At 56.1% G+C, this 57,671-nt stretch carries 45 protein-coding genes (2 of these 45 cut by a window edge); 19 read left to right on the top strand and 26 right to left on the bottom strand.

The window, feature by feature from the left end; all coding sequences use genetic code 11:
- Nucleotides 1-778, top strand: partial view of an FG-GAP repeat domain-containing protein gene (locus CEE69_RS07370; protein ID WP_099260170.1) — the final stretch only. It extends 872 nt beyond the left edge of the window; only the last 778 of its 1,650 coding nucleotides appear in the window; its start codon lies off the left edge, out of view; the stop codon is at nt 776-778.
- A gap of 118 nt (nt 779-896) precedes the next feature.
- Here the strand turns inward: CEE69_RS07370 and mutS are convergent, their stop codons facing one another.
- Nucleotides 897-3,566, bottom strand: coding sequence for a DNA mismatch repair protein MutS (gene mutS, locus CEE69_RS07365; protein ID WP_099260069.1), 2,670 nt, complete (start codon nt 3,564-3,566; stop codon nt 897-899).
- Nucleotides 3,567-3,614: 48 nt separating this feature from the next.
- A complete protein-coding gene (locus CEE69_RS07360; protein WP_233214940.1) occupies nt 3,615-4,394 on the bottom strand; it encodes an NIPSNAP family protein in 780 nt (259 codons plus the stop codon).
- A gap of 244 nt (nt 4,395-4,638) precedes the next feature.
- Here CEE69_RS07360 and CEE69_RS07355 point away from each other — a divergent pair, with 244 nt between their 5' ends.
- The 4 genes from CEE69_RS07355 to CEE69_RS07340 all read left to right on the top strand — a co-directional run bounded on the left by CEE69_RS07355 (nt 4,639) and on the right by CEE69_RS07340 (nt 11,390).
- Nucleotides 4,639-5,337 carry an ABC transporter ATP-binding protein gene (locus tag CEE69_RS07355; RefSeq protein ID WP_099260067.1) on the top strand — a complete coding sequence of 233 codons (699 nt, stop codon included), beginning with the start codon at nt 4,639-4,641 and terminating at the stop codon, nt 5,335-5,337.
- A 90-nt stretch (nt 5,338-5,427) separates the two neighbouring features.
- Nucleotides 5,428-8,604, top strand: coding sequence for a DUF1553 domain-containing protein (locus CEE69_RS07350; protein ID WP_099260066.1), 3,177 nt, complete (start codon nt 5,428-5,430; stop codon nt 8,602-8,604).
- Nucleotides 8,601-10,082 carry a DUF1501 domain-containing protein gene (locus tag CEE69_RS07345; RefSeq protein ID WP_099260065.1) on the top strand — a complete coding sequence of 494 codons (1,482 nt, stop codon included), beginning with the start codon at nt 8,601-8,603 and terminating at the stop codon, nt 10,080-10,082. The genes CEE69_RS07350 and CEE69_RS07345 overlap by 4 nt, the downstream gene beginning before the upstream one ends.
- 63 nt (nt 10,083-10,145) lie before the next feature.
- Complete coding sequence (locus CEE69_RS07340; RefSeq protein WP_099260064.1) at nt 10,146-11,390, top strand: sialate O-acetylesterase; 1,245 nt, start codon at nt 10,146-10,148, stop codon at nt 11,388-11,390.
- A 159-nt stretch (nt 11,391-11,549) separates the two neighbouring features.
- Here CEE69_RS07340 and CEE69_RS07335 read toward each other — a convergent pair whose 3' ends face one another.
- Nucleotides 11,550-12,683: an NAD(P)/FAD-dependent oxidoreductase gene (locus tag CEE69_RS07335; RefSeq protein WP_099260063.1), complete on the bottom strand. Its 1,134-nt coding sequence runs from the start codon at nt 12,681-12,683 to the stop codon at nt 11,550-11,552.
- Nucleotides 12,684-13,005: 322 nt separating this feature from the next.
- On the opposite strand from CEE69_RS07335, the gene CEE69_RS07330 reads away from it, so the two are divergent.
- From CEE69_RS07330 to phoU, 6 genes are all read left to right on the top strand, one after another.
- On the top strand, nt 13,006-14,919 hold the full coding sequence (locus tag CEE69_RS07330) for a carbon starvation CstA family protein (RefSeq protein ID WP_099260062.1): 1,914 nt from the start codon (nt 13,006-13,008) through the stop codon (nt 14,917-14,919).
- Nucleotides 14,920-15,348: 429 nt separating this feature from the next.
- Complete coding sequence (locus CEE69_RS07325; RefSeq protein WP_099260169.1) at nt 15,349-16,407, top strand: PstS family phosphate ABC transporter substrate-binding protein; 1,059 nt, start codon at nt 15,349-15,351, stop codon at nt 16,405-16,407.
- Nucleotides 16,408-16,520: 113 nt separating this feature from the next.
- Nucleotides 16,521-17,468: a phosphate ABC transporter permease subunit PstC gene (pstC, locus tag CEE69_RS07320; RefSeq protein ID WP_099260168.1), complete on the top strand. Its 948-nt coding sequence runs from the start codon at nt 16,521-16,523 to the stop codon at nt 17,466-17,468.
- A gap of 35 nt (nt 17,469-17,503) precedes the next feature.
- Nucleotides 17,504-18,772, top strand: coding sequence for a PstA family ABC transporter permease (locus CEE69_RS07315; RefSeq protein ID WP_099260061.1), 1,269 nt, complete (start codon nt 17,504-17,506; stop codon nt 18,770-18,772).
- A 39-nt stretch (nt 18,773-18,811) separates the two neighbouring features.
- Entirely contained in the window at nt 18,812-19,630 is an 819-nt protein-coding gene (gene pstB, locus CEE69_RS07310; RefSeq protein WP_233214939.1) for a phosphate ABC transporter ATP-binding protein PstB, read from the top strand.
- Nucleotides 19,631-19,706: 76 nt separating this feature from the next.
- Entirely contained in the window at nt 19,707-20,396 is a 690-nt protein-coding gene (gene phoU / locus CEE69_RS07305; RefSeq protein WP_099260059.1) for a phosphate signaling complex protein PhoU, read from the top strand.
- On the opposite strand, the gene CEE69_RS07300 is transcribed toward phoU, so the two are convergent.
- The 5 genes from CEE69_RS07300 to CEE69_RS07280 form a co-directional block, all read right to left on the bottom strand.
- The gene (locus CEE69_RS07300; protein WP_099260058.1) at nt 20,390-20,632 is read right to left on the bottom strand and encodes a hypothetical protein; all 243 of its coding nucleotides are present in this window, start codon (nt 20,630-20,632) and stop codon (nt 20,390-20,392) included. The genes phoU and CEE69_RS07300 overlap by 7 nt on opposite strands.
- On the bottom strand, nt 20,629-21,207 hold the full coding sequence (locus CEE69_RS07295) for a UvrB/UvrC motif-containing protein (RefSeq protein WP_233214937.1): 579 nt from the start codon (nt 21,205-21,207) through the stop codon (nt 20,629-20,631). The genes CEE69_RS07300 and CEE69_RS07295 overlap by 4 nt, the downstream gene beginning before the upstream one ends.
- A gap of 174 nt (nt 21,208-21,381) precedes the next feature.
- The gene (gene thiC / locus CEE69_RS07290; RefSeq protein WP_099260057.1) at nt 21,382-22,707 is read right to left on the bottom strand and encodes a phosphomethylpyrimidine synthase ThiC; all 1,326 of its coding nucleotides are present in this window, start codon (nt 22,705-22,707) and stop codon (nt 21,382-21,384) included.
- A 124-nt stretch (nt 22,708-22,831) separates the two neighbouring features.
- On the bottom strand, nt 22,832-23,938 hold the full coding sequence (locus CEE69_RS07285; protein WP_099260056.1) for a DUF4272 domain-containing protein: 1,107 nt from the start codon (nt 23,936-23,938) through the stop codon (nt 22,832-22,834).
- Nucleotides 23,939-23,943: 5 nt separating this feature from the next.
- Nucleotides 23,944-24,387, bottom strand: a complete 444-nt coding sequence (locus tag CEE69_RS07280) for a hypothetical protein (protein ID WP_099260055.1) — start codon at nt 24,385-24,387, stop codon at nt 23,944-23,946.
- A 197-nt stretch (nt 24,388-24,584) separates the two neighbouring features.
- On the opposite strand from CEE69_RS07280, the gene CEE69_RS07270 reads away from it, so the two are divergent.
- Nucleotides 24,585-25,916: a UvrB/UvrC motif-containing protein gene (locus tag CEE69_RS07270; protein WP_233214936.1), complete on the top strand. Its 1,332-nt coding sequence runs from the start codon at nt 24,585-24,587 to the stop codon at nt 25,914-25,916.
- A gap of 101 nt (nt 25,917-26,017) precedes the next feature.
- Here CEE69_RS07270 and CEE69_RS07265 read toward each other — a convergent pair whose 3' ends face one another.
- From CEE69_RS07265 to CEE69_RS07255, 3 genes are all read right to left on the bottom strand, one after another.
- Entirely contained in the window at nt 26,018-29,995 is a 3,978-nt protein-coding gene (locus CEE69_RS07265) for a M56 family metallopeptidase (RefSeq protein ID WP_099260052.1), read from the bottom strand.
- Nucleotide 29,996: 1 nt separating this feature from the next.
- Nucleotides 29,997-30,395 (bottom strand): BlaI/MecI/CopY family transcriptional regulator, encoded by a 399-nt coding sequence (locus CEE69_RS07260; RefSeq protein ID WP_099260051.1) that lies wholly within the window; start codon nt 30,393-30,395, stop codon nt 29,997-29,999.
- Between the two features lie 77 nt (nt 30,396-30,472).
- On the bottom strand, nt 30,473-30,742 hold the full coding sequence (locus CEE69_RS07255) for a Uma2 family endonuclease (protein ID WP_099260050.1): 270 nt from the start codon (nt 30,740-30,742) through the stop codon (nt 30,473-30,475).
- A 335-nt stretch (nt 30,743-31,077) separates the two neighbouring features.
- Here CEE69_RS07255 and CEE69_RS07245 point away from each other — a divergent pair, with 335 nt between their 5' ends.
- Complete coding sequence (locus CEE69_RS07245; protein WP_099260048.1) at nt 31,078-31,995, top strand: hypothetical protein; 918 nt, start codon at nt 31,078-31,080, stop codon at nt 31,993-31,995.
- Nucleotides 31,996-32,062: 67 nt separating this feature from the next.
- On the opposite strand, the gene CEE69_RS07240 is transcribed toward CEE69_RS07245, so the two are convergent.
- The 4 genes from CEE69_RS07240 to CEE69_RS07225 form a co-directional block, all read right to left on the bottom strand.
- A complete protein-coding gene (locus CEE69_RS07240) occupies nt 32,063-33,184 on the bottom strand; it encodes a Gfo/Idh/MocA family protein (RefSeq protein WP_099260047.1) in 1,122 nt (373 codons plus the stop codon).
- A 28-nt stretch (nt 33,185-33,212) separates the two neighbouring features.
- Nucleotides 33,213-35,066: a SpoIIE family protein phosphatase gene (locus CEE69_RS07235; protein WP_099260046.1), complete on the bottom strand. Its 1,854-nt coding sequence runs from the start codon at nt 35,064-35,066 to the stop codon at nt 33,213-33,215.
- 235 nt (nt 35,067-35,301) lie between these two features.
- Nucleotides 35,302-37,692 carry a carboxypeptidase regulatory-like domain-containing protein gene (locus tag CEE69_RS07230; RefSeq protein WP_158230980.1) on the bottom strand — a complete coding sequence of 797 codons (2,391 nt, stop codon included), beginning with the start codon at nt 37,690-37,692 and terminating at the stop codon, nt 35,302-35,304.
- 241 nt (nt 37,693-37,933) lie between these two features.
- Nucleotides 37,934-38,506, bottom strand: coding sequence for a helix-turn-helix domain-containing protein (locus CEE69_RS07225; RefSeq protein ID WP_007329551.1), 573 nt, complete (start codon nt 38,504-38,506; stop codon nt 37,934-37,936).
- Between the two features lie 1,032 nt (nt 38,507-39,538).
- Here CEE69_RS07225 and moaC point away from each other — a divergent pair.
- Nucleotides 39,539-40,063 carry a cyclic pyranopterin monophosphate synthase MoaC gene (moaC, locus tag CEE69_RS07215; RefSeq protein ID WP_099260166.1) on the top strand — a complete coding sequence of 175 codons (525 nt, stop codon included), beginning with the start codon at nt 39,539-39,541 and terminating at the stop codon, nt 40,061-40,063.
- Nucleotides 40,064-40,362: 299 nt separating this feature from the next.
- On the top strand, nt 40,363-41,343 hold the full coding sequence (locus tag CEE69_RS07210; protein WP_099260165.1) for a polyprenyl synthetase family protein: 981 nt from the start codon (nt 40,363-40,365) through the stop codon (nt 41,341-41,343).
- 271 nt (nt 41,344-41,614) lie between these two features.
- Here CEE69_RS07210 and CEE69_RS07205 read toward each other — a convergent pair whose 3' ends face one another.
- The 7 genes from CEE69_RS07205 to CEE69_RS07175 form a co-directional block, all read right to left on the bottom strand.
- On the bottom strand, nt 41,615-42,904 hold the full coding sequence (locus tag CEE69_RS07205; protein ID WP_099260044.1) for a beta-ketoacyl-[acyl-carrier-protein] synthase family protein: 1,290 nt from the start codon (nt 42,902-42,904) through the stop codon (nt 41,615-41,617).
- 6 nt (nt 42,905-42,910) lie between these two features.
- Complete coding sequence (locus tag CEE69_RS07200) at nt 42,911-43,417, bottom strand: 3-hydroxyacyl-ACP dehydratase FabZ family protein (protein WP_008660545.1); 507 nt, start codon at nt 43,415-43,417, stop codon at nt 42,911-42,913.
- 31 nt (nt 43,418-43,448) lie between these two features.
- Nucleotides 43,449-43,838, bottom strand: coding sequence for an acyl carrier protein (locus CEE69_RS07195; protein WP_099260043.1), 390 nt, complete (start codon nt 43,836-43,838; stop codon nt 43,449-43,451).
- A 26-nt stretch (nt 43,839-43,864) separates the two neighbouring features.
- Nucleotides 43,865-44,398 carry a 3-hydroxyacyl-ACP dehydratase FabZ family protein gene (locus CEE69_RS07190; protein WP_099260042.1) on the bottom strand — a complete coding sequence of 178 codons (534 nt, stop codon included), beginning with the start codon at nt 44,396-44,398 and terminating at the stop codon, nt 43,865-43,867.
- A gap of 100 nt (nt 44,399-44,498) precedes the next feature.
- Nucleotides 44,499-45,437, bottom strand: coding sequence for an ABC transporter ATP-binding protein (locus CEE69_RS07185; RefSeq protein ID WP_099260041.1), 939 nt, complete (start codon nt 45,435-45,437; stop codon nt 44,499-44,501).
- A gap of 45 nt (nt 45,438-45,482) precedes the next feature.
- The gene (locus tag CEE69_RS07180; protein ID WP_099260040.1) at nt 45,483-47,837 is read right to left on the bottom strand and encodes a hypothetical protein; all 2,355 of its coding nucleotides are present in this window, start codon (nt 47,835-47,837) and stop codon (nt 45,483-45,485) included.
- Nucleotides 47,834-48,154: a MazG nucleotide pyrophosphohydrolase domain-containing protein gene (locus CEE69_RS07175; protein WP_099260164.1), complete on the bottom strand. Its 321-nt coding sequence runs from the start codon at nt 48,152-48,154 to the stop codon at nt 47,834-47,836. Before CEE69_RS07175 ends, CEE69_RS07180 begins: the two co-directional genes overlap by 4 nt.
- Nucleotides 48,155-48,343: 189 nt before the next feature.
- Here CEE69_RS07175 and CEE69_RS07170 point away from each other — a divergent pair, with 189 nt between their 5' ends.
- Genes CEE69_RS07170 through CEE69_RS07160 form a run of 3 tightly spaced genes read left to right on the top strand, consistent with a single transcriptional unit; the run spans nt 48,344 to nt 52,218 of the window.
- A complete protein-coding gene (locus CEE69_RS07170; protein WP_233214934.1) occupies nt 48,344-49,585 on the top strand; it encodes a sulfotransferase family protein in 1,242 nt (413 codons plus the stop codon).
- A 36-nt stretch (nt 49,586-49,621) separates the two neighbouring features.
- Complete coding sequence (locus CEE69_RS07165) at nt 49,622-50,944, top strand: 3-keto-disaccharide hydrolase (RefSeq protein ID WP_099260038.1); 1,323 nt, start codon at nt 49,622-49,624, stop codon at nt 50,942-50,944.
- Between the two features lie 29 nt (nt 50,945-50,973).
- Nucleotides 50,974-52,218, top strand: coding sequence for a MauE/DoxX family redox-associated membrane protein (locus CEE69_RS07160; protein WP_233214933.1), 1,245 nt, complete (start codon nt 50,974-50,976; stop codon nt 52,216-52,218).
- Between the two features lie 16 nt (nt 52,219-52,234).
- Here CEE69_RS07160 and CEE69_RS07155 read toward each other — a convergent pair whose 3' ends face one another.
- Genes CEE69_RS07155 through CEE69_RS07140 form a run of 4 tightly spaced genes read right to left on the bottom strand, consistent with a single transcriptional unit; the run spans nt 52,235 to nt 55,752 of the window.
- Complete coding sequence (locus tag CEE69_RS07155) at nt 52,235-53,110, bottom strand: hypothetical protein (RefSeq protein ID WP_099260036.1); 876 nt, start codon at nt 53,108-53,110, stop codon at nt 52,235-52,237.
- A 2-nt stretch (nt 53,111-53,112) separates the two neighbouring features.
- Nucleotides 53,113-53,718, bottom strand: coding sequence for a lysophospholipid acyltransferase family protein (locus CEE69_RS07150; RefSeq protein ID WP_099260035.1), 606 nt, complete (start codon nt 53,716-53,718; stop codon nt 53,113-53,115).
- 13 nt (nt 53,719-53,731) lie between these two features.
- Complete coding sequence (locus CEE69_RS07145) at nt 53,732-54,922, bottom strand: glycosyltransferase family 4 protein (RefSeq protein ID WP_099260163.1); 1,191 nt, start codon at nt 54,920-54,922, stop codon at nt 53,732-53,734.
- Between the two features lie 38 nt (nt 54,923-54,960).
- Nucleotides 54,961-55,752, bottom strand: coding sequence for a polysaccharide deacetylase family protein (locus tag CEE69_RS07140; RefSeq protein ID WP_233214932.1), 792 nt, complete (start codon nt 55,750-55,752; stop codon nt 54,961-54,963).
- Nucleotides 55,753-56,159: 407 nt separating this feature from the next.
- Between CEE69_RS07140 and CEE69_RS07135 the strand changes: the two genes are divergently transcribed.
- Nucleotides 56,160-57,671, top strand: partial view of an MSCRAMM family adhesin gene (locus CEE69_RS07135; RefSeq protein WP_099260162.1) — the 5' portion only. 222 nt of this gene lie beyond the right edge of the window; only the first 1,512 of its 1,734 coding nucleotides appear in the window; it begins with the start codon at nt 56,160-56,162; its stop codon lies off the right edge, out of view.

The raw sequence follows: 57,671 nt of genomic DNA, 5'->3' as shown, positions 1-57,671 counted from the left end.
TTTGTTGCGTCGCGATGGCGAGGTCGATCTCGCACTTGGCAGCGAGGCATTCACGATGGAAACGATCGACGAACGATCCGGCCCAGTCAACGTTCCGACGGTCGATCTGAATGGGGACGGGCATTTGGATTTTGTCGCGTTGGTCAGCCAAGAGCATGAGTCCATCGAAGCGTTCTTCAACGACGGGACCGGGCGATTTCGAAATGTCGTGATGTACGCGGCTCCCGATCCGTCCTATGGATCGACTGGCATCGAGTTGGTTGATTTGGATGGCGATGACGATGTCGATGTGTTGTTCAGCAACGGCGACTCGTTCGATCGAGGTGCGAAGCGTCATCATATGGTTCAGTGGCTGGAGAATCCGTTCCAGGGTCAAAGCCAATGGGAAGAGACTCCATCAGCCAAATCGGGCCAACCGCCACGGGCTGAGTTCCGACATCATCGGCTGGCCAGCATGCCGGGCGTGTTGCGGGCGCAGGCGGGTGATTTCGATGGTGATGGTGATCTCGATGTGGTCGCCGGAGCACTGCTTGCCTCGCCGACGATCAAACGTTGGCAGGGTAGCGGTTCGCCGTCACTGCTGCTTCTGCGGCAAGGTGAAGCGGGAGTCTTCGAAGGAGAAATCCTCGAGACAGATTTCCAGTATCACCTGACGTTGGAAGTCGCCGACATGGATGCCGATGGAATCGACGAATTCGCGGTCGGCAACTTCTTACGTGACGGTGAGTCCAGCGACCCGCACGTTGAATGGTGGAAAGAATTGAAGACGGAGAACTGAGGTTCTCCGTTGAAACTCGCTGGCACGCTTTGGGCGTTCTAACTTCTTGGCGGAATGGCGCGAGCCATCCGGTTCCTCACCGGGTGGCTCGCGCCACTCCGCTAACATGAAAGCTATCTCAACCCCGAACGGGGTTCGGGCCTGCGGTGAGTTTTGCCTTGGCTTCCTGCAAGAACTGCCACGCCTGGATCGGCGACATGGAATCGATGTCGACGGATTCGATCTCTTGGATCAACGGGTGATCGGCGTAGCCAAACAGGGTCAGTTGGTACGTGTCGCCGGATCCTTTGCCGCCGCTTGGTGGAGCGATCGTTGGCCGGTCCAAGCTGTCGCGGTGATCCGCTTCGAGTTGAGCCAGCACATCCTTGGCACGTTCATTGACTTCCACAGGAATGCCCGCCAGTCGAGCGACTTGGATGCCGTAGCTCTTGTCAGCACTTCCCGCGACGATGCGATGCAAGAACACCACTTCATCCTGCCATTCCTTCACCGCAACGCTCAGGTTCGCAACACGCGGAAGCGTTTCTTGAAGAGCCGCAAGCTCGTGATAGTGCGTGGCGAAAAGTGTTCGGGCGCCGATTTGTTCGTGCAAGTGTTCCGTGATCGCCCATGCTAACGACAGGCCATCGTAGGTGCTGGTCCCGCGACCGATTTCATCGAGGATGACCAGGCTGCGCGATGTTGCCGTGTTCAAGATGCGAGCCGTCTCGACCATCTCCACCATGAACGTGCTTTGGCCGCGACTGAGTTCATCGCTGGCTCCGACTCGAGCAAAAATTCGATCGGCGATCCCAATCTCGGCGGAGGTCGCCGGTACAAAACTGCCGGTTTGAGCCAGCAGCGTGATCAGTGCGACTTGGCGAATGTAGGTGCTCTTGCCGGCCATGTTGGGACCGGTGATCAGCAGGATCATTCCCGTTTCGGGACTTTGAATGCAATCGTTGGGAACAAACTCGCCCTGTGCCATCGTGACATCTAGCACCGGGTGCCGGCCGCCTTCGATGCGAAGCACGCTGTCGTCGGTCAGGCTCGGACGCACCCAGTGATGCTGGGCAGCGACTTCGGCCAGCGAAGCGATCACGTCAGTCATCGCGATCGCGTTAGCAACTTCTTGCAAGATCGCCAGATGCTTGTGCGTGTTTTCGCGAAGCAGAGTGAACAGCATTTGCTCACGACTGGACGCTTTGTCGTCCGCGGCCAGAACCTTCTCTTCGTATTCCTTCAGTTCCGGCGTGATGTACCGTTCGCAATTCTTCAGCGTCTGTTTGCGGATGAAGTCCGCGGGGATTTTGTCTTTCTGAGCGTTGCTGACTTCCAGGAAATACCCAAAGACACGGTTGTAACCGACCTTCAAATTCGCGATGCCGGTCTCATCCATTTGCCGCTGTTGATATTCAGCGATCCACTGTTTTCCACCTCGAGCCAATTCGCGAAGTGTGTCGAGTTCGGAATCAAAGCCTTCGCGAATGAAGTTGCCATCGGCTGCGGATAACGGGCATTCGTCGTTGAGTGCGGCTTCGAGTTGTTCGCGAAGTTCGGGGCACAGATGCAGTTCCGATTCCAAACAAGTCAGGCAGGCACTGTCGCGTTCGGCCAAGCGAGCCTTCAGCGCCGGAAGTCCACTCAGCGTGACCGCGATTTGACGAAGGTCGCGAGGTCCGGTGCGTCCCGTTGCGACTCGGGCGAGCAACCGGGTTAGGTCGTAGGTGTCGCCAAGAACCGCTCGGATATCGCTGCGCAAGTTGTTGTTGCGAACAAACTCGTCGACCGCGTCCGTTCGATAGGTGATGGCATCCGCATCAATCAGCGGAGCGGCCAAGTGATCGGCCAACAACCGCGAACCCATCGGCGTGACGGTGCGATCGATGACCCCAAGCAAGGCGCCGTCGCGGGAACCCGTCCGCATGGTTCGAGTGATTTCGAGACTGCGACGCGTCGCGGCGTCGATCTGCAAAACCGGGCTGCGGTTGTGGCACGTCAGCGATCGAAAGTGGTCCAGCGAGCCACGCTGGGTTTCTTTCAGGTAGCAGAGGACGGCTCCGGCGGCGCGAATCGCGACGTCGCCGTTGTCTTCAAAACCGAGGCCTTCGAGGTTGGCGACGGAGAGCTGTTTGCAAAGTGATTTTTCAGCGTCGGCGGCCGCGTAGCTCCACGCCGGCCGAGCGGTCCAGGACCATGTTGCGGTGGAGTCCGGATGAACGGAGGCGTCGTCTTCGCAGTGGAGTACTTCGGCGGGACCGATTCGCGCCAGTTCATCGTCCAGGCGGGCTCGTGGGAAAACGCCGGCTTCGAATCGGCCGCTGGATAGTTCCGCCCAAGCGATCCCGACGACGTCGCCACCACTTGGATCGTTGTTCTTCGCCGCTTCCTTCTGCGCTTTTTCGCGAGCCTTCTGGCTGGGGGCGAAGACGGCGGCCAAGTAGTTCGGTTCTTTCGGATCGAGCAAACCCTCGTCGGTCAGCGTTCCAGCGCTGACGACGCGCGTGATTTCACGCCGTACCAAGCCTTTCGCGGCTTTCGGGTCTTCGACTTGCTCGCAGACCGCGGCTCGAAAGCCGGCACGAATCAGCTTTTGCAGGTACTGATCCAACTGGTGATGGGGGAACCCCGCCATCGCAGTCGGATTCTCGCTGTCTTTATCGCGGCTGGTCAGGGTAAGACCCAAGATCCCCGCAGCGACCTTGGCGTCGTCCAAAAACAGCTCGTAGAAATCGCCCATGCGAAAGAAGAGCAATGCGTCGCCGCACGCCTCTTTCGCCTCGTGGTACTGTCGCATCATGGGAGTCATGGTGCGAATCGTACCGGCAGGCCGTCGACTGGGACAGCCTCGCTGGGGTCACATTTGCGAGTAAGGTTTCGCCGAGAGTACGAATTTGTCGATCCGGCTGACCGTGCCACCGTATCGTTTGTTCTTGCTCAGTACTTTCCAGTCCGGGTGGGCTCGGAAAGCGTCCCACGCTTTTGCTCGGGCCGCTTCATCTTTGTACACCGTCAGGTAAGTCAGACTGGGCGTTTGCGGACCAATCAAAGCTTGCCCGATGAAAATGGGCTGAATGCCGCTGTCGAGGAAAATTGGGACTTCGCCGGCGTTGAACATTTCGACTTTGAGGTCACCAAGCCGCTCGTTGGAGCTTTCGTACAAGCGAAGTTCGTAAACCCGTTCGTCGTTTTCGAGCGTTCCGTCGGGAACAACGGTCTTGGGCCAACAATCCATCGCGGTCAGCAATTCGCTGCTGATTCGGGAGTACGGAGCCGATTTTGGGTCGCGTCCTAAGTAGTCGGCGGCGGCCGTTTGGTATTCGTCATCCTTCGCCAATGCCTCGCGAGAAGATTCCATTTGGCCGAGTTTTGAAAACGGGATGACGACGAAAACCGATCCCTGTTCTGTTTCCGAACCAGGTTTGGGTGCAAACACGCCGATGGGGCCGATGTTTTGTCGTTCCAATGCGGGAATCAGTGCTTTTTCGAGGTACTGATCAATCGCGGCGGCGTCGCCTTTTTCGCCCAAAACGATTGTGCGGACTTCGTAGTATTCGTCAGCGGAACTCATGGCAGGTTGCAAGCAAGCGGTGAAGCTGAGAGCGGCGATCCAGCCGAAGGTCATCCATCGTTTCATAGGAAGTGTCTTCAAAGTTGGGGGGGAAGGATTGTTGCCCGAGCGTTCGGGCCAGGGAGGGCGTTTCGCGGAGAACTAATTTAGCACAGCTCAACTACTGCAATGTTGAACATTTTCCGGAACGTTCTTCATGTTGCGTGGTAGTCCGTCTGTCGGATTCGCATGATACGATTCTCGGTGACGGGTTCGTTTCCGTCGTTTGAACCCGCGAATCCTTGTCCTCGAGCAAAAAGAGACAAAACGGTTGACCGATCCAAGTGGCACGACCTCGACCAACGCGATTCCTTTGCTTGAGCTGCGGGGTGTCTGCAAGCACTATGCGGACGGCGATGTCGATGCATTGGTGAATGTCACATTGTCGATCGCGTCCGCCGAATTCGTGGCGATCGTCGGGCCCAGCGGAGGTGGCAAATCGACGCTGCTCAATATGTTGGGGGCACTCGATGAGCCAACCCAAGGGGAGGTTTGGTTTGAAGGGAAACCTTTGGCCGAGCAACCCAGTTTGGATCAGTTTCGAGCCCACAAGATCGGCTTCATCTTTCAGTCGTATCACTTGCTGCCGAATCTGACCGCGCAGGAGAACGTTCAGTTGACGATGTTCGACACACATCCGAATGTGTCGCGGCGGAAGGCCGAAGCGATTCGGTTGTTGAAGCGGGTCGGGCTGGGCGACCGAGTGAACCACCGGGCCGACAAGCTTTCGATCGGGCAACGACAACGCGTGGCCATCGCGAGAGCGATTGCGGGGAACCCGCCATTGATTCTGGCGGATGAACCCACCGGTGCACTGGACACGGAGCGCGGGAACGAAGTGATGGATTTGTTGGATGAAATCCGCAAGGAAGAAGGTGCCACCCTGGTGGTGGTGACTCATGATGAACGCGTGGCCGAGCGTGCTGATCGCGTAGTCTATATATGTGACGGAATGTTGCGGACCGTCTAAGATGTGGTGTGGGCTTGGACGAACCCTTGCGGTTCGTTTGTTCGTAGAGCCATCATCAAATCTTTCCCAACACAAAAGCCATTGCACGCAATGCGTGATTCATTGACTTCATCTTCACCCCGCTCCAGCGATCGCAAATTGGATCGTTGGAAGCTTGGTTCTTGGACGCTGATTGTTCCTTTCGTTTGGGCGGTTGCGCTGGTCCAGCCCGCCGTTGCGGAGGACGCGAAAGAGTCGGAAGACACAGTTCAGTTCAATCGTGACATTCGTCCGATCTTGTCTGAGAATTGCTTTCACTGTCACGGACCGGACGATGAAAATCGCGAAGCCGGTTTGCACTTGGACACGGAGGAAGGTGCCAAGGATTGGGCGATCGTCGAAGGCGATTGGGAAGACAGCGAAGTGTGGTTGCGAATGGTGTCCGATGATCCGGACATGTTGATGCCGCCGCCGGATTCGGAACGCAAGGTCACACCCGAGCAAACGGAAACGGTCCGTCGCTGGATCGAACAAGGAGCTCACTATCAAAGCCACTGGTCGTTCATCTCTCCAACGGAAGTCGACGTGCCAAACGAGGAAGCAGGCACGGAGAAGTCATCTGATTCAGCCAATGAGATCGATCGGTTCGTCAATCGTGCGTTGACGAAGGCTGGTTTGAAACCCGAAGGCGAAGCTGACCGCGAGACTTGGTTGCGACGCGTGACGTTTGATTTGGTTGGTGTGCCGCCCACACTTTCCGAGATGGATTCGTTCTTGGCGGACCAAACGCCGATGGCCAAAACCCGCGTGATCGATCGGCTGCTCGCGCGACCGGAATATGGCGAACGCATGGCAACCGACTGGCTCGATGCCGCTCGCTACAGCGACACTTATGGCTACCAAGTCGATCGCGATCGATTTGTTTGGCCTTGGCGTGATTGGGTAATCAACGCGTTCAACGACAACCTGCCCTACGATGAATTCGTGACGCAACAACTGGCGGGTGATTTGTTGCCCGATGCGACTCGCGATCAGATTTTGGCGACAACCTTCAATCGTCTGCATCCGCAAAAAGTGGAAGGCGGAAGTGTGCCCGAAGAGTTCCGCATTGAATACGTGGCCGACCGGGCCCAAACGGTCGCGACGGCGATGATGGGACTGACGTATGAGTGCTGTCGGTGTCACAACCACAAGTACGATCCGATCAGTCAAGAGAATTACTTTCAACTCAACGCGTTCTTTGACAACATCGATGAAGCTGGGCTGTATTCGTACTTCACGCCATCGGTTCCCACGCCGACGTTGCCATTGCCAACCGAAGACGAAGAACGCCAACTGAAACAATTGCAAAGCGACATCGCCGTCGCGGAGCAACAGCTTCGTCAAACGATTCAGAAGCGAAGCGATCATTGGTCTCAGCGATTGAGTCAACCTGACGCGATCGTGAGCGAATCATTGCCGGAGCAACCCTTGGCTCAACCGATCGCATCGTTGGATTTCGAAGACGATCCGAAGTCGCCCAACCAATCCGTCGAAGGGAAGGTTGGCAAAGCTTGGCAACTGACCGGCGATGACGCCGTCGCGACTGAGGTGGGCAACTTTGATCGTTCGCAGCCGTTCTCGGTTTCTCTGTGGATGAAGACGCCGGACGTCAAGGAACGGGCGGTCGTTTGGCATCGTTCGCGAGCCTGGACCGATGCCGCCAGTCGCGGATATGAGTTGCTGATCTTGGACGGAAAACTTCAATGGTCGCAGATCCATTTTTGGCCAGGCAATGCGATCAGCGTTGTGACCAACGATGCCATCCCAGTCGGCGAGTGGGTGCATGTCACCGCGTCGACGGAAGGTTCCAGTTCCGCTTCCGGATTGACAATTCACGTCAATGGCAAAGCGGTCGAAACCAGTGTTGTCCGAGACGCGTTGTCCAAACAAATCCAAGGTGGAGGCGGCGACAACATCGCGATCGGCGAACGGATGAGAGACCGTGGTTTCAAACAGGGTGCCGTCGACCAATTTCGCGTCTTCGATGTTCAGTTGAGTGATCTGGAAATCCAGCAACTCGCTCGCGACGACTATGAGTTCGACAAAGAAGCGGAATGGGATCAGGGGCAACTGATCCAACACGCTTTGGTTCGCTGGGACGAAGAGATCATCGCGGCTCGTACAAAGTTGCGTGACGCGCGCGTCGCGAAATGCAAGCTCGAAGAATCAATCGATGAAATCATGGTGATGCGTGAGACGCCGGAACCGCGGCCGACTCACCTGCTGGCTCGTGGTGTCTACGACAGCCCGCAACAAGAAGTCCAACCAGGAACACCGGAATTTTTGCCACCACTTCAGTCCGATGAGTCATCCAGCCCGAACCGCTTGGCTTTGGCAAAGTGGTTGTGCAACCGCGAGCATCCGCTGACTTCTCGAGTGGCTGTGAATCGATTGTGGCAAATCTGTTTTGGACAAGGTTTGGTTCGCACGCCGGAAGACTTTGGCAGCCAAGGCATGCCGCCAACCCATCCTGAACTGCTGGATTGGTTGGCATTGGATTTAGCGGACAACGATTGGGACCTGAAGCGGATGATGAAGCAAATCATGCTTTCGGATGCCTATGGTCGCAGCAGTGTGTCTTCGCAAGAGAAACTTGCGTTGATTGATCCAACCAATCGTCTGCTCTCGCATTTCCCGACGTACCGATTGCCCGCCGAGATGTTGCGTGACCAAGCACTCGCTGCGGGTGGACGCTTGGTTCGATCGATGGGAGGACCGCCAGCGAAACCGTACGAAGTGGAAGTGTCGTTCAAACCGACCGATCGAGACAAAGGCGAGGGTTTGTACCGACGAAGTTTGTACACGTACTGGAAGCGAACCAGCCCCGCGCCGGTGATGACGACCTTGGATGCTGCCAAACGAGATGTCTGTCGCGTGCAGCGGGAACGAACGGCGTCGCCGCTGCAGGCGTTTGTGATGCTCAACGGTCCGCAAACGATCGAGGCCTCTCGTGGGTTGGCGGAAGAATTGGTTCGAGACGGCTCGCAGAAAGACTCGAAAGCGATGCTTCGCGATGCATTTCGAATCACGACCAGTCGGCGGCCGACCCCGGATCAACTCAGCGTGCTGGTCGAGTTGTACGAAGAACAAAAAGACTATTTTCAATCTCACGAAGCAGCGACGAGCGAGTTTCTCGTGATCGGCGATGCCACACCTGATGAATCGCTGGATGCCAACCGCGTGGCTGCGATGACGGTTGTCGTTGGAACGTTGCTGAACTTTGACTTATGCCTGGTGAAACGATGAGCCACTCTGATTTGAATCCGATCTCGATCAATCGTCGTGCCTTGCTGCAGAACTCCGCCTATGGGTTTGGCGGCATGGCATTGGGACAGTTGCTGGCCAGCAGTTTGGGTGACTCGAACGCGTTTGCGAATTCAGCGAATTCGCTCGGCCCTGGTGCTCCGGTTCCGGGTTCGATGGGAACGTTGCATCACGCCGCCAAAGCGAAGCGGGTGATCTTTTTGTTCCAGTCGGGCGCTCCATCGCAACTGGATTTGTTCGACTACAAACCGTTGCTCAATGAAAAGCATGGCACGGAACTGCCCGATGAAATTCGCGGCGGCCAACGTCTGACCGGAATGAGCGGCAACCAGTCCAGTTTGCCATTGGTGGGTTCTCCGTTTGATTTCAAACAGCACGGCGAATCGGGGACTTGGATGAGCGACCAATTGCCGTACACATCCAAGATCGCGGATGACATTTGTGTTGTTCGGTCGATGTACACCGAAGCGATCAACCACGGTCCCGCGGTCACGTTCATGCAGACCGGCAGCATGTTCCCCGGGCGGCCCAGCATGGGCGCCTGGGTGGATTATGGATTGGGCAGCGAGAACGAAAACTTGCCCGCGTTCGTCGTGATGACAACCAAGAACCAAAACAGCGGCCAGCCATTGGTTTCACGATTTTGGGGCAATGGGTTTCTGCCCAGCGAGCATCAAGGCGTTCAGTTCCGAAGCGGCGCCGATCCGGTGCTGTACTTAAGCAACCCGCAAGGCATCGACACGCAAAGTCGTCGCTCCGCCATGGATGCCCTTTCGAAACTGCACCAAATGCAGTTGGCGACCCAAGCCGATCCTCTGGTCGAAGCTCGAATCGCTCAGTACGAAATGGCGTTCGCGATGCAGTCATCCATCCCGGAGGCCACCGATTTCGCGGATGAACCGGAAGAGGTTTTCGAGCTGTATGGCAAGGATTCCAAGAACCCTGGTTCATTCGCCGCGAACTGCTTGATGGCTCGGCGATTGGCACAGCGTGGCGTGCGTTTCATCCAGCTCTATCACAAAGGTTGGGATCACCACGGTGGGCTGCCCAACGGATTGCCCAAGCAGTGCAAGGCAACCGATCAAGCATCCGCGGCGCTGGTTCAAGATCTCAAACGTTTGGGGATGTTGGAAGACACTCTCGTCATTTGGGGCGGTGAATTTGGTCGCACCAATTATTGCCAGGGCAAGCTGACGGAAAGCAGCTTCGGTCGCGATCACCACCCAAGGTGTTTCAGTTTGTGGATGGCCGGCGGAGGGGTGAAGCCTGGCATCGTGCACGGTGCAACCGATGACTTTGGGTACAACCTGACCGAAGATCCCGTGCACATTCATGATCTGCACGCGACTATCATGCACCTGCTGGGAGTGGATCACGAGCGGCTGACGTTCCGATATCAGGGACGGCAATTTCGTCTGACCGACGTGCACGGTGAGGTCGTGCACGACATCCTGGCTTGACCGGGCGAACGCCATCAACGCGATCGCCTCATCAAACTTCCGTTTCATGTTGAGGCTGCATCGATGTTGCGTTGTGTCTGTCTGGTTGGCTGTCTGCTCGTCGTGATCCCGGCTCGCGGGGAGACTCCTGCTGAGCCAAGCTCTTCCAAGCCACTGCAGGTTTATATCCTCGCAGGGCAATCCAACATGGAAGGGCACGCCAAGGTCGAGACGATCGACTACATGAGCGAGGACCCGCAGTCCAAGTCTTTGCTCGCGAAAATGCGCAACGAAGACGGAACCTTCCGCGTTTGCGACCGAGTTTCCATCTCGTATTTGACCGGACGAGGCGACAACAACGGCGAGGGAGTCGGCAAGCTGACCACCGGGTACGGTTCGCGACCCAAGCCGAGTGAAGACGGCGGCAAGATCGGCCCAGAGTTTACATTCGGTTTGACGATTGAAGAACACACCGACGCGCCGGTTCTGCTGATCAAAACCGCGTGGGGTGGGAAGTCACTGTTCTACGACTTTCGTCCGCCGAGTGCTGGCGTTTATCCGAGGACCAAGAACGACATCGAGCGAGACCGTAACCACGAGGAAGACTCCGGGAAGTACTATCGCTTGATGGTCCAGCATGTGAAGTCGGTGCTCGGTGATCTCGATCGAGTCGTGCCAGGTTATCAAGACGACCAGGGCTTTGAGCTAGCAGGCTTCGTTTGGTTCCAAGGTTGGAACGATGTCGTCAACCGCGATGTTTACCCACGGTTGCCTGCTGATTCGGAGCAGAACCGTTTTGAAAAATACTCCGAGTGGATGGCCGACTTCATCCGCGATGTGCGTTCCGATTTGGGCGACGTGGACTCGAGTGCGACGGACTTGCCGTTTGTGATCGGTGTGATGGGAGTTGATGGCGAGCACCCGAGCCCTGATCACCGGCAATTCCGGGATGCGATGGCGGCGCCCGCAAAGATGGACGCTTTTCGTGGCAACGTCGTCGCGGTTCCAACGGGGCCTTACTGGGACGAACCGCTCGGCGCGATTGCAAGCAAATTTGGGGAAGTCCGGCAGAAGTCGTATCAACTGCGGACGAAGCAGCGTGGGCATGAGAACCACGATGGCTCGATGAGCAAAGAGCAGCAAGCTGAGTTCATGCAGGAATTCGAACGCGAATTGATCTCGGAAGAAGAACTCGCTTTATGGAAACGCGGCGCGTCGAACGCTGGTTACCACTATCTGGGATGCGGGAAAACGATGGCCCAGATTGGAGAAGCATTCGCGTGGGCGGTGCTGGAGTTGCAAGGCAACTCCGGTGATTCATCCAACTAGGGCCGCGACAATGCGAGTCCAACACGTGAGTTCAGGCGTCGCGATCTTGCGAAAGGGTTTCGTTGGCCAAAGACCAACATCAACCCACACGATTCCACTTGAATTTGGCCATTCAAGGCGGGCTGAACTTCTCTGGTTCGAAGTTCAGCCTTCCATTGCCTACGTCAGCGACGGACGAGCTTCGCTGGTTCCGGTTGTTTCTTCGTGCTCAACCAAGAAACGTTCGGCGTCGAGAGCTGCCATGCAGCCTGTTCCGGCTGACGTGATTGCTTGACGGTAGTAATCGTCGGCAACATCACCGGCAGCGAAAACGCCGTTTGCCGATGTGTTCGTGCGGAACGACTTGGTCCACTGGATGTAGCCTTCGCTGTTCATGTCGACGGCACCGTCCAAGAACGAAGTGTTTGGTGTGTGGCCGATGGCGACAAACATGCCGCCGACCTTCAGTTCCCGCGTCGATCCATCCACGGTGTCTTTGAGACGCAGGCCGTTGACCAGTTTTTCATCGCCGAGCACTTCTTCCACCACGGTGTTCCAGAGGATCTCGATGTTGGGATGATTGATCGCACGATCTTGCATGACTTTGCTGGCACGCATTTGGTCGCGACGCACGAGCAAGTAGATCGTGTCGGCACCTTTCAGATTGGCGAGGTAAGTGGCTTCTTCGACGGCCGAGTCACCACCGCCGACAACCGCCAAGGGTTTGCTGCGGTAAACGGGCAATGCACCATCGCAAACGGCACAAGCGCTGACGCCCTTGTTCTTGTAAAGCTCTTCGCTGGGCAGACCCAAGTAATTGGCTCGTGCGCCGGTGGCGATTATCACGGTGTGAGCCTGGATCGGATCGCCGGAGGCGGGATACAAAGTGTGTGGCGGTCCGGAGAAATCGACACGTTCGATGTCGTCGCCGATCACTCGGGTGCCAAAGTTGAGGGCTTGCTGCTTCATCAGTTCCATCAGCTCCACGCCCTGCACGGCGTAGTGAGGCTGGCCGTCTTTTTCGTGTCCCTCCGGAGCCATCGGCAGGTTCCAATGGCGATCTTTGTCCACGGCGGATTCCACGAACGCACGGACGTTTCCGGCCGGGAAACCCGCGAAGTTTTCGATTTCAGTGGTGTAAGCGAGCTGACCCAAAGGAATCATTTCGGGTTTGACCGTGCCTTCGAAAAGGATCGGATCCAGGTTTGCTCGAGCCGCGTAAATGGCCGCTGACCAACCCGCCGGCCCGCTGCCGATGATGATGGTCTTTTCAATTTTGGATGGGGCGTTTCCGTTGCTTGGAGCAGAGCTCATGATTCAGTCTTGAAGAGTGAGTGGTCGCAAATGCGAAATGGTCTCGATCGGGCCAGCGGCATCGTTCGGAGCCCACGCGTTTCGCGTATTATAGGGGGCAAACTCGAAACGACGACCGGCCAAAGGCAGGAATTCCGCCGGGAATGATCGCATGCACCATCCATAGAATGGTGAGTGCGATTCGCGTCCCGCCGCACATTCCAACCTCCCTGCCCGGTCGCCTGACTTGGCCGTTAACCGATGCTGGTCAACCGGCGTTCAGTCGCCGCCACGCTTCATCCCACCGTTCATCCCCACCTTCGCCCGCCGCTGATCACTCCGTATGAGCACTCTTGTCATTGCGATCCTTTCGATGATCGCGTTTGTTGTCGCCTACCACACTTATGGCCGCTATTTGGCGACGAAGTTGTTTCGGTTGAGCGCCGATGAAACGATGCCCAGCGTGGCACAGCGGGACGACGTCGATTTCGTTCCGACGGACCGGTCCATCGTGTTTGGCCACCATTTCACCAGCATCGCCGGAACGGGCCCAATCGTCGGTCCGGCGCTCGCGGTTTTTTGGGGGTGGTTGCCGGCATTGTTGTGGGTTGTGTTTGGATCGATTTTGATTGGCGGCGTGCACGATCTCGCCGCTTTGGTGATCTCAATCCGAAGTCGCGGAGAATCAATCGGGCAAGCCGCGGGGCGTTTGATCTCGCCTCGTGCCAAGGTGTTGTTCCTGATTGTTTTGGCGATGGCCTTGTCGATCGTCCTGGCTGTGTTTGGGTTGGTGATCGCGAATATTTTCAAGCTGTATCCCGAATCGGTGCTGTCAGTTTGGACCGCGATGCCGGTGGCGGCGTTCATCGGTTGGGCCGTGATCCGCCGCGGAGGCAACTTGGTGGTGCCCTGTTTGATCGGTTTGGGAATCTTGTACCTGACCGTTTATCTGGGCACGACGGTGTTGCCGCTGGATTTGGCCGATGTGTTGCCCGCCGATTCGGTTTACATGACTCCGGTGGTGGTTTGGACGTTGTTGTTGCTGATCTACGCGTTTTTCGCGTCGGTGTTGCCGGTTTGGTTGTTGCTGCAGCCACGTGATTTCTTGAACAGTTTGCAACTAGGCGTGGCTTTGATTTTGTTGGTCGCCGGATTGGCTATTGCTTCGCTGAGCGGACAAGCCAACTTGTCCACGGCGGCACCCGCAATCGCCAAGCAGGTGCCTGCGGATGCGCCGCCGATGCTGCCGTTCCTTTTCATCACGATCGCGTGTGGTGCGTGCAGCGGGTTTCATTGCTTGGTCAGCAGCGGAACGACGAGCAAGCAATTGAAGAACGCTCGCGATGCTCAGATGATTGGTTACGGTTCGATGCTGGGCGAAGGCATGCTGGCTGTGTTGGTGATCCTGGCCTGTTGTGCGGGCGTTGGAATGGGGCGTTTGACTCGAGATACATCGTCGGGTTCGATCGAAATCACGCGGCAAGAACCCGTCGCGATGGCGGAAGCTGCCGCGGGCGAGGCGGTGCTGGATGGTTCAGCTGCCTGGCGTTCCTACTATCGGACGGGGCCAACCGCTGCTGACGAGGCTGCGGGAACGGTTGCCGCGGGAGGTGGATGGAAGGGGCAAGGGCTCGATAAAAAGCTGGCCGCGTTCATCGACGGTGGTGCCAATTTTGTCTCAGCCATCGGTGTTCCGTTGAAATACGGCGTCGCAATCATGGCAGTGATGGTGGCTTGTTTCGCCGCAACGACATTGGACACCGCGACTCGTTTGCAACGCTACGTGATCAGTGAACTCGCATCTTCGGCGGGCTGGCAAACGGGCACCAACAAATACGTCGCGACGACGATTGCCGTCGGGGTCGGAATGGCCATCGCCGTTTTTGCGGGTGACAGTCCCGGCAAAGGTGGTTTGATGTTGTGGCCACTGTTCGGTGCGACGAATCAGTTGCTGGCAGGTTTGGCGTTGATGGTCGCAGTGTTCTATCTTGCCAGGCGTAGTCGGCCCGTTGCCGTTCTGGCGATCCCGATGGGAATGATGTTGTTGTTGCCTGCCTGGGCGATGGTGTTTGACTTGGTGAACAACTGGTGGCCCCAACGGGACTACGTGCTGATCGGATTTGGAGCGTTGGTGCTGGTGCTGCAAGCCTGGATGGTCGGCGAAGCGATCGCTCTTTGGCGGCGATTGCCGCAAGTGATCGAGCAGGCGGAAGCCAACGGAGAGTCCGTCAGCGGCGATCCTCTCGCGGCCCACTAGCGAGCAAGGAGGGTCTGATTTCGAGCTCCGAGATCGTGATTCGACCGCGAGAATCAGCCTCAATTGCGAATCGCCGCTGCGCATTTGCGTTCTCTGGATGGCTCGTCCAGGTAGAAAATCCTGGTTGAGGAAGCTTTGCGCGATTCGGCAGCGGATTTCTTCATAATATCTTCAACACGGTTTGCCGGCGCGAATCGCGGCATTGGCAATGTTAAGGGGGATGGAATCTCGCAAAACCCAGTGTTTTAGGGGGATGAATAGGCTACTCGACTGCCCTTTCGCGTCTGTTTGTCAAGCCAGGAATCAGGACTACAATCCCACCGCGCGGGCACCAAACCGCATCGCAGAACTGAATCTGTCGGATTTGTGCCTCATTGAATCAGACGTTCTCCCCACCCCCCATTGTCTCCGTATTCTGGCGATCCGAACATGAAATTTTCTTCTTTTGCTTCCTCGTGCTTGATCGCTCTCGCGGTCGTTTCGACGGGCTGTGACAAGTCTTCTTCGAACACCGACGCCGGAGGCGATTCCACCGCCCCGGTGACCGAGTCGAACTTGGTCGGCACGATCAAGGTTGATGGCAGCAGCACCGTTCAGCCAATCAGCAACGCTATTCGGGAAGGCTTCATCAAAGAACACCCTGAAGTTGACATCATCGTCAGCGGGAACGGGACCGGAAACGGTTTCAAGAGCTTCTACGACAAGGGCACGGACATCTCCGACGCATCACGTCCGATCAAAGGCGGCGAATTTGAAGAGTGCAAAGAAAGCGGCGTTGAGTTCGTCGAACTTCCTGTTGCTTACGATGGTCTGACCATCGTTGTGAACCCGCAAAACGATTGGGTCAAAGAACTGACCGTTGATCAACTGAAAACCATGTTCGTTGGCGAAGAAGCCGTGAAGAACTGGAGCGACGTGGATCCTAGCTGGCCAGAAGAAGCCATCCAAATTTACTCCCCCGGTACCGGTTCGGGCACGTACGATTACTTCCACGAAGTGTTGGCAAAGAAGTCGAAGAAAGAACTTCGTGGCGACATGAACTTGAACGAAGACGACAACATCCTGGTCAAAGGTGTTTCGGACAACAAATTCGCGATCGGTTTCTTTGGCGTTGCTTACTACGAAGAAAACAAAGACAAGCTGCGTGCGGTTCCAATCGTCAACCCGAAGGACGAAGTCGCTTACGAGCCAACCACCGACAACATTGCTTCGAACAAGTACGCTCCTTTCAGCCGCCCGTTGTTCATCTATGTCAACACTGAGTCGTTGAATCGTGCGGAAGTTCAAACCTTCGTTGAATACTTCTTGGTCAACACACCAGAAGTCAGTGAAAAGGTTGGCTACGTCCGTTTGCCAGAGGCCGTGATGGCCAAGGCTCAAACCAACTTGGACGCCGTCAAAACCGGCACCCACTTCGTTGACGAATCTGGCGAAAGCCGCAGCGGTGCACTCACTGACTTGTTCGTTGACGAAAACCTCGTCAAGTAAGTTGACCGTTCCGGTTTCTTTCAAACTGTTCTACTCGTCGCCGTTCCGGCGGCGAATGCTTTTCTTAAGGTCGCCTTGCTGATCAAGCAGGGTGGCCAATCGGGGTGACTGCCTTGAATCGTCCAGCCGCACTAGTCAATAAGAAGTTCCGGTCGACGGGAATCGGCGTGGTGCAAGAAAAAGCCATGGTGGCTTTGCTCGCATTATGTGCTCTGCTGACCATCGGGATCACCGTGGGCATCATCGTGATGTTGATTGGTGAGAGCTGGCATTTCATTCAGAGCAAGTATGTCTCTCTGAGTGGTTTCCTAACCGGAACCGAGTGGACTGCACTTCAGAGCAAAGACATCGAGAAGGCCCAGTTTGGGATCTGGCCACTGTTGTCCGGGACTCTACGAGTCACGGTCATCGCGATGCTAATCGCATTGCCATGCGGTTTGATCACGGCGATCTATTTGTCGGAGTTTGCTTCGAGCCGTGTTCGAGCCATTTTGAAGCCAACATTGGAAGTCATCGCGGGGATACCCACGGTGGTTCTTGGTTACTTTGCGGTCTTGGTGGTCAGTCCATCGTTGCAATTCTTTTCCGGTGGCGGTTTCGACACGTTCAATGCAACCAGTGCCGGGATCGCGGTTGGTATCTTGTGTTTGCCGATGGTAAGCAGTTTGTCCGAAGACGCTCTGCACGCCGTTCCAAGAGCTCTTCGCGAAGGGGCCTATGGTTTGGGGTGCACCCCATTTGAAACATCCATCAAGGTTGTTGTTCCCGCGGCTCTTTCAGGAATCATCTCCGCCTTCTTGCTGGCGTTCAGCCGTGCGATTGGCGAGACGATGGTGGTGGCTTTGGCTGCGGGAACGCGAGCCACGTTCACAGCGGATCCGCGTGAGCAATCTCAGACGATGACAGGCTTCATTGTCGAAATGATCAAAAGTGAGAACGAGTACGGGACCGTTCAATACTTCAGTTTGTACGCGGTCGCATTCACGCTGTTTGTGATCACATTTGGAATGACCTTGGTCGGCCAATTGATCCGCCGTCGTTACCAAGAAGTTTATTCCTGATTCATCCCGCGTCTTTTCTCCCACATGCAAATCTAATGGCGACTGCTACCAGCTCATCGGTCGACGACGGCAGCCCACCCCCGGAATCTGGGTATCCGGGCGGCGGCTTTGCGGTATCGACTGACAACTCGAGTCGACGCAAACTCTACAGCCGTTTGTTTTATCTGCTCTGCGTTTTGATCTCCGGCCTCAGCGTTGTGGTTCTGGGGGTTCTGTTGGTTTCCATTGGATGGCAAGGCCATTCACGGTTGACCTGGGACTTGCTGCAGAATTCACATAGCGAACTCAATCCTGACTCGGCCGGTATGTGGCCGTCGATTGTTGGTTCGATCTTCATCTGTGGCATTTGCGCCGCGTCGGCTTTGCCCCTGGGCATTGGCACGGCGATCTTCTTGGAAGAGTTCAAGCCGAACAGCAAGCCACTGCGGATGCTGCACAGCTTCATCCAGTTGAATATTTCTAACCTCGCCGGCGTTCCGTCAATCGTTTACGGATTGTTGGGGTTGAGTTTGTTCGTCTTCATGTTCAACGTTTTTGGCCGGATTCAAGTCAACGAGTCCAGCGGAACCGAGTTGTTTGGTGTGAACCACTACTACCAAGTTCTCTCGCTCGCGGGGGGCGGCCACACGGTTCTGATCCCTCAGGAAGAGGAGGCCGAGAAGACCATCAAGATTGACGCTCCAACGCAGGCGGTCGATCGCGACGGACAGAAGTTTGAATTGGCGATTTGGGATCCTGCCTCGGGTGAACCCAAACCAAGCGATCCGAAGGTTCGAGAAAGAACCGTTCGCAAAGGCCAAGGTGGTGGCTCTTACTCCGAGACGAAGTGGTATTACCTGCGGCTTCCATTTGGCAAGAGTTTCCTCGCGGCGGGGCTGACGCTCTCCTTGGTTATTTTGCCTATTGTGATCATCGCGTCTCAAGAAGCCCTTCGCGGAGTGGCCCCTAGTTTGCGGGAAGCTTCGTTTGGTTTGGGATCCACGAAATGGCAAACCGTTCGGCACGTTTCGCTCCCCGCGGCGATGCCGGGTATCATGACGGGCGCCATTTTGGCGATGGGGCGTGCGATTGGTGAAGCTGCACCGATCTTGGTTGTCCTGGGTGCTGCGGTGGCGAAGAATTCCGGACCCCAGAATTTGATGGATAATGTGGTGACGATGCCGGTACTGATTTTTAATTGGGCTGGTCGACAGCAAGCGGCTTATCAGGAACTCGCCGCCGCGGCGATTATTGTGCTGCTTGCAGTCTTGTTGCTGATGAATTCAGCGGCGATTTATCTTCGACAAAAAATGCGGGTGGGATAAAACAGTCCAATGAAAGCTCTAAACGCGAATACTTCCACGATGTCTGAAGTCTCTCGATCGGCGACTCCCCAATCGGATGCACCCGCGAAAGCGGAGGTGGCGCCGGAGATTTGCATTCGCATTGCGAATTTCAACGCTTGGTACGGTTCGTTCCAGGCGATCCACGATCTGTCACTCGATGTGCCTCGCAACCAAGTGACGGCCTTCATCGGCCCCAGCGGTTGTGGCAAGAGCACGTTGTTGCGATGGATCAACCGGATGAACGACATCGTTCCTTCCGCGAACAGTCGCGGAACACTGATGATCGATGAACTGGATGTGCTGGCGCAAGCGACCGACGTCGTGAATCTTCGTCGTCGCGTCGGGATGGTGTTCCAAAAACCCAACCCGTTTCCAAAATCGATCTACGAAAACGTTGCCTTCGGTCCAAAGCTGCACCTCTATCTGAGTCGCGCAGAATTGGACGAGTTGGTCGAATGGTCGCTTCGCAAAGCGGCAGTTTGGGATGAAGTGAAGGATCGACTTCACGCCCCAGCATTGGGGTTGTCGGGTGGTCAGCAGCAGCGATTGTGCATTGCTCGCGCGATTGCAGTGGGGCCCGAGGTGTTGTTGATGGATGAGCCATGTAGCGCGCTGGATCCTGCCAGCACTTTGGCGATCGAGGATTTGATCTATGAGTTGCGTGAGCAATACACGATCGTCATGGTGACGCACAACATGCAGCAAGCCAGTCGCTGTAGCGATCGGACGGCTTTCTTCTTTGAAGGAAAGTTGGTCGAATCAGGGCCCACGCAGGATGTCTTCACCAAGCCTCAAGAGAAGCGAACCGACGATTACGTTCGCGGGCGTTTCGGTTGATCCGATCTCGTTGCGTTGGCAGGCAATATCTATTTATTCTCATCCTTCGGCGAACGATGTTCGCTCGAGGATCGCTTTGGAAACACGTATGAGCAAGCATCTCCATCGAGCCGTCATGGATCTCCGCACCGATTTGGTGGAGCAATTTGGCGTTGTCGAGCAGATGATCAATATGTCCGTGCGGGCACTCGTCGAACGCCGTCCCGACATGGCGGTTCAGGTGATCGAAACCGACGACAAGGTTGATGCGAAAGACATACGAATCGAGGAAGAGTGTTTGAAGTTGTTGGCGCTTTATCAGCCGGTCGCAATTGATTTGCGTTGGATGGTTTCGGCGATCAAGCTCAATGGTGAGTTGGAACGGATGGCTGATTTGGCCTGCAATATCGCCGAGAGAAGCAAGTCTTTGGATTTGTTTCCGTTGTTCGCTGTGCCAGATGATATCAACAAAATGGTGACCATCACGTTGGAAATGGTCCGGGAAGCTTTGGACTCGTTCATTGAGCAAGACGCTAGTCTCGCGCGTGACGTGATCGCTCGGGATGATGAGGTGGATCGTCTGAACGTCGAATTGATCGAAGAGTTGCAATCGATGATGAAGACCGACACGGACTGGGTCGAGCCCGCTGTTCATTGCTTCAGTGCCACGCGTCATCTGGAACGAATCGCGGACATGGCCACCAACGTTGCGGAAGAAACCATTTACATGGTCAGCGGCGACATCGTCCGGCACAAACACCACCTGGAAGAAGGCAAGGCTCACTGAGGCGGTTGGTACGGATTGCCGGATTCGTAAGGTTTCCGCAGGTCTCCGTTTTTTGTCGGCGGAAGTTCGTCACCCAGGGGTGACTGCAAGGGCGACGGTTCATCGTCGTCTTCGCCGATCGCCAGCAGGCGTTTCCGGTTCTCTTCCCAGCGTTCTCGTTGCTGCTTGAGCTTCTTGTCGATGAGAAGGGTCAATGCGGGCAAGACAACGGCCAGCAGAATGGCGATCAGGGTCATGATTCCGCAGGATTGTCAGCGGAATTATCTGGCTCGTTTGTCGCCTCGAACAGAATTGCATCGATTCGTTGCTCCAAGGGAGTTTGTGCATCTCGAATTTGAGCGGCCTGTTCAAAATCTTGTTTGGCGACGAGGTTCTCTTTCTCGATCTGCATTTGCTCCACTTTGTCGAGCAGGTCGCGGAGCTCTGCTGAATCAGGGCAATATCTCAATGCGATTTCTCGATCGGGAGCGGACCAATATCCGATCTCTTTGCATGCTTTTCCGATCTGAGTGAACACTGCCATTTCTGTTGATATTTTCAACGGATCATATTCGAGGGTGATGTTGCGAATGAACTTTTGGGAGTCGAAAGAAAGTACCAGGTGTTGTGGACCAGTCCTCAAGATGAGATTTCCCAACCGTTCGAAGAAATTGTGTGGCGGAGCGGATGGAAGCGTGATCCGCACCGAGTCAGCTATCACGGTTGCGTCCAGGTTTCGTTCTCGCAATCGTTCCGCAATCGCTGTCGGGTCCCAGGTCTTGTTTGATGGCACGTGGTACATGTCAGCAATTCCGAAAGCCAAGTTTTTCAAGTCGAGCCATCGGAACAATCGATTTGATAGTCCGAGTGGTCGCGTCAAGAGAGCTCAGTATGAGGGCATCGGTTGGCGTGGAGTTGCGGTTTGCCTAAAAAAAGCCTCGAAACTGAAGTGCAGTTCCGAGGCTTTGGATCGTTGCTTGGCGTTGCCAATGACTCGCAGAGCCAATCAGGTCGTTGGGAGTTCGACCAGCTTCTTTTCCTTGGCCATTTGACGGATGTCCTCGGTGATCTTCATCGAGCAATACTTTGGTCCGCACATGCTGCAGAAGTGGGCGCTCTTGAAGGTGTCTTGAGGAAGTGTTTCGTCGTGGTATCGCTGAGCTGTTTCCGGGTCGAGTGACAAACGGAATTGCTCTTTCCAGTCGAATGCAAATCGAGCTTTCGAAAGGGCGTCATCACGATCTTGGGCGCCTTTGCGTTTGCGTGCGACGTCAGCGGTGTGGGCGGCAATCTTGTATGCAATCACGCCTTGCTTGACGTCTTCTTCGTTTGGCAGACCCAAGTGCTCTTTGGGCGTCACATAGCAAAGCATGGCGGCGCCGTGCATGCCGGCATTGGCCGCACCGATGCAGCTGGTGATATGGTCGTAGCCAGGAGCGATGTCGGTGACCAATGGGCCCAAGACATAGAACGGAGCACCGTGGCAGACTTCGATTTGCCGCTCGATGTTCATTTGGATTTGGTCCAAAGGAATGTGTCCTGGTCCTTCAACCATGACCTGCGTGCCTTTTTCCCAGCCGCGTTTGGTGCATTCACCAAGAACGTCCAGTTCAGCGAACTGAGCGTCGTCGGAAGCGTCTGCGATCGAACCAGGACGCAGTCCATCGCCCAGCGACCAAGTCACGTCGTACTCACGCATGATGTCGCAAAGATCGTCGAAGGCTTCCAGCAATGGGTTTTGCTTGTTGTGAGCCATCATCCATTTGGCGATCAGCGATCCACCGCGGCTGACGATACCGGTCACGCGATTGACGGTCAGGTGCAGGTGTTCCAGTTTGACGCCGCAGTGAATCGTCATGTAGTCGACGCCCTGCTTGGCTTGGTGCTCGACCATGTCCAAAAAGTGCTGGGCGTTCATGTCTTCGATGTTGCCGCCAAGCTCTTCCAGCATTTGGTAGATCGGCACGGTTCCGATTGGAACGGGGCTCTTTTCAATGATTTGACGACGGATGTTGTCGATGTCTTTGCCGGTCGACAAATCCATGACCGTGTCGGCACCGAAGTGAACAGCGGTGTGAAGCTTTTCCAGTTCCTCACCGACGTTGCTGGTGACGGCGCTGTTGCCGATGTTCGCGTTGATTTTGCACTTGGCAGCGATGCCGATCGCCATTGGTTCCAAGACGCCAGCCGCATGGACCTTGTTGGCTGGGATCACCATGCGTCCCGCGGCGACTTCGTCGCGAATCAGCTCGACCGGCAAGTCTTCGCGTTTGGCGACGGATTCCATTTCGGAAGTGATTTCGCCCGCGCGGGCAGACAGCAACTGGGTCATGCGATTAGAACTCAGGAATTCGGAGTGCGAATGGTTTGTTAAAAGTTATACGTCAGCACCGGTGCATCGAGTAGGCCGCAAAAAGGCGACTTCGACAGGTTGCCCAACGATTTTGGGTGCCGGATCAACCGACGATGCCGCGCTCGATTTCACGGCCGATTTGATCCCAGGACATGTCAGCGGCTTCCTCGGGAACGCCACCCGAAAGTTGCAGCAGCCACGAGAGGGCGTGCACGCGTTCAGCGACGACACCCGGATCAAGTTCGCCGGGAATGTCTCGTCCCGCCGCTCCTTCAACCGCCAATTTCCACCACAAGCAAACATGCAAATCGGCGGCTCGGAGAAGCTCTTCCACAGGCCGCAAAATGGCATGCCCGATCAGGTCTTCGTGGGGAAGCGACAGGATCAGTCGAAGCACACTGGCGAGGTCGCAGCGTTCGTCCGGCCAATCCAGTTCAGGCTGCATCTGTAGAGCCCACTGCAATGTGTGCAGCGATTCGTATCGCCATGCGGCGGTGTCGACCATTTCTGCGGGAGGCGAAACAAAGTCGAAGAAATCTTTCTCGGCCGGAGTCAACGCATCCGCCGCCAAGGGTGATCGCTCGCGGACTCGGTCCAGGTCCAGGGTCTGCCCGTTGGCCATCGCTTCGGCGCGAGCGGCGACGGCGAAGAGGCCAAGCATTCGTTTTGCGGCGATGGCTGGTGCAAATGTCTCGGTTTCGCTGCTGCTGGGCAGAGGAGCGGTGCCGTCGACTGGGTCGAGATTGCGATTGCGAATGGCTGTTTCTGAGTCGAGGCGTCGTTGCCGCGATTCAGGAAGAAACGGAATTTGTGCTTCCGCATCAAAGGACCCCGGTCCGTGCAGCTGTCGACCAGCAGGATCCCTGAGCAAGGCTGGTTCGCCGTCTGACTCGGGAATCCACCAAAGTGCGTTGACGCTCCATGCCCAATCGGCCCATTCCGTCGAAGGGAATGGAGTGGCGTTTGATTCCAATCGGTAGACGTGCCTGGCGCGTTGGAGATGTCGCTGCAGAGGCGCAGCCAGCGGGTTGGGGGACTGATTCGAAGAATCAATCTGCTCCCAGCATTCTTCCAACAGGTCTTCGGCTGCCTCGGGGGCAAGTTCAGTTGCACCGCAATTCGATTCGATTTCCGCAGGATTCGCGGGGACGCGAACGGTTGAAATGGCGAATCGAATGGGAGAGTTTTTTGGCTCGGACGGACTGCCCATCGGGCTCAGCCGAGACCCCATTTTTCTTGGAACCAAGCCACTCGGTCAGCACGACGAGGGCTGTAATTCGCGGTTGGTTTAAACTTTTCGCGTTTCAGGAAACTGACCATCGCGGCTGCAGGCACGTAAGCGTGCTGAGTGATCGCGTCGGTGGTTTCGCTGTCAGCTTTCCAGTTGTAAAGGATCGCTTTGTCGCGTTCGAACCATTCGTCAAGGTAGGCCGCGTCGGTCGAGCTGCAGACAACGTGTTCGTAGTCTTTTTTACACAAGAAACCGAGCATTCGTCCCGCCATGTCGCGGGTCCGCGCGGTGTCGCCATCACAAGTGGCCGAGGCAACGTTCCAGACCGATGCAAAGCCATGCTCGTCGGTGTCGTCTTTGTTGTAACGCAGGACGATTTCGACGGGGGTTTCTTCTTGGGGCGTATCTTCGGTTTGCTCGGTAGCCATAAAGCGTCAGGGCGCAGCTTGTGAGGGGTGAAAGGGAAGTCCGTTATTGAACACGAAAACGCCTAGAAAGAGAAGTCCCCGCCGTGGTGCTGCGTGAAATTCCGCTTGGTGATCGGCCGCAAAGATGGAATAATCTTCGGGCGCTGCAGTGATTCGGCTGCGAGCGAAATCCCACGGATGGTGACGAAAGCGATACGGTGGCAAAGCGTCAAGGACGAAGAAAACGAGCGGCTGGCGGTAGAGACTTGCTCACCGGGGTTTCGGTGGCTGATGTTCCCGTTGCAAAAGACTCCGGCAATCGTTCTTCGCAAAGTCCGGCCGATGCCACGTCGCCACCAACTTTGTCCAGCCGGTTGGTCGAGGGTTTCGGCCATGATCCTCTAGATCCTTACTGCGAGCGACCGTGTGACATGGTCGGTGCTGAGGACTCGGCTGGTCTTCAGGCCAAAATCAAAACCCAGTGCCCGCCGGTGCCCGGTGTCTACGGTATGTTCGACCGGCACGGAGAATTGATCTACGTCGGCAAGAGTCGATCGCTGCGGCATCGACTGATGAGCTATTTTGGCGAAGCGGCGTCCAAGGAAAAAGCTGGCCGAATCATTGAAAATTCAAGAGCGATTCAGTGGGAGACCCAGCCCAGTGATTTCGCAGCCCAGTTGAGAGAGCTTGATTTGATTCGTCGCTGGGCACCTCGATTCAACGTTCAAGGGGTTCCTCAGAGGCAGCGCCCGGTTTATTTGTGCCTCGGTCGGAAACCAGCCGAAACATTTTTCCTCGCTAGCACCCCGCCGACCTCTGATTGCGTTGCGGTCGAAGGTCCATTCTTTGGGCTGGCTCGCATGCGGAATGTCATTGACGCGCTCAACAAGACATTCCAGCTTCGCGATTGCAGTCAGAAAACGGTCTTTCAATTTCGCGACCAGCTTTCTTTGTTCGACCTGCAGCCACGACCTGGTTGCTTGCGTCTTGAAATCGGCACGTGCTTGGGGCCGTGCGCGGCGGCGTGTTCGCGTGAAGAGTACTTGCAACGTGTCAACGCAGCCGAGAGTTTTCTTGATGGGTTCAACGACGAGCCGTTGACTGCCGTTCAAGAGTTGATGGAATCGGCGTCGGCCAACCAGCAGTACGAATTGGCCTCGCGAGCACGTGACACGATGAAGTCGCTGGCCTACGCAACTCGCAAGCTGTCTTACTTGTCGCATGCACGGCGTGATTATTCGTTCGTATACGCTGCCACGGGATACGACGCCTGTTCGATTTGGTATTTGATTCGATCGGGTGAAATCATCGATGTCGTTGCTGCGCCCAAGGACCGTGACCAGTATCAGCAGTTGCGTCCGACGATGCAGAAGTGGGCGTCTTTGTTGAAACGCCGTCATGAACGAATCCGTGCCGATCATCCACACAGCGTCTCGGTCGTTGCCAAGTGGTTCCGCAAGCACCGCGGCGAACTCAAGCAAACCTTCCAGCCGGAAGCAGCCGGAAGACGCTACCACCGCCTCGCCCACCATCGCGCTGAGTCCCTGTGAAGCCGAGTCCCTGAGAAGCTGAATCCCTGAGAAGCTGAATCCCTGTGAAGCTGGGGCCCTGAGAAGCTGGGGCCCTGTGAGCTGATTCGCCGCGTTCGCCGTCAATCTGCCAGGCTCGAAACAACCGCATTCATTTCGGCGGGCGAAATTTGTTTACACGCGGCTAGCAGCATCTTTTTCAAATGCCGCTTACCCTCGAATCCTGACGGGGATCCAATGTTTCCTAGAGGGCCTTTGCTGTCAATGATCTTGGTTCCGTCGGCCGTGAACATCGCGTGAAAGGGGATGCCGACATGTCTACCTTCGGTCAAGCGGTTCACGATTTCGCTGTTCTTTGAGCGGGAGCCTTGTTCCAGTTTCAGCATCACAAAGTCCTTGCTAAGGACGTCGCTGTGATCGTCCAACCAGCGATTGAATGTGAAGCATGGTCCGCAATAGCGTCCGCTCAATCGCACCCAGACCCGGCGGTCCGTTTTCTTGGCCAGCGCGAACGCTTCGTTCCAAGCTGCTTTCATGTCAACTTCCACTGGAGCGTGTTGGCTCAAAAATGCTGACGCCTGGGAGATGCTGCGCGGATCGTTGATGTCAAACGTTTCGCGTCCGGATTCAATTCCTGATTTGTTATAAGCGATCGCGGTAATTTGGTTGTCGTCGGGAATCATCCAGTTTTGATTCACTGCTAAATTGGTGTCTGCTGGATCGGGACGGTAGGTCAGCGTCATGAACTTTGCCGCGAGAGGATTGTTCCGATAGCTCGTCAGGTGATCGCCGACGAACCGCTCCGCTTCGACGCTTTCATGGGAGAGAATGACCATCGGATGGTAGCCGCCCAGTTTGCAGTCCCGCACTAAGGTTGACCAACGTTGAGCGATTGGTTTGGTAGCGACGCTGGTTTGCGTTGTGCTGCGAAGTTTGGAAGTCAGCGGCGGACGTTTTTCACCGGGTTGCAAGTAAACCTCGTCGAGCGGCCAGTCCTGTCCTTCCGCATAAATTCGGGTTGCTAAAGAGGCCGGTAGGCCCGTGATCGCATACTTCCCATCGGCATCGGATGTTGCAATCCGCTCCACAAGTCTCACTCGAGAAGGAAACGAAATCGTTCCGAACGGATTGACCGTTTGGGAATCGGTTGGATCGCCTATGTTTCCGATCGCGGTGATCTTTCGTCCGGTAGCAGGGGTTCCGTCCGAGTTTGTCACGCGACCGCGAATCGTCTGCGTCGGATACATCGTGACAACGATCGGCTTGGAGAGGTCTTTGGCGACGGTGACGCCCGCGAATCGATTGTCGTCAGTGACCGCCCCCACTCCAAGCTTGGTTGCCGGAGTGGTGAATGAGAACGTTGTTTCGCCCTTCAGTCGAATGGTTCGTTTGTCTCGAGTCTTGCCGTCGATGGCACCGATTGTCAGTTTGCAGTCGGCCAAAGAGGCGTCAGTGTTTTCTGCCAACACCAGCTTTCCTGTCACCAGTCTTGATTCGGCGATTTCTCGGTGAAGTTCAACAAAGTTCTCGCTGTTTTCCGCCGCATCGATGCGAGCTGAACTTCGCCAGTCTTTTTGAGAAGCTGAAACTTCCACGGTGCCGGGAAGCACGAGCATTGTTGCGATTCCATCCTCGTTGGTGGTTGCCCAATTGCTTCGCCCAGTGACACCTGACCGGGATTCTCCCTCTTCGATCCATTCGTAGCGGTGCTTCTCTCTGAATGCCACGCTGACGTTGGCGATGGGGGTTCGATCCAGGCCGGCAGTCAACTTGGCCTTGGCCACGACGCCGTTTTGTAGCGTCAACTCAGGTGCATTGACTTGCGACGTCTTCGGATCAAACGCAAGCACGTCCGAGTAGTCACTGATCAAATTCGAGTCGTTGATGCGGACGCAGTAGGTTGCACCGGGGAGCACGTCGATCCAAAAGCGTCCCTTGGAATCGGTGATCACATAAAGCTGTTCGCTATGACCATCCGTTTCTGCCTGGAAAGTTCCGGCTTGAACATTGAAGCCGGCCAAATTTGTCAGATCACCTTTGAGTGTTCCCATCACTCGGTGGCGCTCGACGCGTCGTTTCAGCGTGATGACCAGCGCGTCATCGACAGGAGTCGCTTTTTTGAGAATGAACCAGTCTTGGCTGAGCAGTTCGGCGTAGCGATAGACCTCCGGCCAATCCGGGAAATATTTCAAAACGGCTTCACCATTCGAATCCGTCTTCAATTGCCACTGATCGGTCGTGCCGATGTAGTTGACGTACGGCACGGGAGTCGCCAACTGCATTCGGAATTCAACGCCCTCGATACCGTTGCCATCTTCGTCAACCATGCGGATGGTTTGGTCACGACACTTTGACAGTTCAACGTAGTGAACCGGGGCGTTGCCATCTCGCACGGGTTGGCGACTGAATTGATAGCCGCCGACGCGATGGTCGGCGGTCCACGCCGTGATGGACGACAACCTTTTGTTTTCGTAGAGACCGATTCGAGCCATCCCGTTGCGGTCGGTTTTCTCGCGAGCGGTTCGACCGAATGCGATTTGAACCTGCACGTCTGCGTTTGGAACAGGTTGGTTCTTCTCGGTGACATGGATCTCGGTGAAGCCTGTTGGGCGTTGTAGCTCGACGTTCATGCCACCTTCGAGGAGACCATGGAGTTCACGGCGACTGACATGGTGAAAGGCGCGTTCGTCGCTGGTGCCATCTCGGCGAACATCGACTTTGAGGCTGTACCAATTGGAACCCGAGGCCGGCAACCAAGCCTCGAAAGTATTGTCGCTGATCGTTGGCGTGATGCGTTGAGTGCTGTAAGCGAATTGAAGCGAGATCTCGATCAGCGGATCAGCAACTGGATTGCCGTCCGGGTCAATCACGGAGCCTCGCAAGAGAACTTCGGTCGACGCGCCAACACCGCGGGTTTGGATTCCCAATTCATCGGATTGCTCGCGGGCGTTCTTCGGTTCCTCCGCCATCGAACTGGGACGCAAGACGGAGACCGTACCGCTGATCATCGTGATGACAACTAAGACGCCAATCGCAATCGAACGGTTGACAGCGATTCGTGAACGAGTCGCGTCCAGCAGTGATCCAATGCGTTGCTGCAGGTCGTTAGGCCGCGCCATCGCGAGCCCGATCGCACGTTGAGAGTGCCGATAGTCGCGAGCAACGTTGAGCAACAGTTCTGCGTAATCGGAAGCGACGACGCCCGAGCGGAGGACATGATCGTCGCACGCTTGTTCTCGCTCGACATGCAAACGAGCGACGGCCAGCCAAACAAAAGGATTGAACCAGTAGAGCGAGCGGCAGATTTCGGCGATGGACTGGGTTAGCATATCGCGACGGACAACATGGGCCAGCTCATGAAGCAGCACCGATTTTAATCTTTCCTCGGGCCACTCCAAGCAGTCGGTTGGCAGCAGAACGGCCGGACGAAAAATGCCAGCAGCACAAGGCATCGATAAATCTTCTCGATGCAGCAAGGCGACATTTGACAGCAATGGGGAGGAGTCTGAATCAGTCCACTCCTGACAGATATTGGCGAACAACGCGAGTACACGCTGGTCAGCAATCGGTTGAGCTTGGGAAATCCATCTCTGGGTCTGAATCCAATGACGCAAGCAGTTGGCGAATAGGATGCCGGCCCCGATCAGGTACAACGCAATCCACCAAGGATGGTTTTTTATTGGCGTTTGATTAGCAGTTGGCATGGGACTCACCATCGCCGGAGCAACGCTTCTTTGATGCACGAGATTAGGGGGAGACGCAACATCGGCGAATGACTCGTTGGATATCTGTTCGGAGGACAACGGTGCAGCCATGTCGACCGACAGCGATTCGCCCACTTCGGTAGTGGGGACAATTGGATCGGCCGAAGTGATCGTTGCGACCACGGCGACAGGTTTCGGCGTCAAGACGTTGACTCGATAGCTCGGCAGCAGCCAAGCGATCAGAGGAATGCACAACGATCCACATAAACCAAGCGTCCAAACCCGATGCCGAACCGCGGCGGAGGATCGGCGAAAGATCAATGACATCGCAGCCACAATCGCCATCAAAGCCAGTGACTTCCAGGCAATGTCGAGCATCCAATCGCTGAGTGACATCTCAATTCCCCTGCTTGCGAGCTTGGTCAATGGATCGTTGAAGGTCTGCCAATTCTTCGTCGGACAATCGGCACGAGGAGTCGTCCAGCAATGCAGCGAGCATCTTGCTGGGGGAGCCTTCGAAGAAAGTCGACATCAGGTGAGTCAACGCCGAACGTCCGGCTTTCTCACGTGATCGAGTCGCCGAGTAGAGATGGCGAACGCCTTCGCGGTCTCGACGAAGGAACCCTTTGGTTTCCAAGATTCCCATCATCGTGCGGACGGAGGAATAACTGGGAGGATCGTTCAACCGCGATCGCACATCCGAAACGGACGCACGCCCGAAGTGATAAACGGCGTCCAGTATCTGACGCTCGCGGGCTCCAAGTTTGGGCGGTTCTGCGGATTTCTTCTTTGCCATCACTACCCGATCCCATAAGTGTCAATGAATTAACATGTGCCAATGTAATGACACAGATCGGGCGGCGTCAAGCTTTTTCATTCACCTTCGAATAAATCTTTCAAATCCAGGATGGCGGCGGGTTGGATTGATGGTGAAGTTGAGTCACCGATTTTGAAACTTGCGAGTTGGGTGTAACGGCTTCTGGTTGGGGCACGCATCACATGCAATTGTTGGTTCGGTACGTTGACGACCCAGTGCACGGAGAGTCCCGCCTCGGCGTACAAGTTTGCCGTTTCGCTGAGGTCGTATTGCAAGCTTGAATCGGACACCTCCATCGCGAGAACGGCGTCGCTGAACGCTCGCATTCCGGGGAGGGTAGTGCGCGCCTTTTCCTATGCTCGGCCCTCACCCTCGCGTACGCCTGAACGGCGTCGCTCGACCTCTCCCCAAACTTCGTTTCGGGAGAGGTACGCCGTGTGTAAATTTGCCGAGAAGCGGCACTTACAAACTGCACGACCTCTGCGTTCAGGAGGGTGAATTCAATCTCGCGAGCACGGCACTTGAAAACTGCATCGTCTCTGCCTCGGGCGGGGTTCTGCAAAGGATTGCCGGATTGGCACTTTAGCGGGCGGATTCGAGTTCGTCGTTTTTCAGCTAAGCTATTCGAAACGGACAACACGCTTCTCTCTGAAAACTCTTGATGCTGCCGCACTCCGAATATGTTGAACAAGCGTATTTGTTCGACTTGCTACGACAACGCATCGCCGAGCAAACTCCGATGCAGGAGTTGCTTGAGCAGTTGCGGCACGAATTGCTCGCGACGACTCGGTTGCCGATGGCGATCGAGTTCATGCTCACGGAACTTCGGCACACTGGATTGATGGGCCCGGCGATGGAGCGACTGTCGCACTATTTCTCGCCGTTTCAAACCTATCTGATCAACGAATCGGAAGAGGAAGCCGGTCGGTTCACCATTCATTTGGCACTTCAGATTCTGCAGGCCGATGCGAAGTTGAGGTCTCAGTTCAGTGAGCAATTGGAAGCGGCTGAGTCGGGTGTGTCGCCCGCTGCTCAGGCCAATTCGCATCAGCGTGGACCGGCCACTCCGGAAGCGATCCTTCAGCACAGTCGTTGTGGTTTTTTCTTCTTCCAGTTCGAAACGCTTTCGCGAAACCGGTTGGGGTACGACGCCGGATTGTTGGCGATGAGCCAGGATCCGGTCTATGACACGGCGTGGTCGCAGTGGTTGTTGAGCTTGCGAGCCCAAGTGGGCTTGGTCGATTTGGCCGACTTGCTGTTTCTAGGCAGCGACGAGTATCGACGTCGCTTGAAGGAGGCTGATCAAGACGTCAGCCAGAAAGGGCCGTTCCTGTTTGGCGAAAAGGAAGGACGCATCGCTTTGGCGAACCGGCGGAAAGATCCGGTGTACTTGTTTGGTGCGATGCAGCGGCACCTTGGTTACCCGCCCGTTCCTCGTCCCGTTCGTGTGACGGAAGATCGCGACACAATCCCGCAACTGCTCCGACGTATCGAACGTTTGGAGTCACGTTTGAAACTGATGGAGCAAGAACAGAAGCAAGAACTTGATATCAGCAAGTTTTATGAGAAGCCGAGCTGAGTCTGTTCTGCTGTCGTGGTGAAACTCAATCGGGCGGAGCCGATTGGCGACATTGGTTTGGGGAATGCTAGAGCTTGATCCAGCGGCTTTCGTCGGCGTCACTGCGTCGAAGAGCGTCAAGCACTTGTTGGGTTTTGACGGCGATGTCAGATGAACGAGCTTCGATCCGGCCGTGCAGGACTTCATCGGCGAAGTGTCGGAACATTCGGACTTCTTGCGAATCCGCTTCACCGCTGGCGTGTTCGGTGACACCGTGTTGTCGAGTGTGTTTGCCAAAGTTCCAGCGACAGTTGTCGATGAACAGTTCGTGTTGGTGCGTTTCCCAGGCAGTTTCTGATCCGTTGAATGGCAACACGAAGTCGTTCAGCGTCGCGTAGCCGCGGTTGCCCGACAGCGTTGCGGTTTGTTGATTGACGGAAAAGAACGAGCAGAAGAATCCTGCGGTCAGGCCGTCGTCGAATCGCATTTCACCTTGGAACTCACCCGGCACGCGACCCTCGTCGAGACGCACGGTTGATTGACCACTGACGGCAACAGGCAATCGGTCGCCTGCGGCCCAGAGGGTGAATCGAATGCAATACCACCCGAGGTCACCAAGTGCGCCGTGTGGTTCGAGTTCGGCGTTGGCGCGGATGTTGGCTTCTTCGAATGAGTCATCGCCGCAAAACGAAAAGTGGGTTTGGATTCGTTTCAGATCGCCGAACGCGACCGGATCAGTCAGCGTGTGTTTGAGCTCGGGCAGTCGGCTGGAGTGATCAAACATCACGCCATCCATGAGATTCACCCCGGCGTCGCGGCACGCATCTGCCATCTCAATGGCGTCGTCGGCGTGGACCGCGAAAGGTTTTTCGGCGATCACGTGTTTCCCCGCCGCGGCAGCGGCGAGCACCCATTGCTTTCGATGCGTCGTCGGAACGGCGATGTAAACGGCGTCGATGTCATCGCGATCCAACATCGTTTGGTAGTCGCCGATCGCTTCGGGGCGAGTCAACTCAGCGGAGCCATCGGATTTGGTGATCACTGGCGGGCATTCCAGAGAGCAATCGTGGATGAATGCTTCGGCTCGTCCGACGTCACGGCTGGCGACAGCTGCGACGACTCCGTTTCCGCTCATTCGGATGGCTTTCCAGTTCTTGCGAGCGATGTTTGCGGCGCCCAGGATTCCCCAGCGGCAGATTGACTTCGTCATGTTGAGATACGTGATGGTTGAGAGGGGATCAATTGTTTTCGGACAAGTCGGCTGGCAAGGTGTCGTTGATGTCCAGCTCGTTGATCGTTTCGGATTGCTTGGAGACTTGTGGGCCGTCGTCATCAGACTGGGCAGCGGCTGGTTGCGTTCGAGGGGCGCCACCCACGGCATCTTCGGTGCGCTGGATGATGACCAGACACATGTCGTCGAACTGCACCGCGGTGCCCATGTGTTCAAATGCTTGGCGAACGATTTCGCCTTTGACCGTCTTTGCCAAAGGTTCGTCTTCGTCTTCCGATTCGGTCGCTTCACGCACGATTTTTCGAAGAGGATCGGTTCCCCATTCGTCTTCTTGCAAATTCAATGCTTCGCTGAACCCATCGGTGTACATCACCGCCAGATCTCCCGCATGCATCGGGACGGTGGTCACCGCGTACTCCATGCCCTCATCGATTGCGATTGGCAGGCCCGAGTCTTCGTCTCCAGGTTCACTGATTTCTCCAGTGGAGGCATCGCGAACAATCGGAGGCATGTGGCCCGCGTTGACGATCTTCAGCTCGTTGGACTTCGGATCGATCACGACCAAGAGATAGGTCACGAAGCGCTGGACTTCCAAGGCACTCATGCGATCGTTCAGTCGCTCCACCGCTCGTGCTAGGTCGGGTTCACTGGCGAGGCAAAATCGTGTCTCGGCGGAAAGCTTGGCCATGTACATCGCGGCGGCAACTCCGTGCCCGACCACATCGGCCACCACGACTGCCAAACGACCATCGGGCAAGTCAACGTAATCGAAGTAATCTCCGCCGATGTGGTTGGCGGCCTGGTAGAAGCTTTCGAGGTGATAAGTCGGAACGGTGGGGGCGTGAGCGGGCAGGAAAGCTTGCTGGACTTCGGTGGCAAGTTTGAGGTCTTGTTCGACTTCCATTTGACGAAGTGCTTGCTCGTGCATGCGAGCGTTGTTCAAAACCACGCTGGACTGCGCGGCGATACCGGTCAGCAAGTCGATGTCTTCGTCGCGAAATTGGCCTCGGCCTTGGGTTGAATCAATTTGCAGAGCACCAATGGCTTTGCCGTCTTCGTCATGCAACGGTGCGCACATCATCGAGCGAATCGAAAAATCCGCGATCGATTCACTGCTGTCGAATCGGCTGTCGTCCATGGCATCGAGCGACAGAATCGTGTGGCCGGTTTCCATCGTTTGACGGATGATCGTTCGACTGATGCGAATCGTTTCGGTGTCGTCGGTTTTGTTTCGAAGTTGGACCCAGCGAGGAACCAGTGATCCATCGGCCGTTTCCATGACCACAAATCCGCGGTCGGCCGACGGGAAGATCTGAAACAGGCTGGACAGGACCTTCGGCAAAACATCGTCGACCGAAATGGCACCGGTCAGGTTGCTGTTGATCGCGATCAAGGCGGCCAGTTTGGCTTCCGCCGTCGCCGACATTTTCAACCCGTCGTCGCCGGACCGGAATTCGACTTTGGGGCCGGTGATCTGTTTCGCGTGAGTCTCATCGACCATCAGGATCCCAAAGTTGGATCCGTCGAAGGTCATCTCGCCGCTACCGCTTCCGGTGGCAAAACCAGGTGCTTCGTCGCCGTGGAAAACCAGCACGACTTCGCTGATTCGGATTCGGTCGCCTTCGGACAACACGTGCGGTCGCGAAAGCAGTTGGCCGTTGACGAAGGTTCCGTTTCGGCTGCCAGCGTCGTCGACCTCGAACTCATTGCCTTTCTTGGTGATTTTCGCGTGATAGCGACTGACCGCCCCCGCATCGACCACGATGTCGCAATCGGGATGTCTGCCCACCTGCATTTCATCTCGGTCCAACTGGAAGGTGCCCGAAGGATTGCCGTCGATGGAAGAGGTGAGATGGGCCATGAGATCGTGGGTGGAAGGCGGGCACGGCTCGCGAGAAATCGCAATTTCACAAAAGCAGCAGCGGGCGGATCAATGATGCAATGGATCGTTGTCCGTCGCGACGGGTTAGTGTAGCCACTTCAACCAGAACCCAAAACGAGGCGTCTTCATGGAAGCAGTTCAGCAGCGAAACGATTCGCCAACGACAAATGTGTGCTTTCGATCGCCGCTTCCGTGGTTCCTTGCTGGCTCGCGTTCATCGCTTCAATTCGATGTCGTGTGAACGCCCCGGTTCGATTGTGATCGCTTGATGATAAATCGATTGAACACGATAGCCACCGTTTCCGAGCGGCACTGGCTTGGCCTGAACCAACACGGAATACGTGCCAGAGGGAAGATGTGAGAAAACAATTGGAGTCCCATCCGCTAGCTTTTTTGATTCACTCTCGAAAGCCAAATCGACCGCGTTTTGGCCGCTGACGTAGTTCTCCGCTTCCAACGTGACAGAGTCTGCGGTCGGCCAATCGTCCAGGTCGAGGTCGATCGTTAGGCTGGCGGGGGCCTCCGCAGGAATGACCAGATCAGTGAGTTCTAAATCGGAAAATATTCGCATGTTCGAATACCGCTGCGGCATCAAATTGGGGCCTGAGTAGAAAAGCTCTAGCCAAGGTGTTTCTTTTCGAACGCCTTTGAATTCGAACCGGCCTTCGGCATCACTGGACGTTTTCAATAACTGCAAGCATTGATCTCGGTTCTCGATGTTGTCGCGGCGCAGTAGTCCCCAATGATAGTATCGCCAACCCTGCATCCGCCCATTGATCGGCTGCGGGATTGCACCGCCGACCAGCAGTCGCACCGACGCACCCACAATCGGGTTCCCGTCGGCGTCGACCAACTGGCCGGCAACGGTTTGAAGGTCTTCCGCACGTGTGCGTTTCAGCGGAACGTCCAACACTTCGGCCGTATTGGCGGATTGAACCTCGACTCGTTCCAGAGTGTTGGTCTCATAACCGTCTGCGGAAACGATCAGTTTGTATGGCGTGCCGGGAGTCTTTCCTTCGAGGCGAAACTCCTTTTGAGTGCCTTGGATGTTTTCGCCCTGCTGTGTCAGTCGCGTTGAAATGCCGCCAGAGCGAGGGTCACCTGCGCGTCGGTCTTCGCTGAACCCGAGTTTGACATTGAAGCTTGCGATGGGGGCTTTGGTTTCCGCATCCACCGCGCGGGCGATCAAGATGCCTGCCGCTTGCAATTGAAGTTCGAACTCTTCGTCGATGACTTGAACCAGAAGGCCACGAACCGGAGCACACTGTTTGGGAGTGGAAACGGTCAGTGTGGTTTGAGATGCCAATCCGCGAATTTCGTATTTGCCATCGGCGTCGGTCTCCACTCGGCCGCCCAATCCGTTGAACGGGTTTTCACCGCCGTCGTAGTAAACCCTCAGCTTGGAGGCGGGCTCACCACTGGGAAGGATCACCCTTCCGCGAAGCGTCTTGCCGGGCTGAAGGTTGACTGTGATTTCTGATGGCGTATCAATGCTTCCCGGATCGATGCTCCTCTGCACGGCGATGTAGCCGTCGGCCTTGACCGAAACCTGACATCCCGCGTAGCCGCTGAACAAGTCTTGCAGCAAGCAAACGCCCTGCTCATCAGTCTCGCCCGATCGAACATCGGCTGTGCTGTTGCCGCGATTGGTCAGTTTCGCGGCCCTCATCGGTTGATCATTTTCGTCGAGGACAGTGACGCGGACGTCGCTACCATAAGGACGTTTCAGCAGTTGGAAGTCCGCTTGTGTTGATGCTTCCGCCGAAGCAACCGCGCACTCGTGGCTTGCACGCAGATACGCGTCCTTGGTCGCGGACAGGCGAAATGTTTTTCCGACGGGCAAGCCCTCGAAAGAAAATTCGCCGGCCTCATTGGTGACGGTTGATCCATAACTGGGGTCCATTCCACGAGATGCGGCAACGATGGAAACCTTTGCGTCGGCAACCGGTTGCTCGTCTCCGTCCCGCAAGACACCGGTCAATTTGCCACCAGGATTTAGGTCAAACCGAATCGGCAGAACGGTGCCGAGTTCTTGCTTGGACGTCTTCAGAAACTGCGTGGCATAACCATCGGCTTTCGCGATGAAATACCAATCGGATACCGAAAGGTTTCGCGGCTTCGCCACGCCGTCTTTGCCGGTGGTGTACTCGCGAACGATGTCCGTCCAGCCAAACGAAATTTTCGCGTTCGGGATCGGTTGTTTGGTTTCCGAGTCATGCACCGCCACGTCATAGCCGCAGCCAGGATGCAGTTTCAATTCGATGTCGCTGGCATCGCTCGGTGGTTCCGTTTCCACTTGGACGACGACGCCTCGCAATTTTTCTTGCAAGGTTGTGAGCTGATCCGTCTCTGCCCAGACGCGATACCGGCCCGTTGGGACATCGTTGAATTGAAACGTCCCATCGGATTTTGTTTGGGTGGTCAGCGGTTTAGTTGGCAAGCGGAACGAACCTCCGTTGCTTTCCAATAGAAAGACAATCGCTTCTGCGGAAGGATTGCTATCTGGCAACAAGACTTTGCCCGCAACCGTCGAACCGCTGGCAAGCGTCGGAGGTTTAGCGGCGGGGTCCTGTGCTTGGGTGGGTGCTAAGCAAATGCTTGTCAAGCACGCGAACATGAACCACACGTGACTTGTGCAGATCTTTGTGTTTCCACGACACATGGCTGACCTTGATTTTGACAGTGGACGAACGCGAAGGATCGTCACTGGTTTTATCGACCCCAGTCTTGGGATGCAAATATTGGTCAGTCGAGATGCATGCCAACGAAAAAAACGCCCTTCATGCGAGCGGGTTCGCATGAAGGGCGTCGAGGCGGGGTGGCACAAAGGCCCTTCTGAGTCGGTCTTAGACCAACTCCTTCTTTGCTCCGACGAGGGTTCGCAAACGTTCTGCCAACAAGTGGGCGTCGAACGGTTTTTTGAACGTTTCGTTGATGCTGCTGCGATCGAAGCTCATTGGTTGGCCATCATCTGGCAGCAACGCAATCAACACGATATCGGTGAAATCGATGTTCTTTCGCAGGTTTTGGCAAATTTGAACCGCTTCGATTTTACCGATCGAAAAGTCCACGATGATGCAGTCTGGATTGAAGCTTTCGGCTTGAATGCCGGCTTCAAATCCGCTGGCTGCAACAGCGACTTTGAACGATTTCTCGGGTGGCAATTCACGCTTCAGGTTCTCGATGAGAACTTGGTCCTGGGCGACGATCAGGCACTTTGCCATCGCTTCGTCTTCCAGGTCGCCCAAGGGCATACCATGCTCTTTCAAGAATTTGATCAAATACTCCCGCGGGATCCGTCGATCTTGCGATCCAGGAATGCGGTAGCCTTTCAAACGCCCCGAATCGAACCATTTACTAACAGTTCGTGGGGCAACTTTACAGATCTTGGCGACCTGTCCAGTTGTGAAGACCTTCATACTAGGTGCTCCAAAACGCCTCGTTGATTCTTCCCTTGGAACAATGGTGCGTCGGTAACCATTGCCCCTGTGGCCCTTCTTTCGCTCTCCGTTCTCATCCGCACGCTCTCAACGAAAAATGCTCGTTGGGAACCAATCTATTCACGGTGGGTCGTGCTTTGATTGATGGTGGTTGAGGTTGTCAAACGCTGGGTCTGGGCCTGCCGGCTCGCGTCCTGCTGAACGCTTTCCGATTCGGGATTCTCGCGATGAAAATGTAATGAGTCTGTTCAAACGACTGCATGGGTGTGCAATCGGCGGGAAGAACATAGAAAGCCCTCAAGTGACACTCGGCCCAGCGTTCCGCAACATCGCACCCGTTTCATTCCTCGAAACGTCCTCCTGACGCTTCGGTTCATGCAATACGGTTTTGTTGGTGCGGAACGATCGGCTGAGATCGCCCGTTGACAGTGCTAGGAATCACCATTGCGATCGTGGCTCGTCATCTTGACGAACCTTTCCCGCGGCGGTGAGACACCAAAGCACCTTTCCCAGAATTCCCCCCTGGGTGTCCGGAAGCGTTTCAGCCGAAGCTAAAACACTCCCTTCCGAGACATAGTGTCGAGTAAATCCGGGTCAACTCTTTAATGTGATTCATCGCGAACAATCACTATCAGCGAATCGACTGCTCGAATCACGTGTTTTGCTTGTCAACATCAAACAACATTGCCAAAAAAACTTTCCCAAATCTTTTTGATTGGATGCCGGAGGTAACGATTTGGTTCCCCACGCCCACCCGCGTTGGGATGCGGAGGCGGTCGCTTGTGACGGAATCATCGTGCGAGGCGGCAGGATGATGTCTGTGCGGCGATCTCGCCCGCCGGAGAGGTGCGATTGAGGCAGACGGCGTCGATTACGCACCCGGCTTTGGTTGTGCTCATGTGCGAGGCGGCTAAAGTTGCACGGCGCCCAAGCTGACTCGCGCCGAATCGATGACGCGTCGGCAGTTCAATGGTCGCTTCATCTCCTCGCCATCGCTATTTCATCTCTGTCATGAAACCCGAACCACGCTCGACCCATTTCAATGCTGCGGGTGAAGTCCACATGGTCGACGTGACCGGCAAGGACATCACCGTTCGCGAGGCGGTTGCATCGTCGATGATTCGCATGTCGGCCGAAGCCGCGGAATCGATCAAGCGGGGAGATTCCAAGAAAGGCGATGTCTTGGCCGTGGCTCGGTTGGCAGGAATTTCTGGCGCGAAGTGGACCTCGCATTTGATTCCGCTGTGTCACGCGATTCCGATCGAAGCGGTGTCCATCGACTTCGATTGGATGGAGACAGCCGAGTCTGCGGAATTTCAAGGATCTTCCGCTTGGACGCTGCGATGCATCGCCACGGCTCGAACCACCGGAAAGACCGGAATCGAAATGGAAGCGATGACGGCGGCCAGTACCGCTGCTCTGACCGTGTACGACATGCTGAAGTCAATTGACCGCGAGATGGTGATCCACCAGGTGCGACTGGAATCGAAGTCGGGTGGGAAGAGCGGCGTCTTCCTCCGCGAGTCCTCTGAGTGAGATTCGGCCTTTTGACGTTTCGGGTGGTGATTCGAGGTTGTCCTTGGCCCCGGCGTTCGGTTTAAGTCGTACTGGGGTATTCATAAATGCCCTGTCGCCAGATGATTGGCGTTTGTTTGTCTTTTTTCAGTTTCACTGGTCGCCTCATGGATCGGTCTGTGGTCCCTCCGTCTTCGAAGTCCGCTTTCTCCAAACGAGCGGTGGATTCCGACTCTTCCGCTGCTTCGTCGGATGCGGCTTCCAGTGCGCCCGCGACCTCGGGCGATTCCAGTCCGCTGCGTTCGATCTACGCACCGATTTTGGAGTCTTTGGCCGCCGTCGATGCCCGTTTGCACCGCGAATTGCAGTCACGCTACGAAGCGTTGGTGCCGGTTCTGCGGCACGGGACTCAGCTGGGTGGAAAACGATTGCGTCCGGCACTGCTACTGCTTTCCGGAGCAGCCATGCACGCCGATCGGACCGCGAAAAATCCGTTGACGACCGAGGAATCCGCGACCACGGAAGATCATGTGGTGATGGCGACGGTGGTCGAGATGGTTCACACCGCGACGTTGATTCACGATGACGTGTTGGACAAAGCGACGACTCGCCGGCATGTCCCAACCATCAACGCTCGCTGGAATGACGACACCAGCATTCTGCTGGGTGACTATCTGTTTGCCCAGAGTTTTTATCTCGCGGCGACGCTGCCTTCGACGCTCGCCTGTCGATTGGTTGGGCAAGCGGCGCAAAAGGTGTGCGAGGGTGAGCTTCGTCAGGTTCTCGGCCGCGATTGGCTGGATATCGACGAGGAAACCTACCTCGATATCATTCGCGGCAAGACAGCCGAACTGACGCGAGTCTCTTGTCAGATCGGTGCGGATCTCAGCGGCGGCGACGAAGGTCAAGTCGAAGCGTTCGCTCGGTTTGGCAACGACCTTGGAATCGCTTTCCAAATCGCGGATGACTTTCTCGATTTGTGGGGCGACGATGACAACGTTGGCAAAACGCTCGGAACTGATCTGCAACAAGGCAAGATCACGTTGCCGTTGATTCGGCTGCTACGCCATGACGACAACGCTGTGGCGATGGCTGCCTTGGATGCGTTGCGATTGCCGCCCGAAGATCGTTTGGGTCGCGTGATGCCACTTCTGCGAAAGAGCGATGCGGCAGAATACACTCGCAAAGTTGCCGAGTCGTATCGCCGAAGTGCGATCGAAGCGATCAGCGGATTCGCACCTTCATCGGCACTGGAGTCGCTGAAGACGATCGCCGATTTCGCAGTCGATCGCCGATTTTAGATCTGGCGGGTTGCCGGAAAGCGAGGTGTGCATGTCATCTCCGCTTTTGATTCGTGACGAGGCAGCGAGTTGCTGATTTCTGGAAAGCGAGCGTTCAGCGAGCAATCAGAGAAATTCCGAGGGAGGGCAGTTCACGCCGCTTCCCATACCCGGCCCTCACCTCGCGTGCGCCTGAACGGCGTCGCTCAACCTCTCCCCAAATGCGTTTCAGATGTGGTGCGCCGTGTGGAAAACCCGCCAAAAGGCGGCACCTGAAAACGGCACTGCCTGTTTAGCCGTCGAAGCGGCTGAGGCACAGTGTCACGTTTTGGCCACCGAAGCCGAAGCTGTTGTTCAGTGCGTGGGTGATCTTGGCAGGGCGTGCTTCGTTGGGCACGTAATCCAAATCGCAATCTGGATCAGGTGTTTCCTGGTTGATCGTCGGTGGCAACACGGAGTCGCGAATCGCCATCAGGCACACGATCATCTCGGTCACGCCCGCGGCAGCGATCAAGTGACCCATCATGCTTTTGGTGCTGCTCACAGGAGTTTGTTCGGCGTTGTCACCAAATACTTCGCGGCAGGCTTTCGTCTCGACGCGGTCGTTGACCTTGGTGCTGGTTCCGTGAGCGTTGACGTAACCGATGTCGGACGGGTTGAGTCCCGCGTCGGCGATCGCCATTCGCATCGACGCGATTCCGCCGTGGCCGTCTGGTGGAATGTCAGTGATGCGATAAGCATCAGCGGTTGTGCCATAGCCAGCGACTTCGCCGTAGATCGTTGCGCCGCGTTTTTTGGCGGATTCGAGTTCTTCGAGGATGACCATCGCGGAGCCTTCGCCCAACACGAAACCGTTTCGGCCCGCGTCGAATGGACGGCTGGCTTTGGTTGGATCGTCGTTGCTTTCGCTCAGGGCGGTGAGCAAGTTGAATCCGGTCACACCGAAGGGGTGAATCATGCTGTGTGTTCCGCCGGCCAACATCGCATCGGCTTCGCCGCGACGGATGATCTCGGTGGCTTCGCCGACTGCTTGGCTGCTGGCCGCACAGGCGGTCAAGCAGTTGAAGTTGGGGCCTTGGGCGTTGAAGCGTGCGGCAAGGTGAGCCGCGGGCATGTTCGGTTCTTGTTCCAGCTCTTTCGCGGGATCGAGCAAGCTCAAACCGGAAGCGATGAACTTGGTTGGGTCATAGGTGCCATCTTCGAGCGCGGCCACCATCATTCTGCTGAACGTGTTGAAGTCTTGGTTGCCTTCACCACTGCCAAGATAAACGCCCAAGCGTGTCGGATCTTTCATTGACGAAAGGACGCCGCTGTCCTTCATCGCTTGCGTGGCAGCGGCGATGGCGAACTGGGTGTGACGACCGCGTTGAACGTGTTTTTCGCCGTCTTCAACCGCTTTGGTGATGTCCCAATTCTTGATTTCCGCACTGATTCGCGTGGGGAAACCGCTGGCGTTGAACAGCGTCGTGGGCGCAACGCCACTGCCGCTTTCTTGAAGGCCAGACCAAACGGTGGCGACATCCCAACCCATGGGGTTGATCATACCGATTCCGGTGACGACGACTCGGCGACGCGACGACATGGACGTTTACAGATTTTCGTGAAAAGGAATCGGTTCCCCGTCGGCCGTGACGGCGACGTGGAAGAAGTTCATCATCCGCATCATGGCCAGCAAATCGCCGGGGTTGAAGAGCGGTCCGTCGATCAAATGACCTTCTTCTAGGAAGGCAAACATCAGGTCAACTTCGGCTTGCAGTTCCCCATCGCAGTGGCTGGTGCCGGTGACGGTCGCGCCGCTGTCCTGGGTGCGTTCCAGTTTGACATGGTACTGCAATGAGTCGCCAGGTCGCGCCGGTGCATAGTACTTCGCGCTGCCGACCTTCGCCAAAACGACCCGTTTGGTGAAGCCGAACTTCTCGTGTACCAGGATCCCGCCCAATTGAGCGAGACCCTCGATGATGAGAGTTGGCGGAAGCATCGTGTAGCCGAGGCAGTAATCGTCAACGACCTCTTCGTCCAAGGCGACATTCTTGACGCCGGACGCATGAGAACCGCTCACAAATTCGGTGAAGCGATCCACCCAAAACCATCGCATGGCAGGCTGCCTTCGGTTGTTACGCGGATGCTTACTGGTTGACTTTGCTGTTGACGTAATTGCACAAGTCGCCAACGGTCAGCAAGTTGCCGAAGTCTTGAACCCGTGGGTTTTCTTGGAACTTCGACAGGTCGGCCCAAGGCATCCGTTTCTTCAGTTCGGCCATTCCGTCGGCGGTGACAACACCGTCTTGAACGTATTGGCTGTTCGTCAGGATGTCTTCTGGCGACAGTTCTTCGCGAGGGATTTGGATGTCGAAAGCTTTTTCGAGCTTGAACACGATGTCCAGGAAGTCGATTGATTCGGCGCCGAGATCGCCCACCAAAGTGGCATCGCGAGTGGTTTCGTCGTCGTCGACACCCAATGCGTCAACGAGAGCTTCTTGGACTTTGGTGAAAATTTCGTCTTCTGAGAGCGCCATCGTGCGTTCCTAATCCTAAGTGTGTTTCAAACAGAGTGAGGGGTCATGGTCGGCGATATGTTCTCGCCGGGACGACGCAGGGCCATCGCGGCGGGGGAGTCGCTGAACAGGGAAAAAAATTGCTCGCGAGAGAGTCGTTGAACGTCAGCGTCGGTACCAAGATGTTCTGGGTCGCCACTAGAGCAGCTCTCGAGGACCAAACGGGCCGAAACAGTCGTCCGGTCGCCTTTGCGAGCCTTGGCTTTGACAGTTGTCACTGCACCGTCGCGTTTGAATATCTCCGCTTCCACCGTCAGCGTCTCACCAGGCGACAAGAAGTCACCAAACTTGACGCTCTTGGCTTCGCGAAGAAGCACCAAGGCGGAATCAAACTCGGGTGACATTCGGATCAACCACACAGCGGCTTGATGCAAAGCTTCCAGCATCATCACGCCGGGCATGACGGGGAACCGCGGGAAATGATCGGCCAGGTATTCTTCGTTTGCCGCCAAAGTTCGTTCGCCGACCAAGCGTTGGCCGGGCGTCAGTTCGGTAATTCGGTCGATTTGGCGGTATTTCATGCCGCGTAACTTAGTACCCCGCCCAGAACGCCTCAACCACAGAATCACTACAGAATGGCACCCAAACGCACGATTCGGCCAAATTTGTCTCCGCCGGGGCTCACATCCGGGTGCTGGTGCCCTTGGTGAGGGCCATGAAGGCGGATTCCAGATCGAGTTCTTCCTCCGCGAATCGCTTCAATCCGATGCCGTTTTCGATTAGCAGTTTGGGCAATTCGCTGTAGTCATCGGTGTCGCTGTTCAAGATCACTCGCACCGCGTCGTCGCCGGGCTGAGTCGATTGGACCAGCGGATGCCCCTCGAAGAGCTCCGCGATGCGAGCCATTTGTTCGCGTTGGCTGGGTTGGATGATCAGCACCGTGTGTTCGCGAACCATGCGAATCACCTCGGTCACGCGAGCGTTCTGTTTGAGTTCTCCGCGGTCGATGATGCCGACTTTGTTACACACGTCGGCGAGTTCCGGCAGAATGTGACTGCTGACGATCACGGTTTTGCCCATTTCGCCCAGCCGCCGAAGCAGGTTCCGCATTTCAATTCGGGCTCGCGGGTCCAAACCTGAAAGGGGCTCGTCCAGCAGCAGGACTTGAGGATCGTGCAGCAGCGTTCGCGCCAGACCCAGACGTTGCGTTTGTCCACGAGAAAGCGTGTTGGCGTAGGCGTCACGTTTGAAGTCCAAGTCGACGACTTCTAGCATCTCATTGACGCGTTTGCGGCGATCTTCTCCCCCGATCCGGTACGCCGCGGCGAAAAATTCGAGGTACTCGACCACGGTCATGTCGTCGTACACACCGAAGAAGTCGGGCATGTAGCCGACCAGTCGCCGGATCTCTTTGGGTTGAGTGTGGACACTGTGGCCGCACACGTAGGCTTCGCCCCAGCTCGGTTCCAACAGCGTGGCGATGATCCGCATCGTTGTCGTTTTGCCAGCACCGTTGGGGCCGATGAAACCGAACAAATCGCCCGCTTCCAGGTCCAAATCGATGGCGCGGATCGCGAATGCGTCGCCGTATTTTTTCGTCAGGTCAACTGTCTTGATCACGAGCCGGCACGATGCAGAACAAGGGAAACAAACGGGGGAATTCGATCAACGCCGGACTTCTTCGACCGGCAAAACCAAACGAACGTAAGAATTGGATTGTTCGGAGGTTGCCAACGAGCGGGTCGCTTCGGGGGAGCTTTCTGCGTCGGCCGATTCGGTCGTCACAACCAACTCGGACCAAGGCGTTTTGCAGCGTCCGACCAGGATGCAACGATCGACGGTCAGCAAGGAACTGAAATCCAAGTGGCCGAGCACTTCGTTGCGAAGCACGGTGTATCGCGGGCCGCCGACGGCGTTGTGGAACATCAGCATTTCGGCCAAGCGACGCGGTTGATCAACGACACTCACGTCCCAGGACTCGCCCTCGGAATTGCTTTCCAACGCTCGTTGTCGAGACAATTGCCAGCGAAAGTTCTTTTGACGCAGTGAGTCGACTTCGTCAATTTTCGAACCAGCGGGCAAGCGAGTCGGAAGCAGGTAAACCCAGTTTTGATAAATCAGCATGCCGTCGAGCAAGTCGACCGGCAGCGTATTGACGAGCTCGCCATTGAGCAGCTCGCTGCCACGCCGGCGTTTGAGCGTTTGCTCGGGCAGATCCGTGGAGAACTGAGTCTGCAACGCGAACGATTTGCTGCTTCGCGGAGACAATCGCATGCCATCAATCTGGCTGCTCAGTGGTGACTCCGGGTCGGTTTGCTTCAGCGACACACCGCATGATTTACCGGACGATTCAATTTGGATGCCGCCCATCGCGAGGCTGGGGGTGCCGAACGGTGCCAGGACTTGATGATGGAACTTGTCTGCGACGGCTTTCGTTTCTGGCGTGGTTCGCGTCGCAATTTGAACTCGATTGGATGGGTGCGAGTAAATGAACGACCATCGGAACAAGCGGCCAAAGCCAGACTGCGCGTCGATGTCGACGAACTCAATCGAGTTGGTCCGAAGCAACGCGTCGTCCGCCTCCGAATGGCTGGCCTCGGAAGCGTCCGTTCGTTCCGTGCTCACTGACTTGCGAGGCTGGGCCGCCATCCAAAGTCCGATCGACAGAGCGACGGAGACGGTTGGGAAAGTCAGCCAGCCGATCCAGCTCTTCTGATTGAATTTTCGCATCAACAGGTAGTCGAGTGGTCCGACCAGAGCAATCAAAACGCCGATGATCACCGCGAGAACCGCGAAACTGAACGGTCGTTTGAGTTCAAACCGATCCAGGGTCGCTCGGGTTTGGCCGGCCAAGTCCGCGAATCCACTGAGCCGAATGCTTTCGCTGACGTTGTCTTCGTCCGCGTGCCGCAGCGAGTCGCCAATCAGCAACGTGACCAGGTCCATCCGCTGAGGCCAATCAGCGAAATCGGCGGACTCGAGATCCGCAGCCAGCACAGTGATGTGGCCAAACCCGGACACATATCGAACCGCGAAGGGCTGGCTGACGCGCCGGCTGGTACGGCCCGAGATCAGCATTTCGCCAACGCCATCACGGCCGAATGTCTTGGGGAGTTGCAGGCCTTCGAAGGTGGGCAATCGAGTTTGGCTGCTGGTGAAGGTTTCCAATCCGGAAGGATCGAGCTTTGTGACCTGGGCGGATGCGACCGAATCAGGAAGCAGCTCCGCCAACCAATCGGCTGTTTGCAGAAGCGTCTCAGCTTGTCCACCTAGAGTCACCAAGACTTGTCCACCGTTGCGGACCCAATGCGACAAGGCCGTACGCTGCGGTGAACTCAATTCGTTCAGGATTGGAATGCCAGCCGCGTTGACGACCATCAAGTCGATGCCATCCAAGGCCAAGGCGTGATCGGGGACGGCGGCCGATTCTTGGATGTGAGTCACCGCGACCGAGGCTTCTCGATTGAGCAGTTCATTCACGCCGATATTGTCGATGGCCAAAGTGTCGCCAAAGACCATCACCCATGGCATTCCCAGCGGGATCATCGAGGCTCCATTTGCCGGGACGCCGCGTTCGGGCAAACGGGTGCGTGCAAGAACTCGATCGCCCGATCGAATGATGATCGGTGCCGCTTCACTGCCGGGAATCGCGAGAGCAAAAGGCGAATCATCCGACAGGTCGGGTTGTTCGTAGGTGACCACCGCCCCGTCGCCATCCAACGTTTCGATGACCAAATCGCTGAGTTGCTCGACCGGGACCGCATCGCCAAAGGTTGATTCACCGGCAGCGGTTTTCAGCCGAATCGCGGTCCATTGGCCAGGACGATAGTGACCCTGGATACCAGCCCAAGTCGCCTGGACGCTTGGAGAGGCGGGATCTTGGGCATGGGCAAGCGTGCCCTGATGGATCCAACCGATCCAGGCAATCGCAGCCGCGAAAAGAACCGCGATCAAGTGATTTGGCTTGCCGGCGAGATATCCGGCAAGATCAATGTGCTGGGGTGAGTTCCGGCTGCTCATGGTTTCTCACTCAAGCTGCACTCACACTCGAATCGTCTGCAGCCGGGGCAACCGTTGCCGTATTTATTCGACAGAGCTTCCGCCAGATCGATGTCGGCGACGTTTGCGATCGTGAACAACCAAGCGATCACGTCGGCGAATTCTTCGGCCAAGTTCTCTCGGTCGTCCCCCCGTAGGGCGGAGGCCAGTTCCCCGACTTCTTCCATCAGCCACATGAATGTGCCATCCACTCCGCGAGCGACGTCTTTGTCGTAATACATGCGGTGGATGTGCTTTTGCAGATCCGCGATCGAGAGATCTTTGCTGGGAGACGTCATGCAGAGGTCGGGCAGAGAAGGCGGAATTCGGCGGAGCCGAGCGGGAGATTTGGATTCGAGATTGCGGATCAGGCTAATTTGAAGCTTCAAACACGCAAAAAATCTGGGTTCGATCGATTCAGATGATAGGCCAATTCGGCTGGGACGCGTATTCTAGCGAGCCGAATCGGAACCGCGAGGCACCTTGGCATGCCTCCCTCTTGTGTCACGCTGTCCTCTTCCGTTCCGCCAAACTTCGGCACACTTTCAACCAGTCGCATGGAATCCACTTCCAAATCCGAAGTTCTCCCAACGCCTCCCGCCAAAACGGCGAACCATCCACCGGCCAAGCTGAACTCGTATCCGTTCTACAGCCCGCGTTTCTGGCATGGGATGCGGCCATCCGCATGGTGGCGTCTGCTGCGCAGCGGCAACTTCGAAATCAGTCCTTCGCGAATTCCGTTGGTGATCAGTGTTTCGCTGACGACCTTCATCAACACGTTGTTGACGTGGCTGCAAAAGCTTTTGTTCGCGCGGCGGTTGCGAGAAGCTGAGTTGCACGGCCCTCCGGTATTCATCGTCGGTCACTGGAGAAGCGGAACGACGCTGCTGCACGAACTGATGGTTCGCGATGAACGATTCAGCAGTCCGTCGACATTCCAGTGCTTCGCACCTTCCCATTTCCTGCTGACGCAGTGGTTCTTCCGGAAATTCGCGGGTTGGTTGCTGCCGGGCAAACGTCCGATGGACAACATGGACGCGGGGTGGGATCGGCCTCAGGAAGACGAATTCGCGTTGATGAATCTGGGGCTGCCCTCTCCCTACCGCCGTATCGCGTTCCCGCGGCAGAACCAGGTCGATATGGAGTACCTGGATCTGAATGACATCTCGCACGAAGATCGCGAAACTTGGTTGTCGACTCTGCGTTCGTTTCTATTGCGTGTCAGCGTTTCGACGAATCGTCCGCTGGTGATCAAAAGTCCAACGCACACCGGCCGCATCGGTCATTTGGCTCGGGCATTTCCACAAGCGAAATTTGTGCACATCACCCGCGACCCGCGTTCGTTGTTTCCGAGCACTTGCCGGTTGTGGCGAAGCTTGGATGACGTGCAGTCGCTGCAGACCAGCACGGAAGAAGGGCTCGATGAGTACGTGCTGACTTGTTTGTCGAAGATGTACGATTCGTTCCATGCCGATCGGCCAGAGATTGATGAGCACCACATCATCGACATTCGATACGAAGACTTGATCGCCGATCCCGTGGTCACGCTCCGAACGATTTATGAGTCGTTGCGTCTGAGCGATTTCGACACGGTCAGCAAGGACATCCAAGATTGGGCCGACAACGAACACCGGCAGTACAAAACCAACACGCACCAATTGGATCCGGAACAAGAAAAGCTCTTGTTGGATCGCTGGAGCGACTATTTTGATCGGTACGGATACCGTTGATTTTTCCTTGAGTTCACTGAATCGTTTGGACAAAAGATGAACCGAATTTTTGCTCGCTGGTCCTTCTTGGCGGCCTGTTTGTTGGCCATGGTGGTTGTTTCCGGATGTTCGTCGTCGACCGCACCTGAATCGGCAGACAACAAAGCGGAGTCGACGACCGGCAAGGTTTCCGCAACAGAAGAGTTGCCGCCGAAGTCACCGGAAGCCTCGTTCGATCCGCCCGTGTTTGAAGCCGACGCGGAAAAGTTGTTGGCCAGTCGTTTGCCGATCGAGCGAACCGAACAGGGTTGGATTCGATTGTTCGACGGGCACACTTTGTTCGGTTGGGCCATTGGTGGCAAAGCCAACTTCCGAGTCGAAGACGAAGCCATCGTTGCCGACCAAGGTGAGAACTGTCTGCTGACAACCTCGACGCTGTGGAGCGACTACGAATTGGAATTGCAGTTTCAGTGCGACGAAGAAACGAACTCAGGCGTGTTTGTGCGCACAACACTGGATCCGCAAGACGTCAAAACGGATTGCTATGAGGTCAATATCGCACCGGAGTCAAACCCGTTTCCAACCGGTGGCGTGGTTCAACGAGACAAAGGGGAAACCTTTGACACCGATCCGGAAAAATGGCACACGATGAATGTGTTGTGCGACGGTGCGACCTTGCGAGTGACGATCGATGGCACTGTGACTTGCGAATTGGACGACGCCACTCAGCCCACCGCCGGTTACATCGGATTGCAACATCGCACCGGCCGGGTCGCATTCAAAAACATTCAATTGCGGCCGCTGGGACTGACGAACTTGCTGGCCGATGGATTGGAGGGCTGGACCGTTCGCGAAGGCATGGAGGGCGAGTACCGCATCAACGATGAGGGCCAATTGGTTGTCGATGGTGGCAAGCAGCAGCTTGAGTCAAACGCTGTGTACGGCGACTTTGTGATGTTGGCCGAGTACAAAATGGATGATCCAAAGTCGAACTCGGGCTTGTTCTTTCGTGCCATTCCGGGCGACGAAATGATGGGCTACGAATGCCAAGTCAGCAATGAATTGATTGACGGGAACCCATTGCAACCTGCCGATTGTGGTGCTGGCGGAATCTTTCGGCGCCAGGATGCTCGCGTGGTCGCGGGTGAACCGGAGCGATGGAATTCGATCTTGCTGGTCGCAGAAGGCAGTCACTTCGCGACTTGGGTCAACGGTTTGCAAGTGACCGATGTCGTTGATACACGCGAAGCGGATGAAAACCCGCGAAGAGGACTTCGTCTGGAACCGGGTTCGATCATCGTGCAAGGCCATGACAAAACCACGCTAGCCACCTATCGCCAAATCGCCGTCACCAAGGCCGCAGCAGAAGGCGGTGAGTAGACGTGGCATCGAGGCGGACGCGAGACGGATTGGAAGCATTTTGGGCGATCGCGTTGCTGGCGTTGATGGCAGCTACGTTTCGGTTGTGGTTGCCGACAAGTTGGACCGGCGCGGGTGACTATCCCGCGGTGCCGATGTTTGATCTGGCAACGGTTGGACTGACGCAACAAGCCGCAAACGTGCTTTCAATCGCAACGCCATTCGTGATTGCAATTGCTTGTTTAGTGACCGTGGGGGGTGGACGCTGGAGGTGGGCATGGCCGATCATCGCGGTGTCTCTGGTGATTGCAGTGTTTCTGGATCAGCATCGATTGCAGCCTTGGGTGTACCAGTCGTTTCTGTACGCGATCCTGTTTGCAATTTCACCGCGGAGTGAGTCGGGGCGTTTGCCCGAGGCAACCTTTCGTTTGATTCGGTTGCTGACGATCAGCGTGTATGTGTTCAGCGCGGCCGGCAAGTTGGACTTTCAGTTTCTGCACACCGTTGGCCAGGACTTCCTCCGGGTGCAGTTGGAATGGGTGGGCGTTGATGTCTCGACCTGGCCCACGAAAACGAGGTTGTTTGCGGCGGCGATCTTTCCGGCTTTTGAGTTGTGTGTCGCGATCGCGTTGTTTTGGCCTCGAACGCGAATGTTTGGGGTTTGGATGGCGACGGCAATGCACGTTGGATTGATCGCTGTATTGTCTCCGATGGGACTGGGGCACAGTCCCGGCGTGATTGTTTGGAACGTTGTGATGGCGTTGCAGGCGTGGTGGTTGTTTGCTGGGCCGGTGATCGAAATCGAAGATGACGCCGCAATCAACAGTGATGCGAAGGCCGATGCCGGAAGGGTGGGCCCGATGGCTTGGGCGGTGGTGGGCTTCGCCATTGCCATGCCGATCTTCGAGCGAGCTGGGTATTGGGATCACTGGTTGTCGTGGGCGTTGTATTCCCCACACAGCAGTCGCGTGACGCTGCAGATCCACGAGACTGCGATCGATCGATTGCCGGAAGAGTGGCGAGTCGCCGTGACCGCGGATGAGGAGTCGGATCGCTGGCACGATTTGAATCTCGGTCAGCTATCGCTTGCCGTCCGAGGTGTGCCGGCCGTGCCCCAGGCTCGATATCAATGGGCGTTGGCGGACCAAATTATCGAGCTTGCGGGAATCGAGAACCAAGTTCGCGGCAAGGTCCAATCGGCATCTGACCGCTGGACTGGCAAGCGGGATGCTCAGTGGTGGACACGACCGGACGAGTTTCAGAAGGCGGGTGACGCGTTCTGGTTGGTGCCATAAGCGATCCGCTGTCGGATCACTCGGCCACCGCGGCGGTTTCTTCGGCTGGTGTTTCCGTTTCCGCTGTCGTCTCTTCCGTGTCGTCCGTTGACTCGTCGGCCTCGGTCGCTTCGTCCTCAGGTTGTGGCTCACGCAATTGCAACACGATGGTGTCATCGACGACTTCGATCTTGTCGAACTTGCGCAACATCTCCGCCGTCTCCACGTCGTCGTATGCGTCTTTGGCAAGATTCTGCTGTGAGAAACCTTCCATGAACGTTTCAGGGATGGGCTCGCCTTTGACGCTGGCACTGGTCAGCCGAACAACCAAGACTCCGTTGTCCATTGAAACTTCGAATTCGGCATCGGCATTGAAGTAGCGTCCTTTGCCGCCCGGAATCTGATCTGTGGGCAAAGTGACTTGACCGTACAAGCGACCATCTTCGATACGGACGAATACCTTGCCACGGAGGTCTTCGTTGGAGGAGATCAGTGCGTTGATCTCTTCGCTGGTCAGCCGCAGTTCCCGCGGGGCTTCGGCTAGTACGGGCGATTCATCGGTTGTGTCGGACGCATCGTCTTCTTCTTCGGTCGTTGTGTCGGCGTCCTGCGAATTTCCTTTGACTCGTTCACTGAAGGCATCGATTCGGGCCTGCAGTTCGTCCAACCGTTCTTGCTCCCAATCGACGACTGGAACATCCGCCGGGCGCGTGTCGGTGTACTTTTCGACTTGCCCAGTCACGAAGTAATAGACCCCAAACATACTGGCGACCATCAGAACAATGGCGATCGTCAGCGTCCCCAGGCATCCCCAAATGAAACAACCCCAGCCCGACTTCTTGGTCGGTTGCGTCATGGCGTTGGGATCGTTGGGCGAACCCGATTGGAAAGGATCGTTGGGATGCGTCGACATGGTCAGACTTCCTTGAGTTGGAGCACCGCTTGGCGAGCGCGGCGCAAAAAGTCAGCTTTGGGTTCACCGGTTTCCAAAAAAATGGGAGCACCGATCGTAATGCATGAGAGCAACGGGACGGGGAGCACTTCGCCACGCGGTAGGATTCGATTGACGTTTTCGATGTAAACGGGAACCAATTCCAGATCAGGGCGTTTTTTGCCCAGGTAATACAGCCCGCTTTTGAAGTCGCTCATTTCTTCGCCCGCCGATCGGCTTCCTTCCGGAAAAACAATTAGCGAATACAGGTCACCCATTTGCCGGATCATGATGTCGATCGGGCTTTTGTGGACCTTGATTTCTTTCCGATCGATCAACAAGGCGTTGAAACTGCGGGCGATGTGTTCTTTGAACCAGCTTCCGGTCCAATAATCTTTCGCGGCAACCGGTCGAGTTAACGAGCGAATTTCATGTGGCAGCGCCGACCAGAGCACCACCGCGTCGAGGTGGCTGGTGTGGTTGGCAAAGTAGATTCGTTGGCACGTGTCTGGTTGGCAGTCCACCCATCGGACGGTGAAGCCGCTGAACATCTTGGCGAGCAGAACGATGATGTGGCTGGTCAGTGTCATGCGACCAGTTTACTCAGCCAGCCGTTGCCCTCGAAGCACCCTTGATTGCGGTGGTTCGGACTCGGGGAGCGGATTCGATCGCAGAAGTCCGTCGGTTGGCCTGTGATTTCTCTGCGAAAATTTCTTGCACGAGGGTTTGATAGCCATCGACCATCGATTGAAGAGAACCCGTGTTTTGAACCAATTCGCGACCGTTTTGTCCCATTTGCGAACGCAAGCTGTCGTCGTTGAGCAGCGTGTCAATCGCGGCGACAAAGGAGTCAACGTCTTCGCTGGGAACCAGTTCGCCGGTTTTGCCCGGTAGAACCGTTTCCGAAATGGATCCCACGTCGGTCGCGACCACGGGGGTCTCGCAGGCGAGAGCTTCCAAAATCGAAACCGGCGAGGCTTCGTTGAGCGAACAAAGCGTGAACAGATTCATGGCGGCGAGCAAACGAGGCGTGTCGCCGCGATTGCCCAACAAGTGAACTCGATCGTCCAGCCCCAACTCCTGGAGCAACGGCTCGATCGTTGCTCGCTGGGGACCTTCCCCAATGACCAAGGTGTGAAGGTCGGGATGTCGTTCGCGAAGTTTGGCCGCCGCGTGAATCAACATCGAGTGATTCTTTTCACTTCGCAGAGCCGCCACGATTCCGATCAATGGTGTCTCGGGAGCCAGTCCAAGTTCTTCGCGAACGTTGGGTGAAGTGCGGCATTCGGCGGAGGGATGGAAACGATCGCAATCGATTCCATTGCGGATGACGTGGACTTTGTTGGCCGGAAACTTTTCGAACGTGCGCAAGAATTCGCCGTGCGATTCAGCAACGCCGATGAACGCATCCGTGATGCGTGTGAGCAATCGGTTCAGTCGTCCGACACCATCGGGCCAGCCCGTCGAATGAAGTGCGGATGCGATCACCGGAACGCCCGCCATTTTCGCGGCCAAGCGTCCCCAGAACATGTTGTCGCCAGATGCGACGGTGATCACCGCATCGGCGTTTCGTTTTCGCATCAGACGTGCCAAGCGAGGCAACACCGCGATGTCGTACTTGCCGCCGATGATGTCGCTGTGGACGGGGAACTCGTTCGCGATTTCAACTCCGAGTGGCCCGGGTTCCTTCAGACATATCACTTCGGGGCGGATCACATTCGGATCCATTCGCCGCATCAGATTGACCAGCAACGTTTCAGCTCCACCAACTGGCATGCTGGTGACGACAAACATGCAATTCAGCGGACGCTGGTTCGGCGATTGGGTTGAGATCATGAAAAGACGCATTCAGGCAGGCGAACGGTGTCGGCGATTTCTGGATCCATGTCCAGAACATCTTGGTCTGGCAAAATTGGACGCCGGCGATTCTTGCGATCGTCGTAGGTCAACCAATTGCGAAGACGATTGAATTGTGGGTCACCGTGAAAGCGGCGAATGTGAAAAGAGTCGTCGCCGATCAAGTTGTACGCGCCGTAAGCACTACAAATTCCTTTCAATCCGCATTTCCGCGCCGTTTCGATCACCGCGGGCCGCATTTGTTGTGGCAATCCGAAGGGGACGGCGAGGTAGCGAACCGGGCCGTTGATCATCGCTTCGAGGTTGTCCTTCGCCTCGACGATTTCTTCGTTCAGTTTTTCGACCGTGCGGACTTGGTTGAAGTCAACATGGTTGGCCGTGTGCAGTCCGATCTCGATACCGCCATCCGCCGCGGCTTTGAGTTGTTCAATCGTGTTGATCGGCAGCGGGCATTTGAGACGCAGGTCGTGTTCAAACGGGTGACCATCGCGAACGTTTTCGGTGGTCACAAAGTAAGTGCATGGGATTTTGTGACGAATCAACAACGGCAATGCGAAGTTGCAGTTCTCGGAATATCCATCGTCAAAGGTGAACGTGACGGAGGGACGCGGCGAATGGCCCGAGTCGAGTCGTTGTTGAACTTCCTCCAACGAGATCAGTTCAAAGTTTTCTCGGCAGTAGTCGACGTGCCGCTCAAACTCACCGTTTGAAATGGTCCATGGGTTTGGCTGCTCGTCCGCAACCCGGTGGTAAAACAGAACCGACATGGGAGCTTGTCCGAGCTCGCACAATCGCTGGACTTGTCTTCGACGCCAAGGTGTTTGGACGGCCAGTCGGGTGGAGATCGCGAGGGAGCGGAGCAATTGCATGATGACGTGGGCGGTGAGCGTGGGAGAGCATTGGCAAACGCTACGCCGCCTTGGGGGGGAATGTGAAACCCACGGGAAACAGGACGCAATGTTCAGCGACTTCGCAGATCGAGTGTGCGGGTTGCGCGGATTGAATGACCGCAGCATGAGTGAATTGGGCTCGCTTCCTGAACACCTGTTTCGTGGGTGAGTCATTGTTGCAGTCCTTCGTCGAGGTTGATTTGGCTTGTCCCGCGGCGCTTCGTTTTGTTACGCCCGTCTCAATGAATCACACTCGACGTCCGATCGAACGCCGCCGAAGGGTCATGCTCACGACCGTCGGTGGCGACTCCGGGAACGCAACGGCCAAACAGAAGGCGGTCCAACAGCAATGGCGAGAAGCTCGCCGGCCCGCTGTCGCCTACGGGTCCCGCGTTCGCAGGTGCTTGCGCGGACGTTGGTTCTCTTTGGTACCGGTGCAGCGGTCCGCTGTTGTCGGAATGGTCGCGACCGTCGTCGGCATCGCGATGTTGCTGATCGGTTTGCACTACGCCTCGGTCGCCTGGCCTTCCTTGGCGGAACGTCCATCGGTCACCGCGGTCACGCGAATTGATGCGGTGGGCAGTCTGGGACGCTACTGCACCAGCATGTTGATGCTGGGAATTGCAGGCGCGTCTTGGTTGGTTTATCAGTTGCGGCGATATCGCAACGATGACTTTCAAGGTCATTATCGCTTGTGGCGACTGGTCACCTGGATGGCGTTGCTCGGCAGCGTTGCCACGATGGTTCCGTTGATCGATTTGCTGGGCGGCATCACGGAATGGGGACTGGGAAAACGGGTCGCTCTTTCCGGCAGTGATTGGGTGAAGTTGCTGTTGACGGTTGGCGGGGCTGTGCTTCTGTTACGAACCACAGCGGAAATCTGGAAACACCGCGTTGCCGCGGCATGGATGTTTGCTGGTTGGTTGGCAGCGTTGTTGCCCGTCGCTGAAAACTGGAATTTGCTCGCGATTGATACACCGCTTCGCTGGACCGCGTTCACCTCGGCGATGTTGGTCGCTGCATCGTGTTGGTTCTGCGCGACGGTGATCTACTTGCGGACGTTGTACATGGACGTTCGTGGAATCCAGCGTCCCGCGACATTGGCGTTCCGAGTGCGACAAGCATCGGCTGAGCAATGGGACAGCATGCGAGAGTGGTCAAAAAGCGAACCGAAGCCTCCCAAGAAGTCTCCTGAGCCGAAGGCGGAGAAACCCCCGGAGCCGAAACGGCCCGCGAAAAAGGTTGAAACGAAGCCTGAAGAGCAAGCTGACTCCGATGACAAGCCGGCTCGTAAACGACGATTCTGGCAGCGCGGCGAGGCCTCACCTGCAAGCGACGCCGCAAAGAGCAGCAGCAACCAATCAACCAAGAACGAAGACGATCGGGACGAGGAGACTGGCGAGGTATCTGCCAGCGAAGACAGCAAAACGGAAACCGTTGCCAAAACTTCCAAGTGGAAGTTCTGGGGCGGCAAACGTAAATCGGCGGACTCCGAGGATGAGTCAAACGATGTGGAACTGAATGAATCGTCCGGACGTGACAGAGATGCAAAAGCCAGCGACTCGGAAGACATTGGTTCCGACGACGCTGAGCCCAAGGCCAAGCGATCTTGGCTGCCGAAATGGAAGCGAAAATCCAAGTCGTCCGCAGACACCGAGTCGGAAGTGGATGATGAACCGGTCCAACGAAATGAGCCCGCCGAAGCGAAGAATGACGACGGAGAATCCGAACCAAGGAAACGACGATTCGGGCTGAAGCTTCCTTCGCTCGGTCGCAAGGCAAAGAGCGATGCATCG

Source organism: Rhodopirellula bahusiensis (genome assembly GCF_002727185.1).
In the GTDB taxonomy this organism is placed as follows: domain Bacteria; phylum Planctomycetota; class Planctomycetia; order Pirellulales; family Pirellulaceae; genus Rhodopirellula; species Rhodopirellula bahusiensis.
Note: the sequence above shows the minus strand (reverse complement) of the source record. Positions and strands in the feature narration are given on the sequence as shown.

What these genes read in the sequence shown, in the direction of transcription:
- mutS (WP_099260069.1), bottom strand. Translation starts at nt 3,566, where the DNA reads ATGACTCCCATGATGCGACAGTACCACGAGGCGAAAGAGGCGTGCGGC.
- CEE69_RS07360 (WP_233214940.1), bottom strand. Translation starts at nt 4,394, where the DNA reads ATGAAACGATGGATGACCTTCGGCTGGATCGCCGCTCTCAGCTTCACC.
- CEE69_RS07350 (WP_099260066.1), top strand. Translation starts at nt 5,428, where the DNA reads ATGCGTGATTCATTGACTTCATCTTCACCCCGCTCCAGCGATCGCAAA.
- CEE69_RS07345 (WP_099260065.1), top strand. Translation starts at nt 8,601, where the DNA reads ATGAGCCACTCTGATTTGAATCCGATCTCGATCAATCGTCGTGCCTTG.
- CEE69_RS07340 (WP_099260064.1), top strand. Translation starts at nt 10,146, where the DNA reads ATGTTGCGTTGTGTCTGTCTGGTTGGCTGTCTGCTCGTCGTGATCCCG.
- CEE69_RS07335 (WP_099260063.1), bottom strand. Translation starts at nt 12,683, where the DNA reads ATGAGCTCTGCTCCAAGCAACGGAAACGCCCCATCCAAAATTGAAAAG.
- CEE69_RS07330 (WP_099260062.1), top strand. Translation starts at nt 13,006, where the DNA reads ATGAGCACTCTTGTCATTGCGATCCTTTCGATGATCGCGTTTGTTGTC.
- CEE69_RS07325 (WP_099260169.1), top strand. Translation starts at nt 15,349, where the DNA reads ATGAAATTTTCTTCTTTTGCTTCCTCGTGCTTGATCGCTCTCGCGGTC.
- CEE69_RS07315 (WP_099260061.1), top strand. Translation starts at nt 17,504, where the DNA reads ATGGCGACTGCTACCAGCTCATCGGTCGACGACGGCAGCCCACCCCCG.
- pstB (WP_233214939.1), top strand. Translation starts at nt 18,812, where the DNA reads ATGTCTGAAGTCTCTCGATCGGCGACTCCCCAATCGGATGCACCCGCG.
- CEE69_RS07300 (WP_099260058.1), bottom strand. Translation starts at nt 20,632, where the DNA reads ATGACCCTGATCGCCATTCTGCTGGCCGTTGTCTTGCCCGCATTGACC.
- thiC (WP_099260057.1), bottom strand. Translation starts at nt 22,707, where the DNA reads ATGACCCAGTTGCTGTCTGCCCGCGCGGGCGAAATCACTTCCGAAATG.
- CEE69_RS07285 (WP_099260056.1), bottom strand. Translation starts at nt 23,938, where the DNA reads ATGGGCAGTCCGTCCGAGCCAAAAAACTCTCCCATTCGATTCGCCATT.
- CEE69_RS07280 (WP_099260055.1), bottom strand. Translation starts at nt 24,387, where the DNA reads ATGGCTACCGAGCAAACCGAAGATACGCCCCAAGAAGAAACCCCCGTC.
- CEE69_RS07265 (WP_099260052.1), bottom strand. Translation starts at nt 29,995, where the DNA reads ATGTCACTCAGCGATTGGATGCTCGACATTGCCTGGAAGTCACTGGCT.
- CEE69_RS07260 (WP_099260051.1), bottom strand. Translation starts at nt 30,395, where the DNA reads ATGGCAAAGAAGAAATCCGCAGAACCGCCCAAACTTGGAGCCCGCGAG.
- CEE69_RS07255 (WP_099260050.1), bottom strand. Translation starts at nt 30,742, where the DNA reads ATGCGAGCGTTCAGCGACGCCGTTCTCGCGATGGAGGTGTCCGATTCA.
- CEE69_RS07245 (WP_099260048.1), top strand. Translation starts at nt 31,078, where the DNA reads ATGCTGCCGCACTCCGAATATGTTGAACAAGCGTATTTGTTCGACTTG.
- CEE69_RS07240 (WP_099260047.1), bottom strand. Translation starts at nt 33,184, where the DNA reads ATGACGAAGTCAATCTGCCGCTGGGGAATCCTGGGCGCCGCAAACATC.
- CEE69_RS07235 (WP_099260046.1), bottom strand. Translation starts at nt 35,066, where the DNA reads ATGGCCCATCTCACCTCTTCCATCGACGGCAATCCTTCGGGCACCTTC.
- CEE69_RS07225 (WP_007329551.1), bottom strand. Translation starts at nt 38,506, where the DNA reads ATGAAGGTCTTCACAACTGGACAGGTCGCCAAGATCTGTAAAGTTGCC.
- moaC (WP_099260166.1), top strand. Translation starts at nt 39,539, where the DNA reads ATGAAACCCGAACCACGCTCGACCCATTTCAATGCTGCGGGTGAAGTC.
- CEE69_RS07205 (WP_099260044.1), bottom strand. Translation starts at nt 42,904, where the DNA reads ATGTCGTCGCGTCGCCGAGTCGTCGTCACCGGAATCGGTATGATCAAC.
- CEE69_RS07200 (WP_008660545.1), bottom strand. Translation starts at nt 43,417, where the DNA reads ATGCGATGGTTTTGGGTGGATCGCTTCACCGAATTTGTGAGCGGTTCT.
- CEE69_RS07195 (WP_099260043.1), bottom strand. Translation starts at nt 43,838, where the DNA reads ATGGCGCTCTCAGAAGACGAAATTTTCACCAAAGTCCAAGAAGCTCTC.
- CEE69_RS07190 (WP_099260042.1), bottom strand. Translation starts at nt 44,398, where the DNA reads ATGAAATACCGCCAAATCGACCGAATTACCGAACTGACGCCCGGCCAA.
- CEE69_RS07180 (WP_099260040.1), bottom strand. Translation starts at nt 47,837, where the DNA reads ATGAGCAGCCGGAACTCACCCCAGCACATTGATCTTGCCGGATATCTC.
- CEE69_RS07175 (WP_099260164.1), bottom strand. Translation starts at nt 48,154, where the DNA reads ATGACGTCTCCCAGCAAAGATCTCTCGATCGCGGATCTGCAAAAGCAC.
- CEE69_RS07170 (WP_233214934.1), top strand. Translation starts at nt 48,344, where the DNA reads ATGCCTCCCTCTTGTGTCACGCTGTCCTCTTCCGTTCCGCCAAACTTC.
- CEE69_RS07165 (WP_099260038.1), top strand. Translation starts at nt 49,622, where the DNA reads ATGAACCGAATTTTTGCTCGCTGGTCCTTCTTGGCGGCCTGTTTGTTG.
- CEE69_RS07155 (WP_099260036.1), bottom strand. Translation starts at nt 53,110, where the DNA reads ATGTCGACGCATCCCAACGATCCTTTCCAATCGGGTTCGCCCAACGAT.
- CEE69_RS07150 (WP_099260035.1), bottom strand. Translation starts at nt 53,718, where the DNA reads ATGACACTGACCAGCCACATCATCGTTCTGCTCGCCAAGATGTTCAGC.
- CEE69_RS07145 (WP_099260163.1), bottom strand. Translation starts at nt 54,922, where the DNA reads ATGTTTGTCGTCACCAGCATGCCAGTTGGTGGAGCTGAAACGTTGCTG.
- CEE69_RS07140 (WP_233214932.1), bottom strand. Translation starts at nt 55,752, where the DNA reads ATGTCGGTTCTGTTTTACCACCGGGTTGCGGACGAGCAGCCAAACCCA.